Below are 56,698 nucleotides of genomic sequence, written 5' to 3'. Positions count from 1 at the left end.
GATGATCAGCCGGTCCGGGCGCTCGATGAGACCGCCGTCGCCGTACAGACCCGACGCCTCGGCGCGTGCCTTGGCATACGAGATGACCTGTGAGGTCACCAGGCAGATCATCGTGGCGACGAACAGCCACTGGTGCGGCACCGTCCACGCGCACCACCACGCGAGACCCGCGAAGATCGCGCCGTCGGCGATGCGGTCGCAGGTGGCGTCGAGAACCGCACCGAATCGGGTTCCGCCACCGCGTGCTCGCGCCATCGCGCCGTCGAGCATGTCGAACATCACGAACAGCCAAATGACCATCGTGCCCCAGAAGAGGTGGCCCATCGGGAACAGCGTCACCGCCGCCGCGACTGTCGCGACGGTGCCGATCACGGTCATGGCGTCAGGAGTCAGCCCGGTGCGCAGCAACGCGCGTCCGAGCGGCAACGTCACCTTCGACACCGACGCCCGGCCTCGAATGCTCAGCACCGCACCGCTCCTTCCCGACCGTTCAGTTCTGTACCTGCACTGCTCATGCGGTGCGGTCGCGCGCTCATGGGGTGTCGAGCTGCTTCCACGCGTCCGAGAGCAGCGCACGGGTGTCGCGCAGCAACTGTGGCATGACTTTTGTCTCGCCGACAACCGTGATGAAGTTCGCGTCGCCCACCCACCGCGGCACGATGTGCTGGTGGATGTGCTCCGACAGCGAGCCGCCTGCCGCGTAACCGAGATTCAGACCCACGTTGAACGCGTTCGGATTCGACACCGCCTTGATCGTGCGGATCATGCGCTGCGTGAAGCCCATCAACTCTTCGGCCTCGCCTGCGGTGAGCGCCTCGAGGTCTGCGACCTGCCGGTACGGCACGATCATCGTGTGGCCGGGGTTGTACGGGTACAGATTGAGCACGGCGTAGACGTGCTCTCCGCGCGCCACGATCAACCCGTCCTCGTCGGTCATCGTCGGGATGTCGAGGAAGGGGTGGCCGGTGAGGTCCGAACCGTCGGCCGCCTTCTTCACGACCGGCGGGTCGGCCGTGATGTAGGTCATCCGGTGCGGACTCCACAACCGTTGCAGCCGATCGGGATCGCCGGTACCGCAATCGCGGATCTCACCGGTCGATGCGTCGTCGGCCTCAGGCATCTCCCGCACCCTCGATCAGCTCCTTGGTCGGAGACTCGTTGCGACGCGCGGAGATCCACTCGTCGATGATTCTGACCGCGTCGGCAACGTATACGCCGTTGACCTGGGTGCCGTCTCGGAACCGGAAGCTGACGGCACCCGCCTCGACGTCTCGCTCGCCCGCGAGAAGCATGAACGGGACCTTGCCGGTGGTGTGCGTGCGGATCTTCTTCTGCATGCGGTCGTCGGAATAGTCGACCTCCGCGCGGATTGCCTTGGCCTTCAACTGATCCACGACGCCCTGCAGGTGATCCACGAACGCCTCGGCGACGGGGATACCGACGACCTGCACCGGCGAGAGCCATGCCGGGAAGGCGCCCGCGTAGTGCTCGGTGAGCACGCCGAAGAACCGCTCGATGGAGCCGAACAGCGCGCGGTGGATCATGACGGGTCGGTGCTTGGCGCCGTCCGGGCCGGTGTACTCGAGGTTGAAGCGCTCGGGGAGGTTGAAGTCGAGCTGGATGGTCGACATCTGCCAGGTGCGGCCCAGCGCGTCTTTGACCTGGACGGAGATCTTGGGCCCGTAGAACGCGGCGCCGCCGGGATCGGGCACGAGGTCGAGTCCGGACTCTCCCGCAACCTCTGCGAGGGTGTTGGTCGCGATCTCCCAGGTCTCGTCGTCGCCGACGGACTTCTTGGGATCCCGCGTCGACAACTCCAGGTAGAAGTCGTCGAGACCGTAATCGCGGAGCAGATCGAGCACGAAGGTCAGCAGCGAGCGCAGTTCGTCGCGCATCTGCTCACGAGTGCAGTAGATGTGTGCGTCGTCCTGAGTGAACCCTCGGGCGCGGGTCAGTCCGTGGATCACACCCGACTTCTCGTAGCGGTAGACAGTGCCGAACTCGAAGAGGCGCAGCGGGAGTTCGCGATACGAGCGTCCGCGCGCATCGAAGATCAGGTTGTGCATCGGACAGTTCATCGGCTTCAGGTAGTAGTCCTGAGCCGGCTTGCGCACCGAGCCGTCGTCGTTGAACTCGGCGTCGAGCTGCATGGGCGGGTACATGCCGTCGGCGTACCAATCGAGGTGTCCCGACACCTCGAAAAGGTTGCTCTTGGTGATGTGCGGCGTGTTGACGAATTGATACCCGGCAGCGATATGGCGCTTGCGTGAGTAGTCCTCCATCTCGGTGCGGATGATGCCGCCCTTCGGATGGAACACCGGTAGCCCCGAACCGATCTCGTCGGGGAAGCTGAAGAGGTCGAGTTCTGCACCCAGGCGTCGATGGTCGCGCTTCTCGGCCTCCGCGAGCATCTCCAGGTAGGTGTCCTGGGCTTCCGTCGACTCCCACGCGGTGCCGTAGATGCGTTGGAGGTCGGCGTTGTCCTGGTCGCCGCGCCAATAGGCAGCCGAACTCCTGGTGAGCTTGAACGCCGAGATGTACTTGGTGGTCGGCACGTGCGGGCCGCGGCACAGATCGCACCAGATCACTTCGCCGGTGCGGGGATTCAGGTTGTCGTATGCGGTGAGTTCAGCCCCGCCGACCTCCATGACCTCGCTGTCGTCGGCCGCGCCCTTGTCGTCGATCAACTCGAGCTTGTACGGCTCCTTGGCGAGCTGCATCCGGGCCTCGTCCTTCGACGCATAGACCCGTCGGGAGAACTTCTGACCCGACTTGATGATCTGCTTCATCTTCTTCTCGAGCGCGGTGAGATCTTCGGGGGTGAAGGGCTCTGCGACGTCGAAGTCGTAGTAGAAGCCGTCCTTGATCGGCGGGCCGATCCCGAGCTTGGCCTCGGGAAAGAGATCCTGCACAGCCTGTGCGAGCACGTGCGCGGTCGAATGCCTGATCACGCTGCGACCCGCGTCGGTGTTGGCTGCGACCGGTTCGACGTCGGTGTCGAGATCGGGAGCCCAGGAGAGATCCCGCAGTTGACCCGCGGCGTCACGGACGACGACGACCGCCTCAGGTCCCTTGTTCGGCAGCTCGTGCTCGCGCAGCGCCGTGCCCGCGGTGGTCCCGGCCGGCACACGGATCGTGGCTGGGCTGGTCACCAATGCGTTGTCGGGCACTTCGCTGCTCCTTGATGCGAGGCGGGTCGGTTACCCGCCGAGAGGTTTCGGTGTTCGTGCACGTCGATCGTATCTGCGGGCGCCCCGCCGGCCACCACCGCGGCCGGGATGTCTTACAGGATCGGGCTTGTCAGCCACGCCGCGTCGAGGTTCACCCAGTTCGCGGCCGTCCCCAGGACACCCAGGACCCACAGCGAGGCCAGCACGACGACGCAGGTGACAACACCAAAAGCACCTTGCACCGACCAGTGGCGCTGCTTCATCCATTCGAGCCAGGCGTCGTACTTGCTGCGCGCGAAGCGCAGTAACCGTTGGGCCCACGAGAATTCAGACGCGAGGATTCCGAGTCCGAGGAACACGATCAGCCAGCCCGGGCCGGGGTATGGGATCGCGACGATTCCGCCGGCGAGCACCAGCGCACCGACGACGCCGACAACGATCCGATAGGTGAGGTTCAGACGCGCGTCACGCCGGATGACGTACCTGCGTTGACGACTCCAGATGCGTATTCGTTGCCACCTCGGCACGCAGTACTCCACTCTCCGCATGTGCTGTGTCCGGCGCCGAGGGGTCCGCGGCGCCGGACGATTCGATATCTCCAGAGTACGTATCCGGCTGCGTCACCTCCTCAGACGCCTCGACGCGCCGCTGCCGGAACTCGGCTACCAACGTGACGATGATCGTGAGCAACAGGATCAGTGGATAGCACCCGGCGTACAGGATGACGGCGATGCGATCCAACACCCCCGGGTCGGGATATCGCGGCATCATGAACAGTCCGATCGCGATGATGTGATCGGCTCCGTAGCGACTGCCACTGCCCCAGTAGTTCCACCAGTACGAGAACGAGAGCGCACACACGGTCAGCGGGGCCAACCACCGCCACCAGTACCTTCGCCCGTCGATGCTGCCCCGGTACGCGAAGTCGAATGCGACGACCAGCAGTGGCACCACCCACACCCAGTGATGACCCCACGAGAACGGCGACACCGTCGCTGCCGTCATGCCGGCGGTGGTGACCGACAGCAGTCTGCGTCCGCGCCGATACGACACGACCGCCGCCCAGAGACCCAGGATCGCCGCGACGAGCGCAACGGGCATCCACAACCAATCGGGCGCCGAAAAAAGTGGCCCGACCGGTGCGGGTTGCGAGAACCGCCGGACGTCGAAATACGCCAGCATCTGAGAGATGAAGCCGTTGATCGACTGGTTCGCGGGCGAATCCACGCGCCCGATACGTGACTCGCCGGTGACATAGGTCGTCCAGTACTGCCGCGCATCGGACCCTATGACCAGAAAACCGATCGCGACCGTGATGGCGAACCCCACGAGTGCCATGACCGCAGCCCGCCACCGGCGCAGCACGAGCAGATACACGACGAAGAACGCGGGCGTCAGCTTCAGTCCCGCCGCGATGCCGACGCCGAGACCACGCAGTCTTGATCGCGGGTGGAGCAGATCGAGAAAGACCAGGTCGAGCAGGATGATGAACATCAGGAAGACGTTGATCTGACCCAGCCAGATCGTCGTACGTACGGGTTCGAGCACCGTGACACAGATCCCTCCGCTCATGGCGAAGACGGCAAGATTTCTGTCGGCCTTGTAGCCGAGCGTGCGCATGCCGAGGTACACCGTCGCGACGAGCGCGAAAAGTATCGCGGCCCACCACACGATTTTCGCCACCACCGCGCTCATCAGCGCGAAGACGGTGAACACCACCGCGGAGAACGGCGGGTAGGTGAAGCTCAGACGACCCCAGACCGGATATTCGTAGAGTGGTCGGCCGTCGAGCACGGCTCGTCCGCCTGCCCGGTAGACGTAGAGATCGGTGGCGTTGTCGAACAGCCCGTTGAACTGCGCGCCGATCGGGATCACGAAGATGTGCCAGATCACCGCGAGGATGGCGAGTACCCCGACCGCGAGCACCGGCTTGAACCCGATTACCAGCGGTGACGGTCGCTGATCGACGGAGGTGCTCGCAGACATGCACACACCGTAGCCAAGACTTATCGCAGGTCAGAAACCGAATCGCCGAAAGTGTCGATTGTCTGATTCCGAACCTGTTGACGACCAGCCGGGATCGCCCGTCGTCGCGAAGTCGACCCACGCTCGATGCATCTCGTCGGCGATCTGCTGGTCGGGTTCGGGACCGACGAGGGCGTGCGCCTGGTCGAGGTGATCGAACACGAACGGAATCTCGACGGCGTGACCAGCCCTGATATCGGCTCTCGGGCTGCGGTACCCGAACTCGTAGAGGTGCGTCGAGCCCGATGGACGCGACGCGGCGAGCGCGGTCGTCGGACCGGAGAACGCGCGTGCGGTGAGTGCCCGCGCGAGCGCGTCACCTGGGCTGTCGCCGGCGTCGAGTCGGGCGCGGAGGTGCTCGATGCCATTCGGCTGCCGACCGAGCACCGCTGCGGCGGCCTGCTCGGTGACCGCGTCGGCCCCACCCGAAGCGACGAGGAAGAAGCGGAACTCGTCGGCATTCCATCCGGCCAGCAGCGGTATGTCGGCGCCGGCACCCGACGCGATCGCCTCGTGCGGCACGGAGGTGAGGACGTCACCGTCGACGATCGGGAACTGGCTCATGATGCCCATCCCCTGGGCCACCGTCGACTCACCCCACACGGCGGGGTCGGGGTTCACCATGCACTCGAGTGCCAACTGCGACTGAGCCGCGAGCAACGCGGCGGGATCGACGTCGGCAAGCGTCTGGGCGTCGGCGTCGACACCGAGGATCTCGGACAGCCGCGCGGTGACGAGACGGGCATCGTCGATCTGCGCGGCCACCGACCCGTTGCCGCTCTGCATGATCGCTCGCCGGAACAGACCGCGCGCCAGCGGTGACGCCAGTAGCGACGCCACGCTCATGGCTCCCGCCGATTCGCCGAAGATCGTCACGTTGCCGGGATCGCCGCCGAAGCTCGCGATGTTCGCCTGCACCCACTCGAGAGCCGCGATCTGATCGCGCAATCCCCTGTTCTCGACGCCGCCGCTCACCGACGCGAAACCCGCTGTGCCGAGCCGATAATTGATGCCGACGCAGACCACACCGTCGCGGGCGAACGTGTCGCCCGCATACATGGCCAACCGGTTGGAACCGCGGGTGAACGCACCGCCGTGAATCCACACCATCACCGGTAAGCCACCCGCACCGTGATCCGGGGTCCACACGTTGACCGTGAGGTAGTCGTCGCCGGGTTCGATCACGTTGTCGAGCAGTGCGGCAATCGGCGCCGGATATGGGACCTGCGGTGCGGTCGGCCCGTAGTCGGTGGCTGTGCGCACCCCGTCCCAGGCGTCGACCGCCCGAGGCGAGTCGAACGCCGCGAGCCCGACAGGATGCGCCGCGTAGGGGATGCCGAGGAAGGCCGTCACGTCGTCGGTTCTGCGACCCGAGACCCGCCCGGACGAGATCGTGACGACGGGGGTCTCGAGGTGTGTTCGCGTCATGCTCGCGGACAGTACGCCGCGACGACGCCGGGTGGACCCGATCAGGAAGATATCTCGAATCATCGTCTCTTAATCTGATTTTGTGTCTCATAACTCCCGTACGAGTGTGTTTCGCGACTCGAATGCGTTTCTCGTGAATGCGCTTAGTTCGGGCGGGTCTCGCGCGCTGGATGGCCAGTCTCGAAACGCCGTCGCTGAATCTCATTTCGCGTCGAGTTTTGCGATAGGTTGTTGGACATGTCAGAGCCCCCTCCGTCATCCGCGCAGCACATGCTGCTCGGATACGCGCGTGCGAGTGCTGCGGCGCCGGCCCTCGACGAACAGGTCGACACCCTTGTTTCGCACGGCGTCGCTCAGCGTCGGATCTACACCGACGACGCCGACGCGGGAGTCCTTGCGGCACAACGACCTGGCTTCGACGCACTTGTCGACTACGCCCGCCCGGGAGACGTGCTCATCGTCGTGAGCATGGACCTGTTGGGACGCTCCGCCGACGAAGTCCTGTCGACCATCCGCACACTCACCGAACACGACGTGGGGATACAAGCCCTCCGCGAGGGTCTGAGCACGCACGACGACGCCGGTTCCACACTCGTCGGTGTTCTCGCGTCGCTCGCAGTCGCCAACGACGAGATGAGTGCCGTCGGGCGTCGAGCGCGCGGCCTCGGCGACCGTCATCGAACCGGGCACCTCGGGCGGCCACGAGCGCTGACCGACGAGCAGGTCGAACTCGCACGACGCCTTCGCGACAACGGCGATTCCGTCCCGACAATTGCCGCCGTACTCGGCGTCAGTCGCGCCACCCTGTACCGCACACTCGCAGAAAAGAGAGCCACCAGATGACCAGCGGCCGAATCGTGGCGTTTCCGTCGTCGACGCCCCCGACGACGCATCAGTCGTCGCTCGCCGACGACACAGTCGACGAGGATGCGTTCCAACGCGGATTCGACGATGCGACAACGTATCTCGCCACCATGCCGGACACCTGGGCACGTCACCACGCGTCGTCGGCGCTCGCTTCGGGCGATATTCCCGACATCGCACAGAGCTACGAACGCGGGTACCGCGCCGCACTGTACGGCTTCGTGAGGCGGGTCCGCCGCTGACTGTCGGGTGCACGTCCTGATTACCATCGATGGCGCAGACACCGCTTGCACATCCAACAGAGATAGAGACTCTTATGACCAGACTCATGATCATTCTCGGAAGTGTCCGCGAAGGCCGGATCGGCGGCCCCATCGCCGAATGGGTCAAGGCAGCAGCCGATGCCGACGACCGTTACGACGTCGACTTCGTCGACCTCGCAGAGCTCAATCTTCCTTTCATGGACGAGCCGAACCATCCGCGACTCAAGAACTACGTGAAGGACCACACCAAGGCGTGGAGCGCTCGCGTCGAGGCAGCGGACGGGTTCATCTTCGTCTTCCCCGAGTACAACTACAGCTACTCCCCCGCCATCAAGAACGCGCTCGACTACCTACACAGCGAGTGGGATCGCAAACCAGTCGGCTTCGTCAACTGGGGCGGCAACTCGGCCGGAACACGCGCCCAGGTCGCACTGCGGGTTGTCGTGTCAGCACTCGGGCTCGTCATGACCAAAGACAACGTCGAGATCAACTTCCCGCAGAAGCAACTGACCGACGACGGCATCTTCGAGCCGAACGAGCAGCAAAGCGCCGTGGTCAAGGCTCAGCTCGACGAGATCGTGAAGCTGTCTGAGGCATTGGCACCGCTTCGCGGATGACGGGCCTTGGCGCCGCTTCGCGGATGACGAGCCTTGGCGCCGCTTCGCGGATGACGGGCGTTGGCACCGCTTCAGAGCTGAGAGTCATTATTTCATTGCGGACCGAAACCGACCGCAATCGCTGAGAGGCTCTGATCAGAAGTTCACACCACCTCTGATCGGAGCATCTCGATGTATTCACCGCAGCGCGACAACGAAGCAACCGGTATCGCCAACTACGTGGATCAGCAGCTCGACGCGATCCGCGCCGCGGCGTTCGGCCTCACGGAGGCGCAGCTGCGCGAAACCCCTTGTCGGAGTGAGCTTTCCATCGGCGGCCTGATCAAGCACACTCTCGACGGCATGCGTGGAGCAGTCGAGCGACTCTCCGGTGAAGACGTCACGCCGACGGTCGACGCCGACGGCGTCGCCGACTACCTCGCCGGTTTCGTTGTGGGCGAGGACGAGTCGGTCGACGACCTGCTCAGCGACTTCGACACCACACGTGCGCAATTGCGTCGACTGATCCTGGCAAGCGACCCGGATGCGGACGCGATTGCGCCGCCCGCGCCGTGGTACGGCCAGCTCGAGCCGCAACCCATCCGGTTGCGCTACTTCCTCATTCACCTCATCGAGGAGTACGCACGCCATGCAGGCCACGCCGACATCATCCGAGAGCAGATCGACGGCATGGCCGTACCCGCCCTGGTGATGACCCTCGAGGGCGTGCCCGCGAATCAGTTCTTCACGCCCTACGAGCCTGCCGCGGGGACCATCGGAGCATGAAAGGGGTTGTCACGCAGGCGAGGTGCTCGGCAACACCGAGAACCGTGCTGGTGTAAATCTCATCTCACGTTTCAGCCCGCTGTCGCGACTACCCGGTGAGGGCGCTGGACGCGCTTGATAGTCGACCTGGGAGGACACGTGACCACAGCCGCGGAGAGGCAAGGAAGTCGCGGGGCTGACGCCGGCGCACACAGCAGCGTCGGCTCCACGAGGGCGACAGCCGGGGAGGCGTACTCGGAGCGTGTCGAGTCGGCCGACTGGCGAAGCGTCACCGCCGAGGTGAACGAGTACGGCGGTGCGCTTCTCCCCCGGCTACTGACCGCACCCGAAGTCGACGAGCTCCGAGCGCTGTACGACGCCGATGACGTCTTCCGCGCGACGGTCGACATGGGTCGTCACCGCTTCGGGGAGGGACAGTACAAATACCTGGACACTCCCTACCCGGAGCCGGTCGATCGTCTGAAACAGGCGCTCTATCCGCGACTGCTGCCCATTGCTCGGGATTGGTGGACCAAGCTCGGCCGCGACCCGATCTGGCCGGACACCCTCGACGAATGGCTGGCGATGTGCCACGCAGCGGGCCAGACGAAGTCGACGGCGATCCTGTTGAAGTACGGCGAGCGGGACTGGAACGCGCTGCATCGGGACCTCTACGGCGACCTCGTGTTTCCGTTGCAGGTGGTCATCAACCTCAGCAATCCCGGAGTCGACCACACCGGCGGGGAGTTTCTGCTGCTCGAACAACGCCCACGTGCACAGTCACGGGGAACCGCGTTCCTGCTGCCGCAGGGTCATGGCTACGTGTTCACCACCCGAGACCGTCCCGTCGAGTCGAAGCGCGGGTGGTCGGCAGCTCCGATCCGACACGGAGTCTCGGCCGTCCGCTCCGGCGAACGCATCACCCTCGCCTTGGTCTTCCACGACGCCGCGTAGGTGTGGAGGTGCAGGAGAAGACGTACGTGCTTCTCGGTGCGAATCGGAAGCCATACAGGAGCTCGACACCGGGAAGCCTTGGCGGACACCGACGTAGCCGCATCTACGGCGAGCTGGATTGCACCTCGGCGCTGCGGACGATAGCCCGGGGCGGCTACGTGAACAACCGCGTCTTCTTCCGCGACGAAGTGATTGCGATCGCAGCAGGTTACCGGCCGTGCGCGGTGTGCCTCCCCGAAAAATACCGGTCTTGGAAGAGCGCGCAGTGATCACGGCGCAGGTACTGCCGGTCAGGGAACCCTGTCGGGAACCATGCTCGGCGTCGAGACGACCCACCGAGCAGCGACATTCTTGTGGTCCCGGCTGGGATCGAACCAGCGACCTTCCCGGTGTGAACGGGACGCTCTTCCACTGAGCCACGGGACCGCGCGCGACGCGCAAAGGCGTCGGTGCACGAGGGCAAAGACTACACGGATCGACACCGGGAACCCAAATCGCGGCCCAAGGGTGCGTCGTGGTGCCATCGCGACACTCTCCGCCTGCACACTTCCCACTTTCCGAGGCTCTGACCAGGCGATTTGTTAGAAGCGTGTCGGTCGGATAATGTTCTGCATCGCATCGCGAGCAACAAATGGTCCACAAGATCTGCTCGCGAAGCATGCGGATGTAGCGCAGCTGGTAGCGCATCACCTTGCCAAGGTGAGGGTCGCGGGTTCGAATCCCGTCATCCGCTCGGCGCGAGTCGACTCGCATCTGGTGGTGTGGCCGAGTGGTGAGGCAACGGCCTGCAAAGCCGTGTACACGGGTTCGATTCCCGTCGCCACCTCCAAACCACCAATTTCATACCCGCGCGATTAGCTCAGCGGGAGAGCGCTTCCCTGACACGGAAGAGGTCACTGGTTCAATCCCAGTATCGCGCACCATCAGATCCCGCTGTTCGCAGCGGGATCTTTTTGTTCCCCGGCCCCTTGGCGCAGTTGTTTGGGATCCACGGGTACAAAAATGCCCCCGAGGATCCCACGCAACTCCGAGCGGTGCTTGCGTTCGCAACCCGAGTGCGGTCTGATTGCCAGACTGACACGGGGTGCCGACACAAGGTCGGCTGAGATCAGACCCGCAGAACCTGCTCCAGTTAGCACTGGCGAAGGGATGGTCCGAAAATGCCTGCAGCGCTGCCTCTTTCCGAGCACGTCATACTGATCACCGGCGCGGGCCGCGGACTGGGCGCAACGCTCGCACGCGCCGCGGCGCGTGAGGGTGCGCGTGTGGTCGTCAACTATCGACGCAGCGCCGACGCGGCAGTTGCGCTGGCAGCAGAGTTCGGCGACCGAGCACTCGCCGTCGAAGCCGACGTGACCGACCCCGACGCGGTTCAGACGATGATCGACACTGCGACAACCCATTTCGGCGCGCCTATCACGGCGGTGGTGAACAACGCCCTGCCCGACTATTCGTTCAACGGCGACGCCCGCTCAACCGCCGACACCATCACCACCGCAGAACTCGACGCGCAGTTTCGCGGAATCGTCGGCGGCGCACTGACAGTCGTACAGGCGGCGCTTCCGGGCATGCGCGAAGCCGGTACGGGGCGCATCGTCAACATCGGCACCAACCTCGTGCAGAATCCCGTTGTCCCCTACCACGACTACACAGCCGCCAAGGCCGCACTCCTGGCGCTGACTCGCACGCTGGCCGCCGACCTCGGCCCGGACAACATCACCGTCAACATGGTCTCCGGCGGACTCCTGCGCACCACAGACGCGAGCGCAGCGACACCCCCTGAGATCTTCGACGCCATCGCCGCGTCCACTCCCCTGCGGTCGGTCACCACACCAGAGGAATTCGCCGACGCCACACTGTTTTTCCTCTCGCCGTGGTCGCGAGCGGTCACCGGACAGAACCTCGTCGTCGATGGCGGCCTCGTCAAGGACTGAACACCGGCAGGCATACTGCGAGCATGAACATCGACTACCGCCCGGGCAGCTTCACCGTCGTCGACTCATCAGGTCGCGAGGCCGCATTCGACGGGGACCAGTACAAGTGGGAGATCACCGACGGCATGCTCATCGTCAACGCCATCACCACCGAGGGCCAGGGCGCGATGCCATATGAGGTGACCGAACTCCGCGAGATCTACGCGGGCTCGTGGCGACTCTCACTGGGGTGAATCCGGAGCTTCGTCGTGCATCTGAGCCCGCCGATCGCCTTCCGACGCCCTCGGCGCGGTCGTAGAATCGTATGCATGACTGCTGATATGACACCCGGCTGCGACAACCCCGACTGCACCTGCGGGCCCGAGTGCTCGTGCGGCGCCAACTGCACCTGCGGAAAGAAGTAGCGCCGCCTGTGCCACCACATCCGACCAGCCAGATGGCCGGCGATGCCGCACCCGAACAGCATTCCCACGGTGCCGTGGCCGTCGACGTCGTGGTCGACCCCTCACTCGCAGGCGTCGTCGCCGAGGTAGCTGCCGCAACCTTCCCCCTGGCCTGTCCGCCGCACTCGTCGCCCGACGACATCGCCGGGTTCATTACGACCAACCTGGCCGAAGCGAACTTTGCTGCCTACATCGCCAGCGACGAGAGTGACGTATTGATCGCACGCACATCCGACGGCACGACGGTGGGCTATTCGCTCGTGCACCACCGGCCACCGACCGACCCCGACGTCGCAGCGGTGGTCGTCGAGACACCGTCGTCCGAGCTGTCGAAGATGTACGTACTCCCCGACCATCACTCACGCGGTCGCACCGACCCGCCTGCACAGTTGCTGATGCGCGCCGCGATCGAGACCGCCCGTGATCGCGGCAGCGTGCTCGTCTGGCTCGGCGTCAACCAGGAAAACGTTCGCGCGCAACGCTTTTACACGAAGATGGGATTCGAGCGTGCCGGGGTCAAGACGTTCGACCTCAACGGCAGCATCGAGCACGACTTCATCCTGACCCGACGCCTTTAGACTGAGCGCTCCGGAACCGAGTCGGCGCGCCGGAACCGAGTCAGCGCGCCGGGATCGATTCAGCGCACGGGAACGTCGAGCGCCTTCGCGATCGTCGGCCATGCGCGGTGCAGATCCTGGTTCCAGTAGCCCCAGGAGTGCAGACCCTGCCGGAAGTTGTAGGTGATCTTCACGCCCGCCTGATCGGCCTTCTGCTTGAATGCCGTCGTGCACTCGAGCGCGGCACGCTCGAGTGCGCCACCGACCGGCGAAGCGATCCCAGCGAGTCCCAGCGAGAGGTCAGGAAGTCCGTCGCCCACAGCGACATAGATCGGCTTTCCGCGCAGTGCTGCGATGTGTTCTGCGGGGTCGTGTTCGGTCCACAGCGGGTCGGTGATCGGTCCCCACATGTTGTCCGGGTTGCCGCCGCGCGTCTGTACCGTCGCCGCTGTCGCGCGACGGAAATCCGGCGTCCCCTGATCGAGGCACCCGCTGAATGCCGCGACGCCCGCATACATCTCGGGGTTGCGAACCGCGATCGACATCGCGCCGAGTGCGCCCATCGACAGCCCACCGATCGCGTTCACACCGTTGGTGTCGAAGCGCTTCGCGATCAGCGGCGGGAGTTCTTTGGTCAGGAATGTCTCCCACCGGTTGTTCTTGAGGATGGGGTCGTTCGACCGCCAATCGGTGTAATACGAGCCCGTGCCTCCGATCGGGAGCACCACATTGACCTGCTTGTCGGCCATGAACTTCTCGATGTCTGTCTGATAGGTCCAGCCGCTCTCGGTGTAGTTGGTGTAGACACCGCCGTCGATCCCGTCGAGAAGATACAGAGTCGGACGTGGCGTCGAGCGATCCCGAGGCAACAGCACGCTGACAGTGATCCGCCTCTTCATCGCTGCGGAGTACGTCGTCACCTGAGCGCGCGTGGCGCTCGCCATGCTCACCGCTTCAATGCGCGACGCGTCGGTCGAGCCCAGGGGTTCGGCAGAGGCCGGAGCCGAAATCGCCACTCCCACAAAGAGTGCCGCGACCAACGCAGCAGCCGCCGTCATCACAATCCGCACAATTACCCCCAGGGTCGAGTCATACGAGACGCCGACGCACCCCGCTCATGAGCGCAGATTCCCGTCCCCCGACACCGACTACACTACTGAGGAGTAAGTAAAGCACGACCGACTTCAGTGAACACTCGAACACTGGAAATCGGCTGACAGTCGGTGCTAGCCGATCGCCGTTTCCGACGACCGCGACAGCGCGAGAAGTCGCGACGTCGCACGGAGATACTTCTTGCGGTACCCGCCGGCAAGCATCTCGTCGGTGAAGATCTCGTCGAGCTTCCCACCCGACACCGTCACGGGGATGTCGGCGTCGTAGAGCCGGTCGGCGAGAACGACCAGGCGCAGCGCCACCGATTGATCCTTGGCCGGATGCACGTCACGGATACCGACAAGGGACACACCGTCGACCAGCGCTTTGTACTTCGACGGATGCAACGTACTCAGGTGCTCGCAGAGGGCGTCGAAATCGTCGAGGGTCGCGCCGGGCGTCGACTCGACGAGAGCGACGAGGTCGGCGTCGCTGCGCGGGTCGGGTGCAGGCGGGAGGTCGCGATGACGGTAGTCGGGTCCGTCGACTCGGATGGTGTCGAAGACGGATGCGAGCTTGCGGATCTCCCGCAGGAAGTCCTGTGCCGCGAAGCGCCCCTCACCGAGTTGCCCGGGCAGCGTGTTCGACGTCGCGGCGATCGACACACCCTGCGCGGTGAGTTCGGCGAGCAGTCGCGAGATCAGCATGGTGTCGCCGGGGTCGTCGAGTTCGAACTCGTCGATGCACAGCACCGAGTGGTCGGACAACCGCTCGACGGCCTGCATGAATCCGAGCGCGCCGACGAGGTGCGTCACCTCGACGAACGTCGCGAACGACTTGGGTTCTGGCATCGCGTGGTAGATCGACGCCAACAGGTGCGTCTTGCCGACGCCGAACCCGCCGTCGAGGTAGAGCCCGACGCCCTGCTGTTGCTTGTTGCGGGAGAACAGTCCCTTCTTACCGCCCCTGACCTTGCGTGCGCGCGTCACGAAGTCGCGAGCGGCGTCGACGGCCTGCGACTGCGTAGGCTCGTTCGGGTCGGGGATGTAGGTGTCGAAGCTGACCTCGTCAAAGGTCGGTGGCGGCACCATCTCATCGATAAGAGCGTCGGGAGACACGACCGGATTGCGGTCGACAAGACTGGCCACCATACCGGGAGCCTAGCGATAACCATCGGAGGGACGAGATGCTCTACCTGCAGAAAGCGACCCAGGTCACATTATCTCCCGACGACGACGTCGACGGGATCGCCGATCTGTACGCCTATCCCACCGACCTCGACGGCCCGTGGCTCAGAGCCAACATGATCTCCACGCTCGACGGCGCGGCGTCGTTTCAGGACAAGTCCGGGGGGCTCGGCGGCGCGGGCGACAAAGCCGTCTTCCGGGTCCTTCGTGGATTGTGCGACGTCGTCCTCGTCGGCGCCAGAACAGCGATCGACGAGGGCTACGGCCAACCACAACCCGACGCTTCGTTCGCCGCGCGCCGATCAGCCGCAGGCCAGACCCCCGCTCCTCGGCTCGCCCTGGTCACCCGGTCGCTGACGGTCGACCCCGACTTCGCTCCGCTGAGCGACCCCGCCACCGTCGTCATCACCACATCCCAGGCCGACGCCACCCGTCGCGCTCGCCTCGTCGACGCGGGTGCGACTGTCGTCGATTGCGGTGACGACGCCCTCGATCTCCACCAGGTGACCGACTACCTCACGGCGACCGGCAGCCCACGCATTCTGTGCGAGGGCGGCCCGAGCTTGCTCGGTTCGTTCGTCGACGCCGATCTCGTCGACGAGCTGTGCCTCACTGTCAGCCCCAACCTGGTATCCGGCGACGCCCCACGTATCTCACACAGTGATCGCGACGCCGCGACGCTGCACCAACTGCGGCTCGTGCACCTGCTGACCGACAACGACGGCTACGTCTTCAGCCGGTGGAGCCGTTGACTACGCTCGCCCACATGCGATCTGCGCGAGGCCGACACGGAGACCCCCGGCGACCCCGTCACTCCTGGAAAGTCGTGATCGGTGTCGTCTCCGCACTCGTAACGGTGCTCGTCGTGTCGTCATGCGCAGTCGGCCCCGACACCGGACCGGGGTTGGTACCCGCGGGCGATGGCGGGGGCAACCAGTCTCCGGCGTCGTCGAGTGCCGTGCCACAGATCCCCGCACTGCAGAAGCCGCGCAACGAATTCGATTGGCGCGAGTGCGGCAGCCGGGTCGCGCGGGACTACTCGACGTCTGCGCCGAGTGGCGTGACCATCGAGTGCGCCACTCTGCCCTCGCCCATAGATCCCGACCGGCCCGGCGACACCATCGAAGTCGCGTTGACGCGCGCCCGGGCAGCCGACACGCCCGCCGACGCTGCGCCTCTGGTGTTGACGTCGGGCTCCGACCTCCCGTCGTCGCGCACACTGCTGCTCCTCGCGGGCGGCGCGGGCAAGAAACTCCTCGCCAGCAATCCGGTGGTCGCAGTCGACAGGCGCGGGATCGAACGCAGCGGGGCACTCGACTGCCTGACGCGCGACGAACGCACGACGATCCGGAACAACGGCCTCGACGGTGGGTCGTCGGATACGTCTGCGCGGCTGACGCGACTCTCCGCCGCAGCGTCGTCCGCGGCCGATGGCTGCACCGAGACGCTGACCCCCAACCAACTACACTTCGGCATCTCCTACGCCGCCTCCGATCTGGAGTCGCTGCGCGAGCGATGGGGAGTCGACAGGCTCGGGCTGATCGGCGTGGGCGAAGGGTCCGATGTGGTCATCGCGTACACCGCCCAATACGGCGGCCGGACCGGGCGCATCATCCTCGACACGCCGACACCCTTCGGTGCGAACGCTCGTGACACCGCTGCCAGCGGGGCGACCGGAGTCCAGGCCGCGTTGCGAACCTTCGCCCAGCGCTGTTCCTCGTTGCCCTCCTGCGCCTTCGGGGCCAACGGAACCCAGACGATGCAGAGCGTGCTCGACAAGGGACGCAACGGTCAGCTGGGCGGCATATCCGACACCGATGCGCTCGCCGCGATCACCACGGCGCTCGCACTCGCACCCAACAACCCCGACGGAATCAACTCGGTGGCATCGGCCATCGCCTCCGCCGACCGCGGCGACACCCGCGCGCTAGCCGGATTCGCCGACGACGCTGCCTCGTTGCGCGAGTCCGACGGGCAGCTCGTGGCAGCCTGCAACGACGTCTCCGGACCGATCGGCCAGAACGAGATCCCCGGCCTCGCAACGACCTGGAGCAAACAGAATCCGCTCACCGGAAACAACTCGGCACTGTCGCTCGGTAGGTGCCTAGGCTGGGCGTCGACGCCCGTGGTCAATCCGCCGAACTCGTACCCGGTCCCGCCGCTGCTGCTCAACGGCACCGGAGACCCGGTCAATGGTGGCGGCGGCATCGCGACGGTCAACACGTTGCTGACCAAGGCGGGCGCAGACTCAGTCAGCGTGACGTGGGAGGGCCTCGGCTACTCGGTGCTCGCCCGCAGCGACTGCGCAGCCGACGCGGTCTCCGATTACATCAGGCAGGCACCGCTGAGCGGACCGTCAGAACGCGGCTGCCCGACCTGACCGAGTCCCGCCGAACCCATCACAGGATTCCGCCGCAGGCACGGCGGGGCCGACGCGGTGTCGGACACCACTCGTAGTACGGTTCGCGGGTGGCCTCTCTCGACAGGATTCTCTACCCGCAGATGACGGTGCAGCGGATCATCCCGCTGGTGCTGTGGCCGCTCACGATCATGACGGCGATTCATCGGTCGGTGATTCTCGCCATCAACGGCGACCGGACCGACGACTTCACGCCCGTCTACCAGGCCGCGTTGCGGTTCATGAACAACCAGCCGGTGTACAACGAGAACCTCAACACCGTCGACCCGCACTATCTGTATCCGCCGTCCGGGACGTTGTTGATGGCACCGATCTCGGTGCTCGATCCGCAGACCGCGCGCTGGACCTTCATCGGGGTCAGTGTGCTCGCGCTGGTGATCTCGGCGCTTCTTCTCACCAAGCTCTTCGGCTACTCACTCAAGTCGTGGGTCTTGCCGACCATCCTGTTCTTCTTCTTCATGACGGAGTCGACGGCCCACACTCTGATCTTCACCAACTTCAATGCTTTTGTGCTGCTCGGCATGTCGGCGTTCATGCTCCTGATGATGAAGCGTCAGGATTGGTGGGCCGGTGTACCGATCGGGCTGACGATCGCCGTCAAACCGGTGCTCGCCCCCCTCCTGCTGCTCCCGCTGCTCAACCGCCAGTGGCGCATCCTGGTCACCGGAATCGGCGTCCCGCTGGTCCTGACGATCATCGCGTGGCCGCTGTCCGCGGATCCGGGAGCCTTCATCGACCGAACCCTCCCCTACCTCGGCGAGGCGCGCGACTACTACAACAGCTCGATCGCGGGCAACGGAGCCTACTTCGGTGTGGCGCCGTGGCTGGTCCTCGTTCTTCGCATCGCGTTCGTCCTGATGGCCGTGTTCTCGCTGTGGTTCCTGTACCGCTACTACCGCACGACCAACGAACTGCTGTGGCTGACCACATCGTCGGGCGTGCTGCTGACCACCACGTTCCTCGTGGGCGCGCTCGGTCAGGGCTACTACTCGATGCTGCTGTTCCCGTTGATCATGACCGTCCTGATCCCGGGCTCGACCATCCGCAACTGGCCGGCATGGCTCGGGATATACGGCTGCATGACCTTCGACTCGTTCTACTCACGCGAATGGACGGCCTTCGGCTGGATGCTCGAGTACAACAAGGTCACCTACGGCTGGTCTCTGCTGATGATCGCCGTGTTCTGCTCACTGCTGTTCCGCTATCTCGACGTGCGTCGAGCCCGGATCGGGAGCGCCGAGGTTTTGCCGGCATAGTGTGAGCGCGGAACGGAAGTCCTCAACCGCGCCGTCACTCAGTCCCGTGACCATCCGTTCCTGTAGTGCAGCGACCGGGCCACGACAGTCCTCCAACACCTTTCGGCCACGGGCAGTGAGCGAAAGAACGAGCCTGCGACGGTCTTTGGCGTCTCTGTGCCGTTCTATCAATCCGCTGTCGGACAGTGCGGTGACAATGTCTGCCATGCTTTGTGCAGTGACGAACGAGCTGCGAGCCAGCCGCGCCGACGTCATGTCCGGGCTGCGCTCCAACACGGTCATCGCGGTGTACTGCGTGGTCGTGAGGCCGAATGGGCGTACCACGTCGTCGAGTTGAGCACGTACAGCCAATTCAACCTGCTTGACCTGATATAGCAGGCTCGGTTCTCGACTCATGGTCACAGGGTAGTGAGACCGCGCCATGGCAGGTCAGCTCAGCCCGAGAACTCCGGCTGCTGTCAGTTTGAGGATTCGCTCGTGCTTGTCGGCGTCAATCGGGAGCAGTTCAAAGTCAGTCAACCACCTTTCGGGCGTGATGAGCGGGTAATCGGTACCGAACATGACCTTGGTGCGGAGCAGCCCATTGGCGGCCTGAATCAGTTCCGGCGGAAAGTATTTGGGTCGCCAGCCAGAAAGATCGATAAAGACATTGGCCTTGTGTGTCGCCATCGAGATCGCCTCTGCCTGCCACGGGACCGACGGATGCGCCAGAATGACGGTGAGATGCGGAAAATCGGCGGCGACGTCGTCGAGGAGAATCGGGTTCGAGTAGCGCAGTTTGATACCGCGTCCCCCCGGAAGTCCCGCGCCGATACCGTTCTGACCCGTGTGGAACAGCGCGGGTACCGCCAACTCCTCGATCGCTTGCCAGAGCGGATAGTACCGAGAATCCGAGGGATCAAAGGCCTGCACGCTCGGATGGAACTTGAAACCACGAACCCCGTGATCGATCACCAGGTGCCGAGCGTGCTCCACAGCCTCGGCCCCTTGATGCGGGTCGACAGAGCCGAACGGAATCAGGACGTCGGCGTGCTCGGCTGCCTCGGCTGCAATCTCTTCGCTTGATAACGCTGGATGCCCCATCGCAGTAGTCGCATCGACGGTGAAGATCACTGCGGCCATTCCCGACGAGCGGTATCGGGCGGCGAGGTCGGCCACCGTCGGCGTGCGGTTCTCACTTCCCCGGAAGTATGCCTCAGAGGCCTCCATCAGCTCACCATCGAGGGAGAGATGGCCGTGATCGTCTTGCTCTACGTGCACATGCACGTCGATCGCGCGCAGTCCGGGCAGGTCAATGTTGGGTTCGTAGCGTTTCACCGCGTCCTCTTTCGATCGGGAACGCATCAATTCTCCAGATGCGTTGTGTGGCAATTGAAGTGCCTCAAGCCTCATCCGCAAGGCCAGAACGAGTCTTGAGCACGAGGAGTTGGCGTAGCGCCTCGTCACGGCGTTCCCGCACCTGCACCTCCTGACCGTCGAGTTCTGCTTCCACCCCGCTGACCAAGCGGTCTACCAATGCACGGTCGAGTATTGGACTGCCGAGGTCATCCCACCACTCCACCATCGGGGGTCCTAAATGGTCGAGTACATGACGCAATCCACCAGCGCCTCCGGAAAGGTGTTGCGTGGCAATCGGTCCCAGCAATGCCCACCGCAATCCAGGACCGTAGGCGATCGCTTCGTCGAGGTCCGAAACCGACACGACGCCCTGCCCGATCAGGTGGTAAGCCTCTCGCCACAATGCCGCTTGCAGCCGGTTGGCGACGTGCCCCGGAAGTTCCTGTCGCAGCCTGATCGGACGCTTTCCGAGGCTGGCCAACACTCGCATGGTCTTCTCCACTGCCCACTCGTCGGTGGCCTTACCCCCGACGACCTCGACCAAGGGGACAAGATCCGGCGGGTTGAACGGGTGCGCCACCACCACACGCTCGGGACGGGTGCAGTCACCCTGGATCTCACTTGGAGTGAAACCCGACGAACTGCTGGTCAAGACGGTCTCAGGGGGCGCGGAAGCATCCATCGCCGCAAATAGCGTTCGCTTGACGTCGATGCGTTCGGGTCCCGCCTCGAAAACGATGTCCACGCGGCGCGCGGCGTCGGCGGCGTCGTCAACGTAGGTCACTGTCGACCACTCGCCCACCACAGATCGGACCCGCTCGGGCGTCGCGGGGTCAGGATCGGCAACCACGATCGGAATCTGTTGGCGGGCGAGCAACTTGATCCAGCTCAGCCCGATCGCGCCCGCACCGACAACGCCGGCGGCCCGGATTTCCGCGCTCATCGGGTCAGCTCCTTGGAGAGCTCGACGAACGGATCAAGTGACGTTGGATCAGCCAGCGCGTCCGGCGCTGCGACCTCGCTGAGCGCCGTTCCCGCGAGAATGCGCTTGGCAGGAACCTCCAGCTTCTTCCCGGTGCGATTCCTTGGGACAACGTCGATTTCGTGAATCTCGTCCGGAATGTGCCGCGGCGAGAGCGATGTGCGTAGCTCACGCGAGATACGCTGCTTCACAGCATCATCGAGGGTCGCTCGCACGGCTGGCACAACGAACAGCAGGAGTCGACCGTTCCCACCTTCCGGGTCCTCGAGGTGCACTACGAGACTGTCGCGCACCTCGGGCATCTCTTCGACGACACGGTAGAATTCTGCCGTCCCCAGTCGGACGCCACCGCGATTGAGCGTTGCGTCGGAGCGCCCAGTAACCACACAGCTACCGTCGCCCGCAAAGCTGATCCAGTCTCCGTGACGCCAGATGCCTGGCCACCGGTCGAAGTAGGTCGATCGGAGTTTGTCACCGTCGTCGTCGGCCCACAACCGGACCGGCATCGACGGCATCGGTTCGGTGATCACGAGCTCGCCATCGCTGTCGAGGACCGGCTCGCCTGCGTCGTCGAACGCGTATGCCGCGACGCCGAGCGCCCGCCCAGAGATCCGACCTCGGATGACCGGAAGTAGCGGATTGCTCTGCACGATGCCCGTACACACGTCAGTGCCACCAGAACCCACATTGAGTACTACATCGGGACCCAACTGCTCATAGATCCAATCGAAGCCTTCAGGGGGCAGCGGAGAACCTGCACAACCGACAGTCCGGACGGACAGCTCCAGGCCTGCGAGCTCGATACCCGCTGCGCGGCAACCCATCACAAATCCGGGTGCAGCGCCCATCATTGTTGCGCCGGTCTCCTCGGCGAGTTCCCACTGCCAACGCAGGCCCGGATGGGCCGGATTGCCATCTATCATCACGATGCTGGAGCGGGTGAGAAGCGCCGACACAAGTGCGTTCCACATCATCCACGCTGTCGTGGTGAACCACAGCATCCGATCTCCCGGATGGAGGTCCCAGGACAGCGCATCATTCTTTAGGTGTTCGAGGAGCAGTCCCCCGTGGCCGTGAACGATCGCCTTCGGCTTTCCTGTCGTCCCCGAGGAAAACAGGACAACCAGGGGATGGCCGAACGGAACCGGCTCGAATTCGAGTGTCGCGTCTGACTCTTCCGCGAGCAAGCCTGTCCACGACAGGCTGTCATCTACCCGATACGGCCCGTATTCGATGTCGATCACCGTACGCACGCTGTGCAACTCAGAGCGAATCGTCGCGACGTTTTCCGTCAGGGCGATGTCCTTGTCGCCGAACCGATATCCGCCAGCGACCAACAATACAACGGGCTCGATCTGTCCGAAACGATCAATGACGCTGCGCGCCCCGAACTCGGTTGCGCATGTCGCCCACGTCGCACCGAGACTAGCTGTCGCGAGAAAAGCGACGAGAGTCTCGGGAATGTTGGGAAGGTAACCTACGACGCAGTCTCCTTTCTTCACTCCCAGCTTCCGCAATACTGCACGCGCCATGGCAACCTGGGCTCGCAGCTCGCCAAAGGTCAGATCGATATTCGACCTAGTCTGCGAACGGCCAAGCACTGCAACTGAATCCAGATCAGCATCGGCCCCAACCATGTGCTCCGCGTAGTTGAGCGTCGCGCCTGGAAACCACTCGACATTCGGCATGGTTTCGGTCGTGCGAACGGACGAGTAGGGGGTGTGACTGCGTATCGAAAAGAACTCCCAGATTGCCGACCAGAAACCGTCAAGATCATCCACCGACCACTGCCACAAACCCTGCGCCGAGCTGAACTCCAGACCTCGGTTCTCTCGCAGCCAGGCCATGAACCGGCCTATCTCGGTCTGGTCAATACTGTGTGCAGTTGGTGCCCAAAGAATGTCGAGTTCAGTTGTCATGGTCGTCACGGAAGTTCCACCTTCGCAGTTCGTCCGGCAAGGAAGTCCTGCATGCGGTGTTTGGCGTCGTCAGTTCCCTGCGCAAGCGCCGCCATCATCGACTCCATGAGGTACCCCTCGCGAGGGTTTGCCTCGGCAATCAGCGGGAGAGCCCGCGTGATGGCGAAATTGGTTTGCTCCGCGTTCTGCGCGATACGGCCGGCGAGTTCGACGGCGAAGTCAAGACCCGAATCGTCGTCGACAACATACTGACTCAACCCGATCCGCTCGCCTGTCTGCGCGTCGTATCGCCGTCCGGTAAGCATCATGTCCGTCATGCGCGACACTCCGATAAGCCGCGGTACACGCACAGATGCACCACCGCCTACGAACAGCCCGCGCTGCCCTTCCGGAAGCGCGTAGAACGTCGACTTCTCGGCCACCCTGATGTGAGCGGTTGCGGCGAGCTCCAGGCCGCCACCAATGACGGCACCTTTGAGTACCGCGATGACGGGCACTGGTCCGTCCTCGATCTCCGCGAAAGCGCGATGCCACATCTGAGAATGGGCTATCCCCTCGATCGCGGAACGGTCCACCATCTCGGACAGGTCCAGTCCTGCACAGAAATGGTCGCCCTCCGCGGTGATGACGACGGCACGTACGTCGGCGGGCAGATTGCGAAAGAACCCCTCGATTCCGACGATCGTCTTGTCATCGAGAGCGTTTCGCTTCTCCGGGCGTGCCAGGTGGAGAACAGCAACGTTGTTTGCGACTCGCAGACGCAGCGTGTCGGGCAAACTCAAACTCATCAGGTCTCCTTATATTCAGGTTTCCTGAGTATCAGTTACGTGTTGGCTTTAGTCAAGAGACCAACGACGTACCGTTGAGTCATGACATCTGAGACTTCTGGAAAGTCGGCTTCCGAGAGCCCCGAGCAGCTGGCGAACCTCACCGACGACCAATGGCGTGAGCGCCTCACCCCGCAGGAGTTCCGCGTGCTGCGGCAGGCGGGCACCGAAGCGCCGTTCGTCGGCGAGTACACCGACACCAAGACCACCGGCGTCTACCGCTGCCGGGCGTGCGGTGCCGAATTGTTCCGCAGCGACCAGAAATTCGATTCCCACTGCGGCTGGCCGTCGTTCTTCTCACCGTTGGCGGGCGACGCGATCATCGAGCGATCCGACGACTCGCTCGGGATGCGACGCACCGAGGTGCTGTGTGCCACCTGCGGCTCGCACCTCGGCCACGTCTTCGCCGGCGAGGGCTACGACACCCCGACCGACCTGCGGTACTGCATCAACTCGATCAGCATGACGCTGGAGCCGGACGAGAGCTGACCGGTCGGGCCGATCAGCAGCCGAGCTGATCGGCCAGGTCGTCGAAGCCCGTGGCGCGGAGGTCGTCGAGGGGATTCGGGGTTTCGTCCTTGTGTACCGGACCCCACTCGCGGGGACGTTCGATATAGGCGGTGCGCAGTCCGCACGCGCGAGCCGCGTCGAGATCCCACGAGTGAGTCGCGACCATCAGGACGTCCGACGGCTCCACCTGCATGAGGCGCGCGATCCCGAGGTAGACCTCTGGCGATGGTTTGTAGTGCCGCCACAGGTCAGCTCCTCCGAGGAAGTCCCAGTCGAATCCGTTGTGCTTGGCCATCTCGGCGAGTAGCGCCACGTTGCCGTTGCTCAACGCGGAGACGACGAACTTCGACGTCAGGCGGCGAATCCCGTCCGCGGCGTCGGGCCAGCCCGGGATGACGTGCCAGGCGTGGACGGCCGTGTCCAACTGCGTCGAAGTCGCCGTGATGTCGTACGAGTCCCGCAGCAATGCGTCCAATGACTCGCGGTGTAGATCGTCCAGCAGTGTCCACTGCCTGGCACCCGATTCGATCTGCTCCAGCGCCGGCGCGTAGGTGTCTCGCCAGTCGCGCGCGAGCTGCGAGCTGTCAACAGTCGGAAACTGTTCGGCCAGAACGGCGCTCACACCCGAATGCCAATCGGTGACGGTGCCGAAAGTGTCGACGGCCAGGACCTTGACCACGTGCCCTCCTTGTTCGGGAATTAAGGCAGCGCGTCGACGAGGTCGACGACCTCGACGCGTGGTCCCGTGAAGAACGGAATCTCCTCGCGCACGTGACGGCGAGCCTCGGTGGCGCGCAGATCGCGCATCAGGTCGACGATCCGGTGCAACTCCGGCGCCTCGAAGGCGAGCAACCACTCGTAGTCTCCGAGCGCGAACGACGCGACCGTGTTGGCCCTGACGTCCTTGTAACCACGAGCAGCCTTGCCGTGTTCCGCGAGGATCGCCCGACGCTCCTCGTCGGGTAGCAGGTACCAGTCGTAAGAGCGCACGAACGGGTAGACGCAGATGTACTTCCCGGCTTCTTCACCGGCGAGGAAGGCAGGCACGTGACTCTTGTTGAACTCTGCCGGCCGGTGCAGCGCCGCTGCGCTCCACACCGGATCGCACGCCTGGCCGAGCAGCGTCTCGCGACGGAATCGGCTGTAGGCGGCCTGCAACTGCTCGATGTGCTCGGCGTGCCACCAGATCATGAAGTCGGCATCTGCACGCAGTCCCGACACGTCGTACACGCCGCGCACGACCACGCCCTCGTCCTCCAGCGACTTGAAGAAGTCGGTGGCGTCCGACTTGGCCTGGTCACGGTCGTCGCCGAGCTCGCCAGGGCGCACAGCGAATACCGAGAACATCAGGTAGCGGATCGTCGAGTTCAGGGCGGAGTAGTCGAGGCGGCTCATGAGATCAATGGTGCCACCGGCGCGCGTCCGCGAACCGGGCAGGGTGGTCTCGACTCGGGTGCTCGCTGGCGCTCACGCCCGCTCGACCAGCGGGGTTAGGCCTCCAGGTCGCCGAGCAGGCGTTCGACGGCCCTGCCTGCCTGACCGATGCACGCGGGGACTCCGACACCCCGCACCGCGTTGCCCGCAAGGGCGAGCCCGGCGGGCAGCGACTCCTCGACCTTCGCCATCGTCGCGAGATGTCCTGGCGCGTAACGCGGTAGCGTCCATCGCTGCACGAAGGTGTCGACGACGCGTCCCGTCAACGGCTCGATGCCTGCCGCCGCACACACACGATCGAGATCGGCCAGTGCCCAGTCGCGCAGGCGTTCGTCGATCCCTGGCTCGACGTCCTCGCCGGGAATCGGCTGCCCGTATCGGCCGAAGGACGCACGCACCGACAACGCCCCGCCGGGCTCGCCGAGATGCGCCCACTTGCGTGAGCTGAGCGTGAAAGCCTTGGCGCGCAGGTGTTCTCCCGTGGCGACGAGCACCCCGGAGTTGTCGGGAAGTGCGGTGTCGGGCGCCAGCGTGATGGAGACGACCACCGATCCCGCCCGCTCGACCGCCAGCAACGTCGACGCGGCGTCGGGCACCTCACGGCGGAGCATGTGTCCCGTCGTCCACGCCGGCGTCGACAGGACGACGCCGTCGTAGCTCGCGCCGGCACCGGCCGGGCGATCGCCCGTGAACAGTGCCCATCGCGAGCCGTCGCGTCGGATATCGGTCACCGCCGCGCAGGGGCGGAGGTCGGGTCGCGCGGCGTCGAGCAGCGCTTCGACGAGGACTCGATACCCGCCGACCAACGTTCCGAAGACCGGCCCGGTCGCGGTCGGGTTGGCCAGCAGGGCGCCGACCGCGGCCGTCAGACTCGGCGCACCCGCATCGAGCTGTGCCGCCAAAGCCGGAAGCGCTTCGCGCACACCGATATCCGCGGCCAGGCTCGAATACACCCCGCCGAGCATCGGGTCGACGCTGCGCGACACCACCGACGGACCGAACCGGTCGGCGACAAGATCTCCCACCGAGACGTCGGCACCGGGAGCCCATTCCAACCGACGGTCGGGTTCGGTACCCATCCGCTCGAGATCTGCCCGATCGACCAGGTCGGCCACCGCGTCGGGCGTTGCGGGAATCCCCATCAGCGCGGGGCGGGGCATGTCGTGCAATCGGCCAGACGCCCACAGTGCGGGTCGACGCCCGGTCGGCGACACCACCCGATCAGCCAGTCCGAGCTCGGTGACCAAACCTAGCGCCTCTGGCCGTCGCACGATGAACGCCTCAGCGCCCACATCAACGAGCACCGACCCCCGACCGTCAGCACCGACGTCGACCGTCTTGAGAATTCCGCCCGTCCGCTCCCCCGCTTCGTACAGGTCGATACGTGCGTCGGGACCGAGCTGCTGCCGCAGCCGGAATGCCGCGGTGAGACCCGAGATGCCCGCTCCGACAACGGCGACGTCGATGGTCATGTCCTCACCTCGCGAGCGTTCAGATCGAATGGACCAGTTCGACGGTCCGCGTGATCACATCCGGATCGGTTCCCGGCAGCACACCGTGCCCCAGGTTGAAGATGTGCCCGGCCGCGCCGTGCACGACTGCACGCTCCCCCTCGGCGACGATGCGTCGAACATGTTGGTCGACCGCCGTGTCGCCGGCGAAAAGCACTGTGGGATCGAGGTTTCCCTGCACTGCGACTCGTCCGCCGACCCGGCGCGCGGCATCGTCGAGGGGTACGCGCCAGTCGACGCCGATCACGTCGGCTCCGACCTTGGTCATGGACTCGAGCAACTCCCCTGTCCCGACACCGAAGTGGATGCGGGGCACGCCGAAATCGGAGACCTCGGCCAGCACGCGCGCACTGTGCGGCGCGACGAACGTCCGGTAGTCGGCATCCGAGAGCGCACCGGCCCACGAGTCGAAGAGCTGGATCGCGTCGACTCCGGCGTCGAGCTGGGTGCGCAGGAAGGTGATGGTGATGTCGGCGAGACGCCCCATCAGCGCATGCCAGAGCTCCGGATAGGAGTACATCATCGACTTGGTGATGGTGTAGTTGCGGCTCGGTCCGCCCTCGATCAGATACGAGGCAAGGGTGAACGGCGCACCCGCGAATCCGATGAGTGCGGTCTCGTCGTCGAGTTCGTCGAGTATCAACCCGATGGCCCGTGCGATCGCACCCACCGATTGGGGATCGAGGGCTGGGAGGTGTGCCACGTCGTCGACGGTCCGCACCGGATGCGCGATGACCGGGCCGGTACCGGCCACGATGTCGAGGTCGACTCCGGCGGCCTTGAGCGGCACGACGATGTCGGAGAACAGGATTGCGGCGTCGACGTCGTGGCGCCGCACCGGTTGCATGGTGATCTCACAGACCATCGACGAATCGAAGCACGACTCGAGCATCCCGTGATCGGCACGAATGGCACGGTATTCAGGCAGGGATCGGCCGGCCTGCCGCATGAACCACACGGGGCGACGTGTGGGCGTGCCGCCGGTCGCGGCAGCGATGAGCGGCATCTGGGCATGATTTCGGCGCGTGCGGGCAGGGTGTGACATCACCAATCACTCTGCCATGTGCGACAACGGCGCAGGCCGACCAGGTCGGCGTTACTCTGAGAGCTCCCCGACTACCCGACACACCGCCGACCCGACACACCGCCGACCAAGGCCCCCCTTGCCCGGCGCGCCTCCCGTCGGCCACGCCTACCTCACTCTACCGTCGAGATGTGACCTCCTCTGGAGCTCCGACGGAGCCTGCTGACTTCCGCACCGCGGTCGAGTCGCTGCACACCGCCCAGATCCGACGCGATATCGAGGTCGGGCCGATCCGTCCCCCGCAGCGACTTGCCCCGTACAGCTACGCCGTAGGCGCCGAGGTGCGCGTACCCGATATCGACGACGACGTGCCGGTCGACTCGTCGGGAAGCGCATTCGGCCGATTGGTCCTGCTCTACGACCCGGCAGGCCAGGACGCCTGGAACGGCACCATGCGCCTCGTCGCCTACATCCAGGCCGAGGTCGAGGCCGCCCTTGCGATGGATCCACTTCTGCCCGAGGTGGCGTGGAGTTGGCTGTCCGATGCGCTGGGCGCAGACGTGGGTTCGACGTCGAGCGACGGCACCCAGATGTCGCGGACCGGCGAACCGATCGTCGTCACAGCGCTCGGCGGGACGGTCACGTCGACGACGTCGGTGCGCTACGGCGACATCGCGGGACCGCCCAGGGCACATCAGCTCGAACTACGAGCATCGTGGACCGCTCCCACTGCCGACGGCCTCGGCGGCCATCTCGAGGCGTTCTGCGAGGTGCTCTCGTCGGCTGCGGGTCTGCCGCCGGTCGGGATCACCGAACTCGGCTCGGTGTGAGTACATCGAGATGAGTACGTCCGACGATCGGCCCGCCGACTCCGGCACCGAGGTCGTTGCAGAGCCGGCCGTCGAACCATTGCTCGCACCCTCCGACGGTGTTCCGCCCGTGTTGTCGCGCGCGGCGGAGTTCGCCGACGCCGCCGAACGCCTTGCCGCGGGAACCGGCCCTATCGCCGTCGATACCGAGCGCGCCTCGGGTTATCGATACTCGCAGCGGGCGTACCTCGTTCAGTTGCGCCGCACGGGTTCCGGGTCGTTTCTGCTCGATCCGATCAGCGAGCCCGAGGCACTCGCCCCGGTGATCGAGGCCCTCGACGGCCCGGAATGGGTGTTGCACGCCGCCGATCAAGATCTGCCCTGCCTGCGCGAACTCGGTTTCCGCTGCGAGACGGTCTTCGACACCGAACTGGCCGGGCGCCTCCTCGGGGAGCCCAAGGTCAATCTCGCAGCGATGGTCGCCACCTATCTCGGACTCGGCCTCCAAAAGGGCCACGGCGCCGCGGACTGGTCGCGCCGACCGCTCCCCGACGATTGGCTCAACTACGCCGCGCTCGATGTCGAAGTGCTCGTCGAATTACGCGACGCCGTGCAACAGGCGCTGGTGGAACAGGGGAAGGACGAGTGGGCGCGCCAGGAGTTCCGCTACGTTCTCGACCGGCCGGCCCCTGCCCCACGCGTCGACAAATGGCGTAGGACCGCCAATGTGCACACGGTGAAGAGCAGCCGATCGTTGGCTGCGGTCCGCGAGTTGTGGACTGCCCGTGAACAACTCGCTCAGCGTCGTGATGTCGCACCCGGCCGAATCCTGCCCGATTCGGCCATCGTCACCGCAGCCAACGCCATGCCTACCTCGGAGGCGGAGCTGACCCGACTGCCCGTGTTCGGCGGCCCCAGGCAACGCCGTCAGGCCGGGATCTGGCTCGGCGCGATCGATCGCGCGCGTAGCCTCCCCGAATCCCAACTGCCGTCGAAACGCGGTCCGACAGTAGGACTCCCACCTATCAGCAGGTGGGAACAGCGCAACCCCGACGCCGCCGCGCGCATCGCGCAGGTCCGTCCGATCGTCAAAGAGATCGCCGAGAGCAACAACCTGCCCGTCGAGAATCTCCTCGCACCCGACCTGGTACGCCAACTCGCCTGGGACGGAGTGGCTTTGCCCGCGACACCGGACGCCGTCGACGCGTACCTCGCGGCGGGCGGGGCCCGACCGTGGCAGCGCGACCTGACCGACGTTGCTCTTGCCGATGCGTTGAACGCAGACCCGACGACGGCACAGTCGGGCGACTAGCGCTACTCCGGTTGGTCCACGTCGCGACCTGGGTTCATTCGATTGACGAGATCCAAACCCTCACGCGCCCAATCTATTTCCATGTTCGCTTGCGCTATCATGCCGTCGTACATGTGCACTTTGTACGCGATTATTCGCTCTCGATCTGACTGAGGTGCACTTTCTAGTCGACGACTGATGGCTGGGTCGGTGCCCGCCTTGATTCCGTCGCGTATGACAGTAAGCAATTCGACCTGACGAGCATGGTGAGCAGCGTGAGCAAGCAGGATCTGCCGAGCCGACTCGGGACTTGCCCATTCAAAATAGGCCGCTTGAGTGCGATGCACATCGCGGGTCGGCGAGTAGCCGAGTGGCGTGTTCACCCAGACACGAAAGCTCTCCACACCCGCGTCGGTGATTCGGTACTGCGTTTTCGTGCTGTTTGGTCCCCACCGAACCTCTTCGCCGACGAGAAGGCCCTCACGCTCCATCCGGCGCAGTTCGGGGTAGATCTGTGAATCCGGCGCACTCCAGACATGCCCGACTGAAGAGCTGAAACGCTTCGCGGCGTCGTATCCAGTCAGCGGACCAGCAGTAAGCACCGCCAGAAGTGCATATCGCAAGCTCACGACTCTCCTTACCCGCAGTGTCCGGCCACGGCTCTTGCGAATAACTATAGCCATAGTTATCGTGTGTCTCACATCACCTAATAACTATGATGATAGCTATTCCACAGCCTGGAAGGACGATCCCTTGACCGATCTAGGACCGGGCGGCGCGACCGCCAAGAACATGGAGTTCCCGCTCAACGCGTGGTACGCAGCGGCGTGGGACCACGAGGTCAACTCGTCGTCGCTGCTACCTCGCACCATCGCAGGCACTCCGATGACCCTGTATCGCACCTCAGATGGACGACCAGTTGCACTTGCGGATGCCTGCTGGCATCGACTCGCGCCTCTCTCGATGGGCAAGCGCATAGGCAACGACGAGGTTCAGTGTCCCTATCACGGCCTGCGATTCAACTCAGCGGGGCGATGCACGCAGATGCCAGCTCAGGAAACAATCAATCCCTCAGCAATGGTCGCTTCCTACCCCATAGAGCAGCGCTATCGCTACCTCTGGGTGTGGCCGGGAGATCCGACGCTTGCGGACCCCGCAACAATTCCTGATATGCATCAGATGGATTCCCCCGAGTGGGCAGGTGATGGACTCACTATCGATGTCCAAGCGAACTATCAGCTTGTTCTCGACAATCTGATGGATCTCACACACGAGGAGTTCGTTCACTCCTCCTCGATTGGGCAGGACGAACTCAGTGAATCCGACTTCGAAGTCACCCACACGCACAACACCGTGACCGTGAGCCGGTGGATGCACGACATCGACGCACCACCGTTCTGGCTCAAGAACATGCGCGACAAGTTCCCCGGTTTCGAGGGCAAGGTCGACCGTTGGCAAATCATCGAATTTCAGGCGCCGGGTACGATCTGCATCGACGTCGGAGTTGCGAAGGCAGGCAGCGGCGCCCCCGAAGGCGACCGAAGTCATGGCGTCAACGGCTACGTAATGAACACAATCAGCCCCGTGGACAAGCGGACGGCACTGTACTTCTGGGCCTTTATGCGGAACTACTGCCTCGATAGCCAACTCATCACCACGCAACTACGCGATGGTGTACACAACGTCTTCGGAGAAGACGAGGAGATGCTGACCGCCCAGCAGCGGGCGATCGAAGCAAACCCCGACCATGAGTTCTATAACCTGAACATCGACGCTGGCGGAATGTGGGTCCGGCGCATCATCCAGCGAATGATCGAAGCAGAACGTTCGACCGTCGCAAACATCGATGCACTCGCAAGCGGATCGGTGAGATAGCGTGACCGACAACAAGATCACGTGGATGTACGGGCGAATTAGCTCGACACGTCCGGCTGCCGACGGGATTGCACAGATCACCATCGAGACCGAACAGTCGCATCGTGCCGAGCCCGGTTCGCATATCGACGTCCGGATCCCCGACGGAACAACTCGGTCGTATTCCGTAGTGTCAGGCAGCGCCGACGGCCGAGCAGTGACGATCGGGGTACGACTGTCGCCCACAAGCAACGGTGGCTCGACCTTCATGCATGACTTGGCGCCGGGTGACGACGTCAATGTCACTGCGCCACTGCAGAATTTTCCATTGAGGGTCGGCGCACGGAGATATGTACTCCTGGCAGGCGGCATTGGTATCACGGCCATCGCGGCAATGGCTGCGGTACTACGTCGCGTGGGCGCCGACTATCGCCTCGTCTACGTTGGGCGTAGACGGTCAGCGATGGCATTTCTCCCCGAACTGGTTGCGCTGCACGGAGACCGCATTGATGTGGCCGTGGACGATGAAGGCTCCGGCCTCGATGTGACCTCACTTATCGCAGCGCTCGGCACCGGCACGGAACTCTATATGTGCGGCCCGATCCGCCTGATGGATGCGGTGAGACGCTGCTGGCTCGACCACGACCTGCCGGTTACCGACCTGCGTTACGAGACATTCGGCAACAGTGGATGGTTCGACGCTCAGGAGTTCGTCGTGTCAATCCCCAAGCTCGACCTGACGACGACCGTCAGCCCGGGCGACTCGCTACTCGCCGCTCTCGAGAAAGCCGGCGCAGACATGATGTTCGACTGCAGAAAGGGCGAATGCGGACTCTGCCAGGTCAAGGTTGTGGCAAGCGACGGCACAATCGACCACCGCGACGTCTTCCTGAGCGAGAAGCAGAAGTCGGCGGACGACACGATGTGCTGCTGCGTGTCCCGAGTCGTCTCCGGCGGCCGCCGTGCAAGCGTGACACTCGAAATTCCCTGACCCGCTCCACTATTGACGATCGCCGCACCCGAAATCGGGTGCGGCGATTTCTATGCGTGCGCCCTGTCCGTACTTGGCGCGCATTCGTGAGACCGATACAGCAGTACCGCCACCGCGAGTGCGGTGGCGGTACTGCCAGACGTCATGCGTCGGCCTCAACTACGAAGTGGACTCAGAACGGATAGCTCGCCAACGCCGACTGCGCAGTGACCCACTGGGTTTCAGTGAAGGCGTCGAGATTTGCGCCCACTCCGCCCACCCTGCCTCCATTGCCAGAGAAGCCTGTACCACCGAACGGGATCACTGCCTCGTCGCTGACGGTCTGATCATTGATGTGAACAAGCCCGGTCGGGATCCGGTCGGCCACCTCCAAGGCGCGGAGTCCGTCTGCCGCCAGAATCCCGAGCGATAGCCCGTACTCGCAATCGTTCGCGATCGCGATAGCCTGATCGATATCCGCGAACGACACGATCGGCGCGACCGGACCGAAAACCTCCTGCGCAAATGCAGGCGCAGATGTGGATACGTCGGTAAGAACCGTTGGCCTATAGAACAACTCATCGTAGGTTCCGCCAGCGAGCACACGTGCACCGGAATCGATGCTCGCGGACACCAGGGCATGCACCCGGTCACGTTGTCCGGCATCGATCAGCGGTCCCAGGGCCACCTGTTCGACGAACGGGTCGCCGACCGGTAGGCGCGACGCGTGCTCAGCCAGCGCGGTCGCGTAGTCGGCAGCGACCGACTCGTGCACGATGTGTCGGCCCACTGTCATGCAGATCTGTCCCTGATGCATAAATGAACCGAAGGAACCAATGGACGCAGCCTTCTCGATGTCAACATCGTCAAGGATGATGAGCGCGTTGTTGCCACCGAGTTCGAGGTGAGCACGTTTGAGGTGACGGCCCGCCAGCTCTCCGATCGCTCGTCCAGCCGCGGTTGAGCCGGTGAACGCGATGACCCGGACATGCGGGTGCACAACCAGTGCCTCGCCGACGTCGGCGCCGCCGGGCAAAACACTCAGTAGCCCTTCCGGAAGCCCGGCTTCCTCGAAGATCCGTGCGAGTACGACACCCCCACAGAGCGACGTACGCGGATCCGGTTTGAGCACAACGGCATTACCGAGAGCGAGTGCTGGGGCCACGGCTCGGATCGACAAGATCAACGGAAAGTTGAAAGGTGCGATTACACCCACCACACCAACCGGCATCCGCCGCGAATAACTGATCCGCGGTTGCTCCGAGCGCAGTACCTCGCCGTACGGATGTGCGGCGAGCGCCGATGCTCCGTAGCACTCCTCTGCGGCGACGTGCGTTTCGAGTTCGGCCTTGGCTGTGATCGCGCCGCTCTCCCGAACGATCCACTCGTTGATCTCGTCGGCATGTTCCTCAAACAACAAGCCGGCCCGTCGGAGGACCGCGGCGCGGACCGTATACGGGGTGTTGGCCCACTCCCGTTGCGCAACTGCAGCCTTCGCCACAGCAGCGTCGACGTCCGCGGGACTGGCACCTCCGACAGTGCTCAACTGCGCGCCAGTAGCAGGCTCGACGACCGGAAGATCCTTACCACTTCCCGGGTTCCACGTGCCGTTGAAAACTGCCGATTCCCACACCGGCTTCTCCAGTAGTTCAGTCATATTGTTCTCCTTCTTCTCGATGATGCTGGGTGGTCAATCGTCAAATGCTGGCGCAGGAGTCGCAAGAACGGCTCCAGTGGACTCAGTCGGCACATCATCGGCTTCAGATTCAGACAACCGGCCTTGCGCAATGAAAGCGATCGCAGATAAGGCCAGCACCACTCCGAAGAGTCCAAATACCATTGCACCGGAAAGGAAGCCAAGGAGATATCCCGCGATGATTGGCGATGCTATCCCCAGTACTCTGGATATGCCGAGAACGAAACCGAATCCCGTCGTGCGTATCTGAGTTGGAAATGCCGATGGAATGACGCCGTAGTACGCGCTGATTCCCGCATTCAAAAGCACCCCGATTGCTAGCGCTAGGACGATGGGGGCACTCCCTGTACTCAGCGCGTACGCCATCAGCAGCGTACATACGGCCGCGAGCGATAGCGCAACTGCCGCCAAGGGTCGAACTCTGACGACCGCAGTCAAAAGACCGAACGCCACGCAACCAACGATTCCACCGAGTGGCAGCAGAACACCAATTTGTATACCGAGGCGATCATCACCGATGGCATCGGACACCAGGTTGGGCGTCCAGCTGACAATAAAGTAGAAGGTCGTCATCAGTGCGCCATAACCGAGCGACAGCAGGATGGTGCTGACTACGGTGCTGCGTGCGAATAGGTCTCGATACCGCCCATTACTATCCACGCCGCCGGACACCTGGAGGTGCTCGGCATCGACTTGGAGACCCATCTTGGCCGCGATTCTGCGCAGTCGCCGTTGCGCGCGATCGTCGGTTCGGGTCGACAGGAATGCCAGCGACTCGGGCATCGCAACGAGAGCGACGACGAAGATGACCAAGGTTGCGCCGGCGCCGACTGCAAACACCGACCGCCAACCATAGCTAAAGATCAGCATGTCTGCCGCGAGGCCACCGAGGACTCCGCCTGTACCGTTCGCGGCGGCAAAGAGTGCCATTGTGAGACCTACCCGGCGACGTGACGAATACTCTGCGATGACGACGCCGACTGAGGCCATCACACTTCCAATACCGACACCCGTGATAAGGCGGGACAGCATCAGGTTGCCGAAATCGGGAGCAACAGCCGAGTACGCCATACCCACTGCGACGACTGCGAGTCCACTCAACCCGACCATCCGTCTCCCAATGCGATCGCCGATGGGGGCAATGCAGAGCGAACCCAGCGCCATACCTGCAGTTGACGCGCTCAGCCCGTAACCGAGAACACTCCGTGTCACGCCCCATTCATCTGCTATCGCCGACGCCGAGAACGACATGACGATCACGTCGTAGCCCTCGACGACAACGACCGCCAAGCATGTGATGACAGTGAGTATTTGGAATCGGCTCATGGACGACTCTTTTATCTGTTCGGCCAGACTCATGGTCACTGCCCCTTCGTGGATGGCGACGCGATACCCGCCGTGGCCGGTTCTCGTAATCCGAAGACATCTACCGCAATGGTCTCGAAGAACGCTCTTTTATCTGCGGCGGATATCGGCAGATTGTCTTGAATTTCAACTTCTTCCGGAACGTATTGGTATGGGTAATCCATGGCATACATGACTCTGTCGTTGCCAACGACCTCGCGCGCGAACATGATTGCCGGCTGCCACGGCATTCCGCTGGTAGTAAGCCAGATATTCGTACGGAAGTACTCACTCGGCTTTCGCTGCAGCGGTTTGATCGCCTCATACCGACCTGCCGCGACCTGTGCTGCGTGCATGTAATCGATCCGGCTGAGCCAATACGGGAGCGCCTCGCCGAGGTGCCCCACCACCAGCTTGAGGTCGGGGAAACGATCAAACACGCCGGAAGTGATGATTCGCAGCAGGTGCATGCCGGTCTCGACGCCGAACCCGAAAATTGCGCCGTCGATTCCACTGTCCAACAACGGGCCGATCATCTCGTTCGTCGGAGTGTTCGGGTGTAGATACACGGGCACACCGAGCGCTTCCGCCGCTTCTAGAACCGGCGCGTAGCGGGGGGCGTCGAGATAGGTTCCCGCGATGTGCGAGTTCGCGATCACACCTCGCAGTCCGAGGGTGTTGACTGCCCGATCCAACTCACGCACTGCGGCGTTGACGTCCTGAAATGGAACCGCTGCCAACGCCGAAAACCGGTCCGGATGCCGAGCGCAGGCCTCTGCGAGCCGATCATTGACAAGCGCAGCGATCTCACGCGCACTCGGGACATCCAGCACGTTCGTGGCAGGAGATGTCAGTGATAGCACCTGATGATCGATACCGGCCGCGTCCATATCGGCGAGCCTCTCGTCTCCGAGATCTGCCAATCGACGCCGGACAGCAACGGGTTTCGCTGCGTCACTGCGCAGGTAGAACCCCATCAAAGACTCGAACCCGCGATCATTGACCGCACCTGTGTCAAGGAGGCGGCGGTACAGATCGAGCATCTCGGTCGGCGCGTAGGCTTCCTCGACCGCGATCCTGCGGTAGCCGCGCTCCACGGCCTTCTGGTCATTCATGGTGGCTTCCTTACGATGTCGATGAAGAGGAGCGGAGGTGATTCCAGCGGGCGATCCCCGGTAGATCGCGCGCCGGATCAGCGAATCGCACGATGGCGTGCTCCTCGGTGCAGGAAAGCAACGAGTATTCGCCGTGTGTACGACCGAGCCCAGAGTGCTTGACGCCGCCGAACGGCGTCGAGGACACCGATGCGCCAAGTCTGTGGACGTTGATGAAGGTGCTCCCGGATTCGATCTGCCGGGCGACGCGCATCGCATGTTCGACATCGGTCGACCAGACCGAGGACGCGAGTCCGAATTCTGTGCCATTTGCCGCAGCAATAGCATCGTCGTCGGAATCGAACGCGATGATCGGAATAACCGGACAGAACTGTTCAGTGAGGATGAGTTCGTCGTCGGGTGCGATGCCGGTGATGATGGTCGGCAGAACGTAGTGGCCTTCATCGACACGAGCCGAATCTGCGTAGGTCCCAGCCACTCTCACGTCTGCTCCAGCGGCGCGCGCTTGCTCAATCAGTCGTACGGCTCGGTTTCGGCCCTCCTCAGTCGCAAGGGGGCCGATGTCGACGGAGGCATCCGTTCCCTCGCCAACGACAATGTGACCGGCCAGATCGACGAACAACTCGACAAAGGCATCGAAGTGCTTCCGGTGAACGTAGATTCGCTTCACGTTGAAGCAGATCTGGCCAGCACACCCCATCGAGCCGACAACGAGTTCGCGCACCATATCCTCGTTGATCACCGCAGAGTCGAGGACGACAGCAGCGTCGTTTCCGCCAAGTTCCATGGCGACCTTTTTTATGGTTTCCGAAGCCGACTTCAGAACCTCACGCCCTGTGCTGATACCGCCGGTGAAGAAGACGCCCCGGATGTCGGGATGTGAGGTGAGAGCCGCACCTGCCACTGCCCCCTCCCCAGGCACCACCGTCAGCACACCCTCGGGGAGCACTGCCGCGAGAGCAGCCACGAGCGCCGTCAGAGCCAGAGGAGCTACCTCCGGCGGCTTCACTACAACGGTATTGCCTGCGATGAGGTTGGGAGCAATGGCGTTGAATGCCAGGTGAATTGGGGTATTCCATGGAGAGATGACCACAACAGGCCCGAGCGCCACCCGACGAACGAGCACGTCCGTTGCGGCATACGAAGCCGGATCACTGGAAAGATCGGTCTCGCGGTCAGCGGCTGAGGCAAGGTCGGCAAATTCGCGCAGCAGTCGTGCGGCACCACCCGCGTCACCTCGCGACTCGCCTAGCGTCTTTCCTACCTCTGCGGTGAGGAGTGAAGCCAAGTCGTCAACAAGGCCGTCAGCGACCTCCGCTGCCGCGCGCATGCACTTAGCCCGCTTGCCCGCTCCGAGATCTCGCCAGGCGGGGAACGCTTGCTTCCCGGCTGCGACCGCAAGTTCGACCTCTGCGCGGCCACTCCGCGCGAATCGCCCTACGACTTCCCTTGGACGAGCGGGATTGGTGACCTCGCCGAAGTGCAGATCTCCACCACACACAGACGGCATTGCGGTAGACCAGTCGGCGACAACATCATTCGCTGCTAAACGTTTCATTACGTCCCACCGAGTCATTCTGATTCGGTCCACGCTTTGCCGGTGACCGGATGTGCGTAGTGAAAGTCGACGACATCTGTGTTCGGAAACAGCGCGAAAGGACGGATCTCATCGGGGCCGACTGGATCAACCGGATAGGTTTCGATCGGGATGACTGCGTTCATGGGCTCGGTCTGCGCCCAACCCTTGGCGTACTCGGCGTGCCAAAATGGCTGGTAATCGAGGCGTTTGATCTTCCACACCCCGTTCTCGCGAACGTAGGTGTTCTCGTACAGCGCCCCTTCCCACCACTGATCGTGGGTCGTCCGACCGGCGAATTGCTCACGTGCCGACGCGTGAACGCCTGCCTGCATAATGCACCGGAAGCGGCCGTTGGCTTCCGTCGCGTCGGAATTGACGCTGATGACATCCTGGAGCTGGGGATGGTCGAGCAGGAAACCAAACACTGGACCGTTGTGTCCCTGAGTAAACCGGGCACGAAAGCGGTCAAGATAGAGGCGGTTGATGCCGGCACGGCCACGGTAGACACCACCGCAGAAGATCGCTTCCGCATCGTCACTGAATAGGTCAGCGACTTCTTGATAGAGACACTTGTCGAGGTAGTAGCCGTAGCTATGCTGCAGCCGACGAACAGCGAGCTCGGCTTCGAGGCGATCAACGCGCCGCGTGAGCGTGGACAGCGCGTCGTCTGTTGTGGGAGTTGGAGCTGTCATCGTGTCGGTCATTGACATCGCTTTCGTACTCGTGGACGGCACCGAGGACGGGGCCTCGGCTTTCCGTGATGGACTTCACAGACTTAAGCTGGATGTGGCGCACATCGCCAAGAATCGCGGTGGCAGATTCTCCTATGTGGAAAGCTGATGACATGGCTCGATTTCCACATGGCGACAGCTTCACGCTGGCCGACCCACCTGACGGACCACGTCGGGCATCTGGCATGACCTCGGCCGAACTGGCACTGCGCACCGTCAAGCTCGTCGGCCAACGCGGATCGATTACGGTGGCCGAACTGTCACGGGAGCTCGGCGTCGCACCATCGACCGCGCACCGCGTGCTGAACAACTGCCGCAGAACAGAATTTGTTCGACAGGACGTCTCGGGCGGGCCATACGTGATCGGACCCGCTATCCACGAATTAGCGCTGACAGTGACCAGCGCGCGTGACCTGCGACAGTCCGCCGAGCCAGTGCTCGAGCAACTCCGCAGTTCCGTGGACGAGATGGTCTCGTTCTATGTCCTGGAAGGAAAGTCCGTGCGTGTAGTCCAGGCTCTGCCGGGAGGCCGGACGACGACTGTGGCGTCAGGACTCGGCGCACTACTGCCCGCCCATTGCACGGCGGGCGGAAAGGCCATTCTGGCCCACGAGTCTCAACGAGAATTACGCCACCGGTTTCCGGGCAAGCGACTTACACGACACACGGACCGATCGATCACCGACTGGGATGCGCTGTTGAACGAGCTCGACGTCGTCCGACGTCGAGGGTGGGCCGTGAGCGTCGGCGAGTACGACCCGAGCCTCACAAGCCTTGCCTCCGCCGTCCTCATCGGTAGTGGCGCCCCGGCTGGGGCGGTCGTGCTCACCGGGTTCGCGACGTGGTTACGCACGCGGTCTGAGATTGATGCGCACGTCGCACAGGTGATGCAGGCGGCAAACGACATCTCCGTCCGACTGCGCGACAACCGCTCCTGACGACCCCGTTCCATATAGCGGAATGCTCGGCTTGTTCTTTGGACTCGTCCAGCTCCGAGTGGTGTCGTGATTCACATCACCCCAGAAGTGCACTCCGTGATGCGTCACGTCGGGTGCCGACAAAGGAGTACGTGGTCGTGGACCGTTTTCCCATCACTGAGGACCCGTTCGAAGCGCCCATGCGTCTCGAAGCAGACATCACCGATCTCGAGTGCGTACAGGGAGAAGTCCCCGAGCATCTCGACGGTTCGTACTACCGCGTGGTCGTCGATAGGCACTATCCGTCGTTCATCCCCAACGATCTCGCACTATTCAACTCTGACGGTATGGTCATGTCTTTCACATTCCGAAGCGGCAGAGTCGATTTCAAGAGTCGCTATGTGCGCACACCTCGCTTCGTTGCCGAGGAGAAGGCGGGTAGGTCGCTATTCGGCGCATACCGCAATGCCTTCACCGACGACCCGACCGTCGCCGGCGTCCGTCGTGGACTGGCGAACACAAACGTCTTCTTCCACGGTGGCAGGTTGTATGCATCGAAGGAAGACAGCCCGCCCATCCTGATCGATCCGGTGACACTCGAAACCTTGGGTGAGTATCAGTTCGAGGGAGCGATGACCTCAGAGACGTCGACCGCACATCCCAAGGTCGATCCCAGGACGGGCGAGATGGTGTTCTTCGGTTACGCCGCGACCGGCGAGGCCACGCCCGATATCGCCTACTACGAGGCGGATGCGAATGGCAGCATCATTCATGAAACGTGGATTCGAGCCCCGTACTCGTGCATGATTCACGACTTTGCCGTGACCCAGAATTTCGTCGTCTTTCCAATCGTGCCGCTACGAAGCAGCACCGAATGGCTGCGCGAGGGCAACCCACAGTTTTTCTGGGACCCGAACGAGGACGTGTACCTCGGTGTCCTGCCACGCAAAGGCACTGCGCGACAACTGCGATGGTTTCGAGGATCGAATCGCTTCGCCAGCCACATCATGGGCGCCTACGATGACGGCCGCCGGATCTACCTGGACACACCGGTTGCGGAGACCAATTACTTCCCCTGGTTCCCCGACATCACCGGCGCAACCTACGACCCGGAGCGCAGCAAGACCCGCTTGAGCCGGTGGACGATCGATATGTCCGATGGGTCGGATGGATTCACCGAAGAAAGGCTGATGAGCGCTGCGGGCGAGTTTCCGCGCATGGACGACCGATACGAGACACTCCGCTACCACTGGGGTGTCATGGCAGTCAATGACCTTCCAGGACAACAGAAGTCAAGTCATGGATTCCGTTGGGTCGGCACTATCGATCACGCGAGCGCCACGACGAGATTCTATGATCCCGGCGAGAATTCGACGGTCGGTGAGCCAATCTTCGTGCCCGCCAACGAGACTGCACGCGAGGGCGAAGGGTACGTGTTCGTCGTGGTGGCACGGCGCGACCGCATGTACAGCGAGCTGGTGATCCTTGATGCCGCCCACGTCGACCGCCCCCCTGTAGCAACCCTACGGATGCCCATGCGTATCAAGTCAGGGCTACACGGCAATTGGGTGTCGTCGGACGAACTCGCCGGTCGAACCGCATGAGCCTGAGTGAGGTCGAGATGAAGGAGTCTCATATGTACCGCGATGACGTGGAAGATGTTTGTGGCTTTCGTCCAGGCTTGGCGACACTGTCGGAGCGACGCGCAGCAATGAGCGGCAGCGAGGTCGCCTTGGTCTACCTCGGTGACCAGATCACATATCGCGAGGTTCATAGTCGAGTTCTCATCCGCGCGGCCGCTCTCGCAGCGGCCGGTGTCGGCAAGGGAGATCGAGTCGCGTACCTCGGCGAGAACCACCCTGCTCTCATCGAGACTATGCTCGCCGTCGTGCGGATCGGCGGCGTGTTCCTCCCGCTGAACAACCGCCTGACATACAACGAACTTCACTATCAATTGACGGACTCGGCCGCATCTGCGCTCATCCTCGGTCCCGAAAGATGCGCCGACACAGAGTCTTTTGCAGATGCCGCGTTCATCGTTGACGTTGCCGTGTGGTCGCCCGATCCGGTGGCCGCCCCCGCCATCGGAGTGCCTGCAGCGCAAGTCGGTGGGACCGACCCCGCATTTCTGCTGTACACGTCGGGCACAACAGGGCGACCAAAAGGCGCAATTCTCAGTCACGAGAATCTGCTATGGAACAGCTTCAATCTGATGCTTGATGTCGACGTTCGCTCCGACGAGGTAGCGCTTGTCAGTGCTCCGATGTTCCACGTCGCGGCACTCAATCAACTCGTCGTGACCGTGTACCTCAAAGGCGGGAGGAGCGTGATCGCGCCGAAGTGGGATGCTGATCTCGCGCTGGACCTCATCGAATCACACGGTGTGACATGGATGTTCGGTGTCGCGACGATGTTCGCGGACCTGACCAACTCGGCACGCTGGGCCCACACCGACCTCGCGTCAATACGGAGCGTGATGTCCGGTGGCGCGCCCGTACCGCGACACCTCATCGACCTATACATGGAGAAGGGCATTACGTTCTGCCAGGGATATGGACTCACCGAGACGGCGCCAGGGGCGACGTTCCTGCCGCAGCATGAGTCCGTACGAAAGGCTGGATCGGCCGGCGCCCAGGTGATGTTCGATGAAGTCATGATCGTTGACGCCGACGGTACCGAATGTCCCCCTGGCACAACAGGAGAGATCATCATCCGAGGGCCTAACGTCAGCGCTGGCTACTGGCGCAATCCCGCCGCAACTGCCACAGCGTTCAGCGACGGCGGATGGTTTCATTCAGGAGACATCGGGTATCGCGACACCGAGGGATTCTTCTTCATCGTCGACCGCCTCAAAGACATGTACATCTCGGGTGGAGAGAACGTCTATCCCGCCGAGGTCGAGGCCGTGTTGTTCGAGCACCCCGATGTCGCCGAGGCGGCAGTGATCGGTATGCCCGATGACCGATGGGGAGAAGTCGGCCACGCATTCGTCGTCTCCCACGAGGATGCGCTGATCAACGTCTCCGAGGTACAAGAGTTTGCCAGTACCCGACTCGCTCGCTACAAGGTTCCCAAGCGCATCACGGTGGTTCCAAGGCTCCCGCGGACGGGCTCGGGAAAGGTCCGCAAGACAGCGTTGCGAAGCGACGCCACACACGAAGCATCGGTCCGTTGACTCCGAAATCGGTCGAAGCGACCTGGCTTTTGAGCGATGAGCATCGCGCCCTGCGAGAGACCGCCGCAGCCGTGGCCGACACGCAGATCGCACCCCACGCAGCAATGGTCGATGAGTGCGCCGAGTTCCCGGAACAGTCACTCAAAGCACTCATCGCAGCGAACCTGCACGCAGTCGGCGTGCCAGAAGAGTACGGCGGTCAGGGCGGAGACCACCTCGCCTCCGCGATTGTTGCCGAGGAGATCGCTCGAGCCTGCGCAACCACTCAGCAGGTTGCCGGTGGGAGCGAATTGTTCGCCACTCCAGTGCTGTTGGCGGGTTCGCCAGAACTGAAATCGAAGTATCTGCCTCGTATCGCGTCCGGAGAGTTTCTCGGCGCGTTCGCCCTTAGTGAGCCGGAGGCCGGCAGTGACGTAGCGAGCATGAGAGTCCATGCAAGGGCGGTACCCGGCGGCTGGACACTCAACGGGACAAAACGTTGGATCACGAACGCAGGTCACGCGGACGTCTACATCGTGTTCGCATCGACGGACCCATCGGCAGGAGCACGCGGGATCAGCGCGTTCGTCGTCGAATCGACCGACGCCGGAATCGTGTTCGGTGCGCTCGAACGCAAGATGGGGCTGCGAGGTTCGCCGACACGGGAGATCACGTTCGACAACGTATTTGTTCCGAGCGATCGCCTGATCGGCGAGGCCGGGCGCGGTTTACGGATCGCGTTGGGCACTCTCGACCGCACCAGGACGGTCGTCGCGGCGCAGGCGGTAGGTATTGCGCAGGCCGCCCTGGACGTGGCGACCGACTACGCCAAGCAGCGTGTGCAGTTCGGGTCGCCGATATCGCAGTTCCAAGGAATCCAGTTCATGGCTGCCGACATGGCGACCAATATCCGCGCAGCGCGTCTGCTCACTTGGGCCGCTTCGATCGCGTGTGATCACAATCACTCCGAAGTCGGTCTCGCTGGTGCAATGGCGAAGTGCTTCGCTTCTGACACCGCAATGTCAGCGACCACGGACGCCGTACAGATCCTGGGAGGTGCAGGCTACGTCAAGGACTACCCCGTCGAACGTATGATGCGTGACGCAAAGATCACCCAGATCTATGAAGGCACCAACCAGATTCAGCGGTTGGTCATTGCACGGCAGCTATTCAGCGAACGGCGCTGAGCCGCATCAGCTCGGCACTTTTGCAACCCACGGTTGGCGAGCTCAACGGGAAGGACACCACGGCGCTTGGCCTGGCAGGCAAGGCCGGACCGGTGATGGCCACCGCGACCCACGTCCTCGGCCAAACCGGACTCGGTCTGATCACGGTGTTGCAGCAGCGAGTCCAAGGAGTCTTCGGAAGAGGCGGGTTCCCCCAAGCCCCTCGACCACCTTAGCCGTGCGCCTGCCGCTGAGTCGGATTCGATGAGCTGACCGCGAGATCAGCTCGCACCGTCAGCCTCGGTCGACCTCGGGCGTGTCGACACCGGCGGCATCGCGCGCCACATCGACCGCCTCGTCGGCGTGCTCGAGTTCTGGCACCGTTTCCATCCCCGACACCGTGGCCGTGATCGATCGCGCGAGGTCCTGAGCCGTCAGGCCGAGCTCGGCCAGGATCTCGCCACGCGACGCGTGTTCGATGAAGCGCTGCGGGATTCCTCGAAGTTGCACGGGCACAGGCACTTCCGCATCGGAGAGAGCGGCGCTGACTGCGGCTCCCACTCCCCCGCTCACACCACTGTCTTCGAGTGTCACCACCAGTCGATGCCTGCGCGCGAGGTCGACGATCGACTCCGCGACGGGTAGCACCCACCGCGGGTCGACGACCGTCGCGTCGATGCCCTGCTTGGCCAGCCGGTCTGCGGTATCGACAGCGAGACCGCAGAACGCGCCGACGGCGACGATGAGCACGTCGCCCGCGGCTTCCCCGACGCCGGGTGACGACCGACGCAGGATGTCGACGCCGTCGTCAAGACGCTCCACCGCGCGAATGTCCTCGGGCACAGCACCTTTCGAGAATCGCAGTGCGGTCGGGCCGTCGTCGACGGCAAGCGCTTCGTCGAATTCTTCGCGGAGACGGACGGCGTCGCGCGGTGCGGCGACGCGCAGACCGGGAACCATCGCCATCAACGACAGATCCCACATGCCGTGGTGGCTGGGGCCGTCGGGTCCGGTGATCCCTGCACGGTCGAGGACGAGGGTGACCGGCTGCCGCAGCAACGCGACGTCCATGAGGAGCTGGTCGAATGCGCGGTTGAGGAACGTCGAGTAGATCGCGACGACGGGGTGCATCCCGCCCAGTGCAAGGCCCGCCGCCGAGGTGAGCGCGTGCTGTTCGGCGATGCCGACGTCGAACATCCGGTCGGGGTACTTCTCGCCGAAGGGTGCGAGCCCTGTCGGACCGGGCATCGCGGCGGTGATCGCGACAACGTCGGGGCGCGTCGCACCGGCTTCGAGGAGCGCCGCGGAGAACACCGACGTCCAGTCCTGCGCCGACACCGACTTGGCGCGGCCGGTCTTGGGGTCGATGACACCGGTCGAGTGCATTTGATCGGCCACGTGATTCTCGGCGTGAATGTAGCCGTTGCCCTTGCGGGTGACGGCGTGCACGATGACCGGACCACCGAACGATCGTGCCCGCGCGAACGCCGCTTCGAGCGCTTCGACATCGTGGCCGTCGACGGGTCCGACGTACTTCAGTCCGAGATCGGTGAACATCTGCTGGGGCGCGAGGAGATCTTTGATCCCGCTCTTCATGCCGTGCAGAACCGCGTATGCCGGTCCGCCGACAACGGGCAACATCTGCATCACACGACGACTCTCGTCGAGGAAGCGCTCGTAGCCGGGCTGTAGCCGCAGACCCGACAGATGTGCGGCGACGCCGCCGATGGTCGGTGCGTACGAGCGCCCGTTGTCGTTGACGACGATGACGACCGAACGGTCCGAATCGGCGATGTTGTTGATCGCCTCCCAACACATCCCGCCGGTGAGCGCGCCGTCGCCGACGATCGCGACGACCGTGCGGTCCTGACCGGTCAGAGCGAACGACTTCGCCAGTCCGTCGGCGTAACTGAGTGCCGCTGATGCGTGCGAGGACTCGACCCAGTCGTGCTCGCTCTCGGCGCGATCCTGGTACCCGGTGAGTCCGTCGCGTTGACGCAACTCGTCGAAGCCCGCGGCGCGTCCGGTGACGATCTTGTGCACGTACGACTGATGACCGGTGTCGAAGATCACCGGGTCGACGGGCGAATCGAAGACACGGTGGAGCGCGAGAGTCAGCTCGACGACCCCCAGATTCGGGCCCAGGTGGCCGCCGGTCGCCGATACCTTCTCGATGAGGAACTCACGGATCTCCCCTGCGAGCACCACGACCTCGTCCGGCGACAACGCCTTGAGATCGGCCGGGGAAGAGATCCGCTCGAGCACACTCATCGAGTCCTCCTACTACGCACACCGACCGCGCGGGCTTGTCGCGGTCGTGTCGAACAGTCTACGGACCTCGCGGCAGTGCACTGAGTCACCACAACCACGAATTGGTCACCACAACCGCGAACTGGTCACACACCGACGGCTGCGTTCGGCACGAGCAGCGCGATCGCTTCGACGTGGTGCGTCAGCGGAAAAGCGTCGAATGCCCGCATCCGGGTGACGGCGTACCCGCGTTCGGTGAACAACGCGAGGTCACGCGCGAATCGTGCGGCGTCGCACCCGACGTGCACCACCACCTGGGGCGAGGCGGCGACGATCCTGTCGATCACTCGGGTGCCTGCGCCGGTTCGCGGCGGGTCGAGGACGACGACCTCCGGGGCCGGCAACGACTCGATCACCTCGGCGACTTCGCCGCGGTGGGTCGAGACCGACGAGTCCTCCTCAGCGAACACCGCGTCCGCAGCGGCCAGTGCGGCGGCGTCGGAGTCGACGATATGGACTTCACCGGTGTCGAGCGTGTCGATCAGAGCGCCCGCGAAGACGCCCGCACCGCCGTAGAGGTCCCAACAGGCCGCGGGTCGCGAGACGTCGGTCGAAGCGACGAACTCGGCGACGGTCTGCGCGTAGCGGGTCGGCGCCATTCGATGTGCCTGCCAGAAGCCCGTCACCGGAATCGACCACTCCCGCTCCCCCACGCGGTGGCGTGCGGCGGCGTCGCCTTCGAGTACCGTTGTTGCCCTGCGTGATTCGACGCTACGTCGACGACGCTGCGCGGCACTTCTGCCTCGATCGCGACGGGAGTGCCGTTGGGGCGGCGTCGCCGGCGCGAGCTCGGTGACGTGCCTGCGGCCGGCGGCGTCGGCGACGATCGCCAACTCCGCACCTGGCGTGAAGCGGCGGTCGTCGAGTCCGTCGAGCAGACCTGCGACCGGCTGCACACAGTCGACCCCCACGACGAGGTCGCCGCTGTGGAATCGGTGCTGTCCGCTTCGACCGGCATTGTCCACCGCGAGACGCGTCCGCACGCGCCAGCCCGTGGCGTCGTCGGACAGCGAACGGATGCCGATCGCGGGTGGCGCATCGGGATTCGCGTCGTCGGCGCACCAGTCGTGGACACGATCAGCGGCGAAATGGCCGACCCGCACGAGGACGTCCTCGAGCGCCTGCGCCTTCAACGTCCGCGCATGGCCGGGTTCGATGAAGGCGAGGTCGCAGCAGCCCGCGCCGTGGGCGGCCGCCGGGCAGATCATGTCGACGCGATGCGGCGAAGGGTCGAGGATGTCGATCGCCTCCGCGCGCCAGAACGACTCCGCTCGGGTGTCGACGACCTGCGCCGCGACCGTCTCCCCGGGAATGGCGCCACGCACGAACACCACTCGCCCGTCGTCGAGTCGGCCCACAGCGTCTCCCCCGTTGGCCGGGCGATCAACCCGCACGGTCACGACGGGCGCGGTCAGGGGTGGTTGCGGCGTCGAACTCACTGGCCACCCAACGCTCGCCGAGTGTCGCCGGGAGCGTTGTACTCGAGGTCGTCGCGGCGTCGGTCCGACGACGTCAGCTGCCACGGCACCGACGTGACCATCACGCCGGGCTCGAACAACAGACGCGTCTTGAGTCGCAGCGCCGACTGGTTGTGCAGAATCTGCTCCCACCAGTGCCCGACGACGTATTCGGGGATGAAGACGGTGATCACGTCTCGCGGGTGCTCGCGCCGCACCCGACGCACATACTCGATCACCGGTCTGGTGATCTCACGGTACGGCGACGCAATCACCTTGAGCGGCACCTTGATGTCGCTTTCCTCCCACTGCGACACCAGTATTCGCGTGTCGCGGTCGTCGACGTTGACCGTGATGGCCTCGAGGACGTCCGGCCGCGTGGCGCGGGCGTAGAGCAACGCACGCTTGGTCGCGAGGTGCAGCGTGGAAATCAACACGATCGAGTGCGTGCGGCTCGGAAGAACCTGGTCTTCTTCTGCTTCGACCCGCTCGAGCTCTCGCTGCACCGATGCGTAGTGGTGGTGGATCAGCTTCATCAGTACGTACAGGATGACCATGGCGAGGATGGCGATCCATGCCCCGGCAGTGAATTTGGTGATGAGCACGACGACCAGGACGGTAGCCGTCATCACCAGGCCAACGGAGTTGATGATCCGCGACTGCTTCATCCGACGCCGCGCACGCGGATCGGTCTCGTGTCGCAACAGGCGCGTCCAGTGCCGAACCATGCCCGCCTGGCTCAGCGTGAACGAGACGAAAACACCGACGATGTACAGCTGGATGAGCGCGGTGACCTCGCCGCCGAATGCCACGACGAATGCGATCGCCGCGACGGCGAGGAAGATGATGCCGTTACTGAACGCGAGGCGGTCGCCACGCGTGTGCAACTGTCGGGGCAGGAAGCGATCCTGCGCCAGGACGGAACCGAGCACGGGGAATCCGTTGAACGCGGTGTTGGCCGCGAGCATCAGGATGAGTGCCGTGGCGACGGCCACGAAGTAGAACCCCACGGGGAAATTGTCGAAGACGGCCTGCGCCAATTGTGCGATAAGCGCTTCCTGCTGATAGCCGGGTGGCGCGCCGATCAGGTCGCGAGCCGGGTCGGACACGTACTTGGCGCCGACCCGCTCGGCGAGCCAGACGATCCCGAGCAGCAGCACGATCGCGATTGTTCCGAGCATGAGCAGCGTCGTGGCAGCGTTGCGCGACTTCGGTTTCTGGAAGGCGGGCACGCCGTTGCTGATGGCCTCGACGCCGGTCAGGGCCGCCGAACCCGACGAGAATGCGCGCGCGATGAGGAAGATGAACGCCACACCGGCGAGATGCGTGTTCTCCGCCCGGATATCGAAGTCGGCGGTCTCGGCGCGGACGTCGCGACCGAGGATGAAGATCTCGATCGCACCCCACACGAGCATGGCGATGACGCCGAAGATGAACGCGTAGGTCGGAACGGCCAGCACCGAACCGGATTCCTTGATGCCGCGCAGGTTGACGGCGGCGAGCACCACGATCGCGGCCACACAGAACCACACCCGGTGCTCGTGCACGAACGGGATGGCGGAACCGATGTTCTCCGCTGCCGACGAGATGGAGACCGCGACGGTCAGCACGTAGTCGACGAGCAGGGCGCTGCCGACGACCAGACCCGCCGACGACCCCAGATTGACGGTTGCCACCTCGTAGTCGCCACCACCGGACGGATAGGCGTGGACGTTCTGTCGGTAGCTGGCGACAACCACCGCCATCACGACCGCGACGGCGATCGCGATCCAGGGGGCAAGGGTCATGGCGCTGAGGCCGGCAACCGAGAGCACCAGGAAGATCTCCTGCGGCGCGTAGGCGACCGACGACATCGCGTCAGAGGCGAACACGGGCAGTGCGATCCGCTTGGGCAGCAGCGTGTGGCCCAATTTGTCGCTACGGAACGGCCTGCCGAGGAGCAGTCGTTTCGTCGCAACAGACGCCTTTGACACGGTGGACACCACGCAACACTAAGACCTTGCGCTCGTTTAGGGCCACTACGGCCCCGGGGTGGTCAATCAGGTGGCCATGATCGCTGCGTGCGCGACCAGTTCGCGTGGCCCGATGTCGCCGGGCTGATGGTGCGGGTAGGTTCAAGTCGCGCGGACAATCGGCGGCAGTCGCCTGCGTCGACGCTCCACCGCGCCCGACGAGTAGTGAACCCACGAGAGGATCGATGTGCGGGTAGTCATCATGGGGTGCGGACGAGTGGGATCGTCCCTGGCGATGGCCATGCAGAAGCGCGGACATCAGGTGTCCATCATCGACCGCGATCCGGCGGCGTTCACACGACTGTCCGACGACTTCACCGGAGAGAGGATCGTCGGGGTCGGATTCGATCGCGAGGTACTCACCCGTGCCGGAATAGAGCAGGCCGACTCGTTCGCTGCGGTGTCGTCGGGCGACAACTCCAACATCATCGCCGCGCGCGTCGCCCGCGAGACCTTCGACGTCCCGCGCGTCGTCGCCAGAATCTACGACGCCAAGCGCGCACAGGTATACGAGCGACTGGGCATCCCGACCGTCGCGACGGTGCCGTGGACGACCGAGCGTTTCGTCTCGGCACTCGGCGAGACGTCGACCACGACGGAGTGGCGCGATCCGTCGGGAACCATCGCGATCGCCCAGCTCGACATCCACGAGTCGTGGATCGGCATCACGTCGGTGAAGTTTCAAGAGCTTTCCGGCGCTCGCTTGTCGTTTCTGAACCGACACGGCAAACCGATCCTCCCCGAAGCCAAAACCGTTCTGCAACAAGACGACATCGTGTTCGCGTCGGTCCGCCTCGACGATCTTGCCGGAGTACGTGCGCTGGTCGCAGCACCCCTGGCTCACGCCGATTAGAGGAGAGAGATGAAAGTCGCCATCGCCGGTGCAGGCGCAGTGGGTCGCTCGATCGCCCGTGAACTCATCGCGGCTGGACACGAGGTGACCCTGTTCGAACGCCTCGCAAGCCACATCGACGTCGACGCGGTCCAGGGAGCGACCTGGCTACTCGCGGACGCCTGCGAACTCGCCAACCTCGAACGAGCCGGTTTGCAGTCCTACGACGTGATGATCGCGGCGACCGGAGACGACAAGGCCAATCTCGTGGTCAGCTTGCTCGCGAAGACCGAGTTCGCGGTGAGCAGGGTGGTCGCCCGCGTGAACGATCCGCGCAACGAGTGGCTGTTCGGGGAGGACTGGGGCGTCGACGTCGCGGTCTCGACACCTCGACTCCTCGCCTCGCTGGTCGAAGAAGCGGTATCGGTCGGAGATCTGGTGCGCCTCATGACATTTCGTCAGGGCCAGGCCAACCTCGTCGAACTCACACTGCCGCCGGACACCCCATTGGCGGGAAAGCCGGTACGCAAGATCGACCTGCCGCGCGATGCCGCGCTGGTGGCCATCATCCGTGGCGGCCGCGTCATCGTGCCCGAGCGCGACGATCCGCTCGAAGGCGGAGACGAACTCGTCTTCGTCGCGGCAGTCGACGTCGAACCCGCTCTCCACGCGGCGATGCACGTCAACTGATCTGGGTCGGCTGATTTCGGTCGGTTGATGTAAGTGAGGCGCGTCGGACAAGCAACACCGTCACCACGACGGCGAGCGCGGTGAGAGGCCAGCCCATTCCGATCCGGGCCACTGCCAGCCAACCGGTGTCGCCACTGTCATAGAGCGACGACTGTGCGAGGTAGCGTCCCGCGAACACCAGCGCCCAGAACGCCGTGGCGATGTCGTAGGCGATCAACGTCCTGCGGTTGCGGCGCCACTGCGTTCCGGCGCCGTTGACGTAGTTCCAGGCCACTCCGATGAGCGGCCACCGAACCAGGATCGAAGCGAGCAGGACACCCGCGTACACCAGCGACGTCCAGATGCCGAGTAGAAAGTAGCCTTTCGCGTCACCGACGCGATGAGCGATGAACGCACAGATCGCTACGCCGAGAAAGCCGGAGACCGCCGGTGCGAGTCCATCGCGCCGGAGCAGGCGGACTACGGCAACCAGTGCTGCCGTACACAATGCCGCGACGATGGCCGCCGTCACGCCGAATGCGGCGTTGACGACCACGAACACGATGACCGGGATCGTCGACGAAATCAGACCGGATACTCCGCCGAGCTGGTCGAGAACGGTCGCGGTTGACCGTTCGGCTGCGTCGACATCCGACGCGGCGTGGGGACTGTCAGTCTTCTCCGTCGCCATGCAATTCGTAATCGGGGTTGTAGATCACCTTGGTGCCGTTGTGTTCGCCGAGACGCCCGCTCACGGTGATCTTCCGACCCGGCTCGATACCGGGGATGCGGTTGCGTCCCATCCACTTCAGAAAGACGACGTCGCTTCCGTCGAAGAACTCGGCCTTGACCCCACTCTTCGCGGAGCGGGAACAGGTCTCGACAGCGCGCAACTCACCATGCATCGTGACCTCGTCGCCGCGCGAACACTCCACCGCGCGCTGTGCGCCGGTGGCTGCCGACTCCGCCGCGATCTTCTCCGCGTCGGCTTCTCCGAGATCTTCGGTGAGCCGCCTGGTCAGTCGCTTGAGATAACCGGCTGTGGGCATCACAACCTCCAAGTAGGCGTCGTGCTTGTGACACGATCGGTGTTTCGGGCTCGATCGGTGTTTCGGACTCGGCGTATCGGGCTGAACCAACCGAGCCGCTCTGGGTCAGCCTAGACCTCTGCGCTCACCACTTACAACGCACGGCATCATCGGTTCATGCCCTTGGCTGACACCGTGCCCCCACCAGCACCGACCGCGCTGATCGCCATGCCCGGAACGGGGTCGGACGACGACTACATTCGACGGGCGTTCGGACCGGCTTCCCGACTTCTCGACGTCGAACTCATCGCAGTGATGCCGACTGCCGACCTCATCCCCGGATTCATCCGCGCACTCGACTCCGCGGCGCGCGAGCACGAGTCCCTCCTGGTCGGCGGCGTGTCCATCGGTGCGGTGACTGCGCTGCGTTGGGCGCTGGACGGGCAGTCCGCACATGCAGGGACCGGAACCTGTGCCGGGGTCTTGGCTGCCCTGCCGCCCTGGAGCGGCCAACCGTCCGGATCGCTCGCCGCGGCAAGCGCCCGCCTCACCGCCGACGCCATCGAGCGTGACGGTCTCGACGCAACGATCGCGACGATGGTGTCGACGAGTCCCGAGTGGCTCGGCGTCGAGCTGAGCCGGTCGTGGCGCGCGCAGTCTCGCGACCTCGTCGCACAACTGCGCGCAGCGTCGCAGTGCGTGGCGCCGACGCCGGACGAGATCTCCACACTGACTGTGCCGCTTGCGATCACCGCTGCGGTCGACGATCCGCTCCATCCCCGCGACATCGCCGAGGAGTGGTCGGCGGCCGCGCCGTGCGCGGAGGTCGTCGACGTCGGACTGACTCAGTGGGGCACCGATCCCTCGGTGCTCGGGACAGCGTGCGCACGGGCATGGCTGCGCCTGCTGGTCACTCCAGCACCAGCCCCCGGTGCTCGACGCCCTTAGTGGCGCGCAGTTGTCAGCGAGGTCAGCGGCGTCGACGGAAACGCTGCATGGCCGAGCCGGCAGAACGGGGCTGATCGTCGGCGGAGTCGACGTCGTCACCGGTGGCGAACGCGGCGTCGTCTGCCGCGCCGCTCGGTTCCGTGACGGTTGCCTGCTGCGCGGGCTGCACGTCGTCGCCCGCGCCTGTCACCGCGCCGTCGGGGACCTCGACGCCGGGCGGGACCTCGCCACCCTCTGCGGCGAACATCTGCTGCTGTGCTGCAGCGACCTGCTCGGCGAGCACCGGCGGGAGCACGAGCGGCAGCATCTCGCGTGGCGGTGCGGGCTCAGTGCCTCGACGTACCACCGACTCGGCAAGCACGGCACGGGAAAGTTGTGAAAGCTCGGAAGCGGTCTCGGTCGGTCCGCTGGCCACCAACCGAACCATCCAGCGCGGGCCGTCGACGCCGATGAAGCGGTGGCTGCCGCCGGGGACCTCTGCGACGATCTCGCGACCCCAATGGCCGTCTTCGATGCTCGTGGCCGCGCCGTCGTTCTTCAGTGAGTCGACGAGCTCACCGACCACCTCGCGCCACAGCCCCGGCGATTTGGGTGCCGCGAAGGCCGCGACGGTGAGCCGTCCATACGGAGTGACGAGGTAAACGGCCTCTGGCTGATGATCGGCAGTCATCTCGACGGTGACCTGCCCGCCTTCGACGACTGGCACGAGCACGGCACCGAGGTCGAGGTGCGATTTCTCCAGATCCTCGGCAGGGGTGTCGAGTTCGGTGATGTCGTAGGGTCCGCGCGCCTGTCCGATGAGCAGTGGCTGGTCGGATGCGTTCGACGTCGACTCGGGGTCTCGTGCCATCACGTGGGGTTCTCCTCGTTCACGTTGTCGCCTGCGGTATCCGATCCGCTGTTCGTGTGGACTGTGGCCGGATCGACAGGGCCCCCGCTCGTCAGTATGGCGTGTCCACCGCTCGATCCGTAGCCACCCTCGCCGCGTGCCGTCTCGTCGAGTTCATCGACCTCGGTGAAGTCGGCTAGTTCGATCCGCTGGATCAGCAACTGCGCGATGCGATCCCCGCGGACGATGCTGATCGTCTCCGACGGGTCGAGGTTGATGAGACAGACCTTGATCTCCCCGCGGTACCCGGCGTCGATGGTTCCCGGGGCGTTGACGATCGACAAGCCCGCGCGGGCCGCGAGTCCCGACCGCGGATGAATCAGCCCGACTGTTCCGAATGGCAGTGCCACGGCGATCCCCGTGCCGACGAGTTGCCTGCGTCCCGGTGGTAGTTCGACGTCGATGGTCGAGCACAGGTCGACTCCCGCGTCGCCGGGATGAGCGCGCGTCGGCAACGGAATACCCGGATCGAGTCGCTTCACCGGGATCGGACCGATCGCCGCAGCGCCGGGGGTGGATTCTACGGTCACGAACGCAGACTACGCTGAGCATGTGAGCTCATCCGAACCACCCGAGGAGACCGGGTCCCGGTCGTCAGGACCTGCCGATCCGGCAGCAGACCGCTACAGCGAACGCCTGCGTGTGCCCCTGTGGTGGTGGCCGGCGGCAGCCGTGGTGACAGCCGTCGCCGGATACGAGATCCAACTCTCGGCGCATCGCTCGTCGTGGAGCTTCGTCGGGTACATCGCGGTCGGTCTGCTCTGCGCATTTCTGCTGTGGTCGATGGGGCGTACCCAGATCCGGGTCGACGCCGACGGTGTCCTGCACGCAGGCAAGGCGCAGCTGCCCAATTCGGTGATCGCGCGCGGCGCGAGCATTCCGGCGTCGGCCAAGAGCGCAGCACTCGGCCGACAGCTCGACCCGGCCGCGTTCCTCATGCATCACGCGTGGATCAAGACAATGGTGTTGTTGGTGTTGGACGATCCCGACGACCCGACGCCGTACTGGCTGGTGTCAACGAGACATCCCGAGAAGGTGCTCGCCGCACTGGACATTCCCGATGCCAGCGCGACGAGTGTGGTGAGTCCCGAGCACTCGGACCGCGAACAGAGTTAACGCCGCGAGGCGATTCGACACCCGCGCCCAGTCCGCGACTCACCGACAGTTCGTGAGCGGCGCAGCGGTGCCGGAGACCGGCACGCTGCGCAGCACTCAGGCGCAGTCGACGCAGATGAGCGAGCTGCCGTTCTCCCGAGCCAAACGGCTGCGGTGGTAGACGAGGAAGCAGCTGCTGCAGGTGAATTCGTCAGCCTGCTTGGGGATCACACGAACGGAGAGCTCTTCTCCGGAGAGATCAGCGCCGGGCAGTTCGAACGACTCGGCTGTGTCGGTCTCGTCGACGTCGACCGCAGACGACTGGGCTTCGCTG

General features: G+C 64.1%; 56 protein-coding genes, 4 tRNA genes and 1 riboswitch (2 of these 61 cut by a window edge). Of the genes, 28 read left to right on the top strand and 32 right to left on the bottom strand.

Translation table 11 applies throughout. The annotated features are described in order from the left end of the window. The 6 genes from pgsA to ACRVY7_RS11870 all read right to left on the bottom strand — a co-directional run. A protein-coding gene (gene pgsA / locus ACRVY7_RS11895; protein WP_431817205.1) for a phosphatidylinositol phosphate synthase crosses the window boundary here: on the bottom strand, positions 1-468 show its 5' portion. 261 nt of this gene lie to the left of the window's left edge; only the first 468 of its 729 coding nucleotides appear in the window; its start codon is at positions 466-468; its stop codon lies off the left edge, out of view. A gap of 64 nt (positions 469-532) precedes the next feature. Next, positions 533-1,120 carry an ATP adenylyltransferase gene (locus ACRVY7_RS11890; protein ID WP_431817204.1) on the bottom strand — a complete coding sequence of 196 codons (588 nt, stop codon included), beginning with the start codon at positions 1,118-1,120 and terminating at the stop codon, positions 533-535. Then, complete coding sequence (gene thrS, locus ACRVY7_RS11885) at positions 1,113-3,170, bottom strand: threonine--tRNA ligase (RefSeq protein WP_431817203.1); 2,058 nt, start codon at positions 3,168-3,170, stop codon at positions 1,113-1,115. Before thrS ends, ACRVY7_RS11890 begins: the two co-directional genes overlap by 8 nt. A 113-nt stretch (positions 3,171-3,283) precedes the next feature. Then, the gene (locus ACRVY7_RS11880; protein WP_431817202.1) at positions 3,284-3,718 is read right to left on the bottom strand and encodes a TIGR02611 family protein; all 435 of its coding nucleotides are present in this window, start codon (positions 3,716-3,718) and stop codon (positions 3,284-3,286) included. Next, positions 3,636-5,156 carry a glycosyltransferase 87 family protein gene (locus tag ACRVY7_RS11875; RefSeq protein WP_431817201.1) on the bottom strand — a complete coding sequence of 507 codons (1,521 nt, stop codon included), beginning with the start codon at positions 5,154-5,156 and terminating at the stop codon, positions 3,636-3,638. The genes ACRVY7_RS11880 and ACRVY7_RS11875 overlap by 83 nt, the downstream gene beginning before the upstream one ends. 30 nt (positions 5,157-5,186) lie before the next feature. Continuing rightward, positions 5,187-6,623 carry a carboxylesterase/lipase family protein gene (locus tag ACRVY7_RS11870; RefSeq protein ID WP_431817200.1) on the bottom strand — a complete coding sequence of 479 codons (1,437 nt, stop codon included), beginning with the start codon at positions 6,621-6,623 and terminating at the stop codon, positions 5,187-5,189. A gap of 237 nt (positions 6,624-6,860) precedes the next feature. Here ACRVY7_RS11870 and ACRVY7_RS11865 point away from each other — a divergent pair, with 237 nt between their 5' ends. From ACRVY7_RS11865 to ACRVY7_RS11840, 6 genes are all read left to right on the top strand, one after another. Continuing rightward, complete coding sequence (locus ACRVY7_RS11865) at positions 6,861-7,466, top strand: recombinase family protein (RefSeq protein ID WP_431817199.1); 606 nt, start codon at positions 6,861-6,863, stop codon at positions 7,464-7,466. Next, positions 7,463-7,729: a hypothetical protein gene (locus ACRVY7_RS11860; protein WP_431817198.1), complete on the top strand. Its 267-nt coding sequence runs from the start codon at positions 7,463-7,465 to the stop codon at positions 7,727-7,729. Before ACRVY7_RS11865 ends, ACRVY7_RS11860 begins: the two co-directional genes overlap by 4 nt. A gap of 74 nt (positions 7,730-7,803) precedes the next feature. Further along, positions 7,804-8,367, top strand: a complete 564-nt coding sequence (locus ACRVY7_RS11855; protein ID WP_431817197.1) for an NADPH-dependent FMN reductase — start codon at positions 7,804-7,806, stop codon at positions 8,365-8,367. Positions 8,368-8,538: 171 nt separating this feature from the next. After that, the gene (locus tag ACRVY7_RS11850; protein WP_431817196.1) at positions 8,539-9,132 is read left to right on the top strand and encodes a DinB family protein; all 594 of its coding nucleotides are present in this window, start codon (positions 8,539-8,541) and stop codon (positions 9,130-9,132) included. A 279-nt stretch (positions 9,133-9,411) separates the two neighbouring features. Beyond that, positions 9,412-10,065, top strand: coding sequence for a 2OG-Fe(II) oxygenase (locus ACRVY7_RS11845; protein ID WP_431817510.1), 654 nt, complete (start codon positions 9,412-9,414; stop codon positions 10,063-10,065). 8 nt (positions 10,066-10,073) lie between these two features. Beyond that, positions 10,074-10,334: an Ada metal-binding domain-containing protein gene (locus ACRVY7_RS11840; protein ID WP_431817195.1), complete on the top strand. Its 261-nt coding sequence runs from the start codon at positions 10,074-10,076 to the stop codon at positions 10,332-10,334. A gap of 85 nt (positions 10,335-10,419) precedes the next feature. Here the strand turns inward: ACRVY7_RS11840 and ACRVY7_RS11835 are convergent. Further along, positions 10,420-10,491: transfer RNA gene (locus ACRVY7_RS11835), tRNA-Val, on the bottom strand. Positions 10,492-10,725: 234 nt separating this feature from the next. On the opposite strand from ACRVY7_RS11835, the gene ACRVY7_RS11830 reads away from it, so the two are divergent. The 6 genes from ACRVY7_RS11830 to ACRVY7_RS11805 all read left to right on the top strand — a co-directional run bounded on the left by ACRVY7_RS11830 (position 10,726) and on the right by ACRVY7_RS11805 (position 13,020). Beyond that, positions 10,726-10,798, top strand: a tRNA-Gly gene (locus tag ACRVY7_RS11830). A 22-nt stretch (positions 10,799-10,820) separates the two neighbouring features. Beyond that, positions 10,821-10,894: transfer RNA gene (locus tag ACRVY7_RS11825), tRNA-Cys, on the top strand. A gap of 19 nt (positions 10,895-10,913) precedes the next feature. Next, positions 10,914-10,988: transfer RNA gene (locus tag ACRVY7_RS11820), tRNA-Val, on the top strand. Positions 10,989-11,135: 147 nt separating this feature from the next. Further along, a riboswitch (TPP riboswitch) is annotated at positions 11,136-11,232 on the top strand. Continuing rightward, the gene (locus ACRVY7_RS11815) at positions 11,226-11,999 is read left to right on the top strand and encodes a 3-oxoacyl-ACP reductase (RefSeq protein ID WP_431817194.1); all 774 of its coding nucleotides are present in this window, start codon (positions 11,226-11,228) and stop codon (positions 11,997-11,999) included. It overlaps the preceding riboswitch by 7 nt. Positions 12,000-12,022: 23 nt before the next feature. After that, positions 12,023-12,232, top strand: coding sequence for a hypothetical protein (locus ACRVY7_RS11810; protein ID WP_049697224.1), 210 nt, complete (start codon positions 12,023-12,025; stop codon positions 12,230-12,232). A 203-nt stretch (positions 12,233-12,435) separates the two neighbouring features. Beyond that, positions 12,436-13,020, top strand: a complete 585-nt coding sequence (locus tag ACRVY7_RS11805) for a GNAT family N-acetyltransferase (protein WP_431817509.1) — start codon at positions 12,436-12,438, stop codon at positions 13,018-13,020. 59 nt (positions 13,021-13,079) lie between these two features. Here ACRVY7_RS11805 and ACRVY7_RS11800 read toward each other — a convergent pair whose 3' ends face one another. Further along, positions 13,080-14,057 (bottom strand): alpha/beta hydrolase, encoded by a 978-nt coding sequence (locus tag ACRVY7_RS11800; protein ID WP_431817193.1) that lies wholly within the window; start codon positions 14,055-14,057, stop codon positions 13,080-13,082. Positions 14,058-14,225: 168 nt separating this feature from the next. Beyond that, entirely contained in the window at positions 14,226-15,242 is a 1,017-nt protein-coding gene (gene zapE, locus ACRVY7_RS11795; RefSeq protein ID WP_005201904.1) for a cell division protein ZapE, read from the bottom strand. A gap of 35 nt (positions 15,243-15,277) precedes the next feature. On the opposite strand from zapE, the gene ACRVY7_RS11790 reads away from it, so the two are divergent. From ACRVY7_RS11790 to ACRVY7_RS11780, 3 genes are all read left to right on the top strand, one after another. Then, complete coding sequence (locus tag ACRVY7_RS11790; RefSeq protein WP_431817192.1) at positions 15,278-16,030, top strand: pyrimidine reductase family protein; 753 nt, start codon at positions 15,278-15,280, stop codon at positions 16,028-16,030. Positions 16,031-16,044: 14 nt separating this feature from the next. Then, positions 16,045-17,658 (top strand): alpha/beta hydrolase, encoded by a 1,614-nt coding sequence (locus ACRVY7_RS11785; RefSeq protein ID WP_431817191.1) that lies wholly within the window; start codon positions 16,045-16,047, stop codon positions 17,656-17,658. A gap of 89 nt (positions 17,659-17,747) precedes the next feature. Next, positions 17,748-18,953 (top strand): glycosyltransferase family 87 protein, encoded by a 1,206-nt coding sequence (locus ACRVY7_RS11780; protein ID WP_431817190.1) that lies wholly within the window; start codon positions 17,748-17,750, stop codon positions 18,951-18,953. Here the strand turns inward: ACRVY7_RS11780 and ACRVY7_RS11775 are convergent. The 5 genes from ACRVY7_RS11775 to ACRVY7_RS11755 form a co-directional block, all read right to left on the bottom strand. Next, complete coding sequence (locus ACRVY7_RS11775; protein ID WP_083444290.1) at positions 18,885-19,349, bottom strand: MarR family winged helix-turn-helix transcriptional regulator; 465 nt, start codon at positions 19,347-19,349, stop codon at positions 18,885-18,887. The two genes, ACRVY7_RS11780 and ACRVY7_RS11775, sit on opposite strands and share 69 nt — an antisense overlap. A gap of 33 nt (positions 19,350-19,382) precedes the next feature. Beyond that, entirely contained in the window at positions 19,383-20,249 is an 867-nt protein-coding gene (locus ACRVY7_RS11770) for an amidohydrolase family protein (RefSeq protein WP_431817508.1), read from the bottom strand. Between the two features lie 85 nt (positions 20,250-20,334). Continuing rightward, complete coding sequence (locus ACRVY7_RS11765) at positions 20,335-21,234, bottom strand: 3-hydroxyacyl-CoA dehydrogenase NAD-binding domain-containing protein (protein WP_431817189.1); 900 nt, start codon at positions 21,232-21,234, stop codon at positions 20,335-20,337. Further along, positions 21,231-23,192, bottom strand: coding sequence for an acetoacetate--CoA ligase (locus tag ACRVY7_RS11760; protein ID WP_431817507.1), 1,962 nt, complete (start codon positions 23,190-23,192; stop codon positions 21,231-21,233). The genes ACRVY7_RS11765 and ACRVY7_RS11760 overlap by 4 nt, the downstream gene beginning before the upstream one ends. 5 nt (positions 23,193-23,197) lie before the next feature. Then, the gene (locus tag ACRVY7_RS11755) at positions 23,198-23,980 is read right to left on the bottom strand and encodes a crotonase/enoyl-CoA hydratase family protein (RefSeq protein ID WP_152929976.1); all 783 of its coding nucleotides are present in this window, start codon (positions 23,978-23,980) and stop codon (positions 23,198-23,200) included. Positions 23,981-24,061: 81 nt separating this feature from the next. On the opposite strand from ACRVY7_RS11755, the gene msrB reads away from it, so the two are divergent. Further along, positions 24,062-24,508: a peptide-methionine (R)-S-oxide reductase MsrB gene (gene msrB, locus ACRVY7_RS11750; RefSeq protein ID WP_431817188.1), complete on the top strand. Its 447-nt coding sequence runs from the start codon at positions 24,062-24,064 to the stop codon at positions 24,506-24,508. Positions 24,509-24,521: 13 nt separating this feature from the next. Here the strand turns inward: msrB and ACRVY7_RS11745 are convergent, their stop codons facing one another. From ACRVY7_RS11745 to hemE, 4 genes are all read right to left on the bottom strand, one after another. Then, positions 24,522-25,208 (bottom strand): haloacid dehalogenase type II, encoded by a 687-nt coding sequence (locus ACRVY7_RS11745; RefSeq protein WP_431817187.1) that lies wholly within the window; start codon positions 25,206-25,208, stop codon positions 24,522-24,524. 20 nt (positions 25,209-25,228) lie between these two features. Further along, entirely contained in the window at positions 25,229-25,924 is a 696-nt protein-coding gene (hemQ, locus tag ACRVY7_RS11740) for a hydrogen peroxide-dependent heme synthase (protein WP_049697214.1), read from the bottom strand. A 95-nt stretch (positions 25,925-26,019) separates the two neighbouring features. After that, a complete protein-coding gene (gene hemG / locus ACRVY7_RS11735) occupies positions 26,020-27,435 on the bottom strand; it encodes a protoporphyrinogen oxidase (protein WP_431817186.1) in 1,416 nt (471 codons plus the stop codon). Positions 27,436-27,454: 19 nt separating this feature from the next. Next, positions 27,455-28,480 (bottom strand): uroporphyrinogen decarboxylase, encoded by a 1,026-nt coding sequence (gene hemE / locus ACRVY7_RS11730; protein WP_431817185.1) that lies wholly within the window; start codon positions 28,478-28,480, stop codon positions 27,455-27,457. A 209-nt stretch (positions 28,481-28,689) separates the two neighbouring features. Here hemE and ACRVY7_RS11725 point away from each other — a divergent pair, with 209 nt between their 5' ends. Together ACRVY7_RS11725 and ACRVY7_RS11720 are read left to right on the top strand one after the other, a co-directional pair. Then, positions 28,690-29,328 (top strand): DUF3000 domain-containing protein, encoded by a 639-nt coding sequence (locus ACRVY7_RS11725; RefSeq protein WP_431817184.1) that lies wholly within the window; start codon positions 28,690-28,692, stop codon positions 29,326-29,328. Positions 29,329-29,338: 10 nt separating this feature from the next. Then, positions 29,339-30,619 carry an HRDC domain-containing protein gene (locus ACRVY7_RS11720; protein ID WP_431817183.1) on the top strand — a complete coding sequence of 427 codons (1,281 nt, stop codon included), beginning with the start codon at positions 29,339-29,341 and terminating at the stop codon, positions 30,617-30,619. Positions 30,620-30,621: 2 nt separating this feature from the next. Here the strand turns inward: ACRVY7_RS11720 and ACRVY7_RS11715 are convergent, their stop codons facing one another. Beyond that, positions 30,622-31,227, bottom strand: a complete 606-nt coding sequence (locus ACRVY7_RS11715) for a PadR family transcriptional regulator (protein WP_431817182.1) — start codon at positions 31,225-31,227, stop codon at positions 30,622-30,624. Between the two features lie 124 nt (positions 31,228-31,351). Here ACRVY7_RS11715 and ACRVY7_RS11710 point away from each other — a divergent pair, with 124 nt between their 5' ends. Both ACRVY7_RS11710 and ACRVY7_RS11705 read left to right on the top strand, forming a co-directional pair. Then, a complete protein-coding gene (locus ACRVY7_RS11710) occupies positions 31,352-32,473 on the top strand; it encodes an aromatic ring-hydroxylating dioxygenase subunit alpha (protein ID WP_049697208.1) in 1,122 nt (373 codons plus the stop codon). A gap of 1 nt (position 32,474) precedes the next feature. Then, positions 32,475-33,443 carry a PDR/VanB family oxidoreductase gene (locus tag ACRVY7_RS11705; RefSeq protein WP_431817181.1) on the top strand — a complete coding sequence of 323 codons (969 nt, stop codon included), beginning with the start codon at positions 32,475-32,477 and terminating at the stop codon, positions 33,441-33,443. 172 nt (positions 33,444-33,615) lie between these two features. Here ACRVY7_RS11705 and ACRVY7_RS11700 read toward each other — a convergent pair whose 3' ends face one another. The 5 genes from ACRVY7_RS11700 to ACRVY7_RS11680 form a co-directional block, all read right to left on the bottom strand. Beyond that, complete coding sequence (locus ACRVY7_RS11700) at positions 33,616-35,079, bottom strand: benzaldehyde dehydrogenase (protein ID WP_049697207.1); 1,464 nt, start codon at positions 35,077-35,079, stop codon at positions 33,616-33,618. A gap of 33 nt (positions 35,080-35,112) precedes the next feature. Continuing rightward, entirely contained in the window at positions 35,113-36,477 is a 1,365-nt protein-coding gene (locus ACRVY7_RS11695; RefSeq protein WP_431817180.1) for an MFS transporter, read from the bottom strand. A gap of 2 nt (positions 36,478-36,479) precedes the next feature. Then, complete coding sequence (locus tag ACRVY7_RS11690; protein WP_049697205.1) at positions 36,480-37,577, bottom strand: amidohydrolase family protein; 1,098 nt, start codon at positions 37,575-37,577, stop codon at positions 36,480-36,482. 10 nt (positions 37,578-37,587) lie between these two features. Continuing rightward, entirely contained in the window at positions 37,588-39,087 is a 1,500-nt protein-coding gene (locus ACRVY7_RS11685; protein WP_431817179.1) for an aldehyde dehydrogenase family protein, read from the bottom strand. Positions 39,088-39,149: 62 nt separating this feature from the next. Then, positions 39,150-39,860, bottom strand: a complete 711-nt coding sequence (locus ACRVY7_RS11680; protein WP_200903190.1) for a nuclear transport factor 2 family protein — start codon at positions 39,858-39,860, stop codon at positions 39,150-39,152. Positions 39,861-40,000: 140 nt separating this feature from the next. On the opposite strand from ACRVY7_RS11680, the gene ACRVY7_RS11675 reads away from it, so the two are divergent. The 4 genes from ACRVY7_RS11675 to ACRVY7_RS11660 all read left to right on the top strand — a co-directional run bounded on the left by ACRVY7_RS11675 (position 40,001) and on the right by ACRVY7_RS11660 (position 45,145). Next, positions 40,001-40,825, top strand: coding sequence for an IclR family transcriptional regulator (locus ACRVY7_RS11675; protein ID WP_431817178.1), 825 nt, complete (start codon positions 40,001-40,003; stop codon positions 40,823-40,825). A 137-nt stretch (positions 40,826-40,962) separates the two neighbouring features. Continuing rightward, entirely contained in the window at positions 40,963-42,408 is a 1,446-nt protein-coding gene (locus ACRVY7_RS11670) for a carotenoid oxygenase family protein (protein ID WP_431817177.1), read from the top strand. Between the two features lie 77 nt (positions 42,409-42,485). Continuing rightward, entirely contained in the window at positions 42,486-43,979 is a 1,494-nt protein-coding gene (locus ACRVY7_RS11665; RefSeq protein WP_431817176.1) for an acyl-CoA synthetase, read from the top strand. After that, positions 43,976-45,145 (top strand): acyl-CoA dehydrogenase family protein, encoded by a 1,170-nt coding sequence (locus ACRVY7_RS11660; RefSeq protein ID WP_431817175.1) that lies wholly within the window; start codon positions 43,976-43,978, stop codon positions 45,143-45,145. The genes ACRVY7_RS11665 and ACRVY7_RS11660 overlap by 4 nt, the downstream gene beginning before the upstream one ends. A gap of 273 nt (positions 45,146-45,418) precedes the next feature. On the opposite strand, the gene dxs is transcribed toward ACRVY7_RS11660, so the two are convergent. The 3 genes from dxs to ACRVY7_RS11645 form a co-directional block, all read right to left on the bottom strand. Beyond that, on the bottom strand, positions 45,419-47,395 hold the full coding sequence (gene dxs / locus ACRVY7_RS11655) for a 1-deoxy-D-xylulose-5-phosphate synthase (RefSeq protein ID WP_431817174.1): 1,977 nt from the start codon (positions 47,393-47,395) through the stop codon (positions 45,419-45,421). Between the two features lie 125 nt (positions 47,396-47,520). Next, a complete protein-coding gene (locus tag ACRVY7_RS11650) occupies positions 47,521-48,873 on the bottom strand; it encodes a class I SAM-dependent RNA methyltransferase (protein ID WP_431817173.1) in 1,353 nt (450 codons plus the stop codon). Then, positions 48,870-50,873, bottom strand: coding sequence for an APC family permease (locus ACRVY7_RS11645; RefSeq protein ID WP_197494641.1), 2,004 nt, complete (start codon positions 50,871-50,873; stop codon positions 48,870-48,872). Before ACRVY7_RS11645 ends, ACRVY7_RS11650 begins: the two co-directional genes overlap by 4 nt. A 217-nt stretch (positions 50,874-51,090) precedes the next feature. On the opposite strand from ACRVY7_RS11645, the gene ACRVY7_RS11640 reads away from it, so the two are divergent. Both ACRVY7_RS11640 and ACRVY7_RS11635 read left to right on the top strand, forming a co-directional pair. Further along, a complete protein-coding gene (locus ACRVY7_RS11640) occupies positions 51,091-51,756 on the top strand; it encodes a potassium channel family protein (protein WP_049697197.1) in 666 nt (221 codons plus the stop codon). A 9-nt stretch (positions 51,757-51,765) separates the two neighbouring features. Then, the gene (locus ACRVY7_RS11635) at positions 51,766-52,425 is read left to right on the top strand and encodes a potassium channel family protein (protein WP_049697196.1); all 660 of its coding nucleotides are present in this window, start codon (positions 51,766-51,768) and stop codon (positions 52,423-52,425) included. Here ACRVY7_RS11635 and ACRVY7_RS11630 read toward each other — a convergent pair. Both ACRVY7_RS11630 and ACRVY7_RS11625 read right to left on the bottom strand, forming a co-directional pair. After that, positions 52,418-53,095, bottom strand: coding sequence for a DUF3159 domain-containing protein (locus ACRVY7_RS11630; RefSeq protein ID WP_431817172.1), 678 nt, complete (start codon positions 53,093-53,095; stop codon positions 52,418-52,420). The genes ACRVY7_RS11635 and ACRVY7_RS11630 overlap by 8 nt on opposite strands. After that, positions 53,076-53,453, bottom strand: coding sequence for an OB-fold nucleic acid binding domain-containing protein (locus ACRVY7_RS11625; protein WP_431817171.1), 378 nt, complete (start codon positions 53,451-53,453; stop codon positions 53,076-53,078). The genes ACRVY7_RS11630 and ACRVY7_RS11625 overlap by 20 nt, the downstream gene beginning before the upstream one ends. 156 nt (positions 53,454-53,609) lie before the next feature. Here ACRVY7_RS11625 and ACRVY7_RS11620 point away from each other — a divergent pair, with 156 nt between their 5' ends. Beyond that, positions 53,610-54,380, top strand: a complete 771-nt coding sequence (locus tag ACRVY7_RS11620) for an alpha/beta hydrolase (protein WP_431817170.1) — start codon at positions 53,610-53,612, stop codon at positions 54,378-54,380. 22 nt (positions 54,381-54,402) lie between these two features. On the opposite strand, the gene ACRVY7_RS11615 is transcribed toward ACRVY7_RS11620, so the two are convergent. Continuing rightward, positions 54,403-55,230 carry a DUF3710 domain-containing protein gene (locus ACRVY7_RS11615; protein WP_064870830.1) on the bottom strand — a complete coding sequence of 276 codons (828 nt, stop codon included), beginning with the start codon at positions 55,228-55,230 and terminating at the stop codon, positions 54,403-54,405. Continuing rightward, on the bottom strand, positions 55,230-55,799 hold the full coding sequence (gene dut, locus ACRVY7_RS11610; protein ID WP_431817169.1) for a dUTP diphosphatase: 570 nt from the start codon (positions 55,797-55,799) through the stop codon (positions 55,230-55,232). The genes ACRVY7_RS11615 and dut overlap by 1 nt, the downstream gene beginning before the upstream one ends. Before the next feature lie 22 nt (positions 55,800-55,821). Between dut and ACRVY7_RS11605 the strand changes: the two genes are divergently transcribed. Continuing rightward, a complete protein-coding gene (locus ACRVY7_RS11605; RefSeq protein ID WP_049697488.1) occupies positions 55,822-56,385 on the top strand; it encodes a DUF3093 domain-containing protein in 564 nt (187 codons plus the stop codon). A 96-nt stretch (positions 56,386-56,481) separates the two neighbouring features. Here the strand turns inward: ACRVY7_RS11605 and ACRVY7_RS11600 are convergent, their stop codons facing one another. Then, on the bottom strand, positions 56,482-56,698 hold the 3' portion of the coding sequence (locus ACRVY7_RS11600; RefSeq protein ID WP_005173015.1) for a DUF4193 domain-containing protein. 83 nt of this gene lie beyond the right edge of the window; only the last 217 of its 300 coding nucleotides appear in the window; the start codon falls outside the window, past its right edge — the gene reads right to left on this strand; its stop codon occupies positions 56,482-56,484.

Source organism: Gordonia jacobaea (assembly GCF_965344965.1).
GTDB classification, from domain to species: domain Bacteria; phylum Actinomycetota; class Actinomycetes; order Mycobacteriales; family Mycobacteriaceae; genus Gordonia; species Gordonia jacobaea.
This window is presented reverse-complemented; position numbering and strand designations above follow the sequence as displayed.

What these genes read in the sequence shown, in the direction of transcription:
- ACRVY7_RS11890 (WP_431817204.1), bottom strand. Translation starts at nt 1,120, where the DNA reads ATGCCTGAGGCCGACGACGCATCGACCGGTGAGATCCGCGATTGCGGT.
- ACRVY7_RS11880 (WP_431817202.1), bottom strand. Translation starts at nt 3,718, where the DNA reads ATGCGGAGAGTGGAGTACTGCGTGCCGAGGTGGCAACGAATACGCATC.
- ACRVY7_RS11875 (WP_431817201.1), bottom strand. Translation starts at nt 5,156, where the DNA reads ATGTCTGCGAGCACCTCCGTCGATCAGCGACCGTCACCGCTGGTAATC.
- ACRVY7_RS11870 (WP_431817200.1), bottom strand. Translation starts at nt 6,623, where the DNA reads ATGACGCGAACACACCTCGAGACCCCCGTCGTCACGATCTCGTCCGGG.
- ACRVY7_RS11865 (WP_431817199.1), top strand. Translation starts at nt 6,861, where the DNA reads ATGTCAGAGCCCCCTCCGTCATCCGCGCAGCACATGCTGCTCGGATAC.
- ACRVY7_RS11860 (WP_431817198.1), top strand. Translation starts at nt 7,463, where the DNA reads ATGACCAGCGGCCGAATCGTGGCGTTTCCGTCGTCGACGCCCCCGACG.
- ACRVY7_RS11855 (WP_431817197.1), top strand. Translation starts at nt 7,804, where the DNA reads ATGACCAGACTCATGATCATTCTCGGAAGTGTCCGCGAAGGCCGGATC.
- ACRVY7_RS11850 (WP_431817196.1), top strand. Translation starts at nt 8,539, where the DNA reads ATGTATTCACCGCAGCGCGACAACGAAGCAACCGGTATCGCCAACTAC.
- ACRVY7_RS11815 (WP_431817194.1), top strand. Translation starts at nt 11,226, where the DNA reads ATGCCTGCAGCGCTGCCTCTTTCCGAGCACGTCATACTGATCACCGGC.
- ACRVY7_RS11810 (WP_049697224.1), top strand. Translation starts at nt 12,023, where the DNA reads ATGAACATCGACTACCGCCCGGGCAGCTTCACCGTCGTCGACTCATCA.
- ACRVY7_RS11805 (WP_431817509.1), top strand. Translation starts at nt 12,436, where the DNA reads ATGGCCGGCGATGCCGCACCCGAACAGCATTCCCACGGTGCCGTGGCC.
- ACRVY7_RS11800 (WP_431817193.1), bottom strand. Translation starts at nt 14,057, where the DNA reads ATGACGGCGGCTGCTGCGTTGGTCGCGGCACTCTTTGTGGGAGTGGCG.
- zapE (WP_005201904.1), bottom strand. Translation starts at nt 15,242, where the DNA reads ATGGTGGCCAGTCTTGTCGACCGCAATCCGGTCGTGTCTCCCGACGCT.
- ACRVY7_RS11790 (WP_431817192.1), top strand. Translation starts at nt 15,278, where the DNA reads ATGCTCTACCTGCAGAAAGCGACCCAGGTCACATTATCTCCCGACGAC.
- ACRVY7_RS11785 (WP_431817191.1), top strand. Translation starts at nt 16,045, where the DNA reads ATGCGATCTGCGCGAGGCCGACACGGAGACCCCCGGCGACCCCGTCAC.
- ACRVY7_RS11775 (WP_083444290.1), bottom strand. Translation starts at nt 19,349, where the DNA reads ATGAGTCGAGAACCGAGCCTGCTATATCAGGTCAAGCAGGTTGAATTG.
- ACRVY7_RS11765 (WP_431817189.1), bottom strand. Translation starts at nt 21,234, where the DNA reads ATGAGCGCGGAAATCCGGGCCGCCGGCGTTGTCGGTGCGGGCGCGATC.
- ACRVY7_RS11760 (WP_431817507.1), bottom strand. Translation starts at nt 23,192, where the DNA reads ATGACAACTGAACTCGACATTCTTTGGGCACCAACTGCACACAGTATT.
- ACRVY7_RS11755 (WP_152929976.1), bottom strand. Translation starts at nt 23,980, where the DNA reads ATGAGTTTGAGTTTGCCCGACACGCTGCGTCTGCGAGTCGCAAACAAC.
- msrB (WP_431817188.1), top strand. Translation starts at nt 24,062, where the DNA reads ATGACATCTGAGACTTCTGGAAAGTCGGCTTCCGAGAGCCCCGAGCAG.
- hemQ (WP_049697214.1), bottom strand. Translation starts at nt 25,924, where the DNA reads ATGAGCCGCCTCGACTACTCCGCCCTGAACTCGACGATCCGCTACCTG.
- hemG (WP_431817186.1), bottom strand. Translation starts at nt 27,435, where the DNA reads ATGACCATCGACGTCGCCGTTGTCGGAGCGGGCATCTCGGGTCTCACC.
- hemE (WP_431817185.1), bottom strand. Translation starts at nt 28,480, where the DNA reads ATGCCGCTCATCGCTGCCGCGACCGGCGGCACGCCCACACGTCGCCCC.
- ACRVY7_RS11720 (WP_431817183.1), top strand. Translation starts at nt 29,339, where the DNA reads ATGAGTACGTCCGACGATCGGCCCGCCGACTCCGGCACCGAGGTCGTT.
- ACRVY7_RS11700 (WP_049697207.1), bottom strand. Translation starts at nt 35,079, where the DNA reads ATGACTGAACTACTGGAGAAGCCGGTGTGGGAATCGGCAGTTTTCAAC.
- ACRVY7_RS11695 (WP_431817180.1), bottom strand. Translation starts at nt 36,477, where the DNA reads ATGAGTCTGGCCGAACAGATAAAAGAGTCGTCCATGAGCCGATTCCAA.
- ACRVY7_RS11690 (WP_049697205.1), bottom strand. Translation starts at nt 37,577, where the DNA reads ATGAATGACCAGAAGGCCGTGGAGCGCGGCTACCGCAGGATCGCGGTC.
- ACRVY7_RS11685 (WP_431817179.1), bottom strand. Translation starts at nt 39,087, where the DNA reads ATGCCGTCTGTGTGTGGTGGAGATCTGCACTTCGGCGAGGTCACCAAT.
- ACRVY7_RS11680 (WP_200903190.1), bottom strand. Translation starts at nt 39,860, where the DNA reads ATGACCGACACGATGACAGCTCCAACTCCCACAACAGACGACGCGCTG.
- ACRVY7_RS11675 (WP_431817178.1), top strand. Translation starts at nt 40,001, where the DNA reads ATGGCTCGATTTCCACATGGCGACAGCTTCACGCTGGCCGACCCACCT.
- dxs (WP_431817174.1), bottom strand. Translation starts at nt 47,395, where the DNA reads ATGAGTGTGCTCGAGCGGATCTCTTCCCCGGCCGATCTCAAGGCGTTG.
- ACRVY7_RS11635 (WP_049697196.1), top strand. Translation starts at nt 51,766, where the DNA reads ATGAAAGTCGCCATCGCCGGTGCAGGCGCAGTGGGTCGCTCGATCGCC.
- ACRVY7_RS11630 (WP_431817172.1), bottom strand. Translation starts at nt 53,095, where the DNA reads ATGGCGACGGAGAAGACTGACAGTCCCCACGCCGCGTCGGATGTCGAC.
- ACRVY7_RS11625 (WP_431817171.1), bottom strand. Translation starts at nt 53,453, where the DNA reads ATGCCCACAGCCGGTTATCTCAAGCGACTGACCAGGCGGCTCACCGAA.
- ACRVY7_RS11620 (WP_431817170.1), top strand. Translation starts at nt 53,610, where the DNA reads ATGCCCTTGGCTGACACCGTGCCCCCACCAGCACCGACCGCGCTGATC.
- ACRVY7_RS11615 (WP_064870830.1), bottom strand. Translation starts at nt 55,230, where the DNA reads ATGGCACGAGACCCCGAGTCGACGTCGAACGCATCCGACCAGCCACTG.